Annotated in this window: 56 protein-coding genes and 1 pseudogene (1 of these 57 running past the window's edge); 27 read left to right on the plus strand and 30 right to left on the minus strand. The window is 71.1% G+C overall.

What is annotated here, in order from left to right:
- Positions 1-259: 259 nt before the first annotated feature.
- Positions 260-994, plus strand: coding sequence for a sigma-70 family RNA polymerase sigma factor (locus ABTY56_RS28375; RefSeq protein WP_350632040.1), 735 nt, complete (start codon positions 260-262; stop codon positions 992-994).
- Positions 995-1,387: 393 nt separating this feature from the next.
- On the opposite strand, the gene ABTY56_RS28380 is transcribed toward ABTY56_RS28375, so the two are convergent.
- The 6 genes from ABTY56_RS28380 to ABTY56_RS28405 form a co-directional block, all read right to left on the minus strand.
- A complete protein-coding gene (locus ABTY56_RS28380; RefSeq protein ID WP_350632041.1) occupies positions 1,388-2,134 on the minus strand; it encodes a dienelactone hydrolase family protein in 747 nt (248 codons plus the stop codon).
- Positions 2,135-2,325: 191 nt separating this feature from the next.
- On the minus strand, positions 2,326-3,387 hold the full coding sequence (locus ABTY56_RS28385) for a GNAT family N-acetyltransferase (protein ID WP_350632042.1): 1,062 nt from the start codon (positions 3,385-3,387) through the stop codon (positions 2,326-2,328).
- An 88-nt stretch (positions 3,388-3,475) separates the two neighbouring features.
- Positions 3,476-4,174, minus strand: a complete 699-nt coding sequence (locus ABTY56_RS28390; protein WP_350632043.1) for a class II aldolase/adducin family protein — start codon at positions 4,172-4,174, stop codon at positions 3,476-3,478.
- A 12-nt stretch (positions 4,175-4,186) separates the two neighbouring features.
- Complete coding sequence (locus tag ABTY56_RS28395; protein WP_350632044.1) at positions 4,187-4,516, minus strand: ferredoxin family protein; 330 nt, start codon at positions 4,514-4,516, stop codon at positions 4,187-4,189.
- Positions 4,504-5,529, minus strand: coding sequence for an NAD(P)/FAD-dependent oxidoreductase (locus tag ABTY56_RS28400; RefSeq protein WP_350632045.1), 1,026 nt, complete (start codon positions 5,527-5,529; stop codon positions 4,504-4,506). Before ABTY56_RS28400 ends, ABTY56_RS28395 begins: the two co-directional genes overlap by 13 nt.
- A 26-nt stretch (positions 5,530-5,555) precedes the next feature.
- The gene (locus ABTY56_RS28405; RefSeq protein ID WP_350632046.1) at positions 5,556-6,518 is read right to left on the minus strand and encodes a TAXI family TRAP transporter solute-binding subunit; all 963 of its coding nucleotides are present in this window, start codon (positions 6,516-6,518) and stop codon (positions 5,556-5,558) included.
- A gap of 166 nt (positions 6,519-6,684) precedes the next feature.
- Between ABTY56_RS28405 and ABTY56_RS28410 the strand changes: the two genes are divergently transcribed.
- The gene (locus ABTY56_RS28410; RefSeq protein WP_350632047.1) at positions 6,685-7,485 is read left to right on the plus strand and encodes an IclR family transcriptional regulator; all 801 of its coding nucleotides are present in this window, start codon (positions 6,685-6,687) and stop codon (positions 7,483-7,485) included.
- Between the two features lie 79 nt (positions 7,486-7,564).
- Here ABTY56_RS28410 and ABTY56_RS28415 read toward each other — a convergent pair whose 3' ends face one another.
- Entirely contained in the window at positions 7,565-8,803 is a 1,239-nt protein-coding gene (locus tag ABTY56_RS28415; protein WP_350632048.1) for an NAD(P)/FAD-dependent oxidoreductase, read from the minus strand.
- Between the two features lie 248 nt (positions 8,804-9,051).
- Between ABTY56_RS28415 and ABTY56_RS28420 the strand changes: the two are divergent.
- Positions 9,052-9,192: pseudogene (locus ABTY56_RS28420) on the plus strand (transcriptional regulator); the annotation flags it as partial.
- Positions 9,193-9,237: 45 nt separating this feature from the next.
- Positions 9,238-9,582 carry a DUF3703 domain-containing protein gene (locus ABTY56_RS28425; RefSeq protein WP_350632049.1) on the plus strand — a complete coding sequence of 115 codons (345 nt, stop codon included), beginning with the start codon at positions 9,238-9,240 and terminating at the stop codon, positions 9,580-9,582.
- A gap of 108 nt (positions 9,583-9,690) precedes the next feature.
- Here the strand turns inward: ABTY56_RS28425 and ABTY56_RS28430 are convergent, their stop codons facing one another.
- The 6 genes from ABTY56_RS28430 to ABTY56_RS28455 are packed head-to-tail and all read right to left on the minus strand — an operon-like array spanning position 9,691 to position 14,513.
- Positions 9,691-10,479: an SDR family oxidoreductase gene (locus ABTY56_RS28430; protein WP_350632050.1), complete on the minus strand. Its 789-nt coding sequence runs from the start codon at positions 10,477-10,479 to the stop codon at positions 9,691-9,693.
- A complete protein-coding gene (locus ABTY56_RS28435) occupies positions 10,466-10,849 on the minus strand; it encodes a bifunctional 3-phenylpropionate/cinnamic acid dioxygenase ferredoxin subunit (RefSeq protein ID WP_350632051.1) in 384 nt (127 codons plus the stop codon). The genes ABTY56_RS28430 and ABTY56_RS28435 overlap by 14 nt, the downstream gene beginning before the upstream one ends.
- Complete coding sequence (locus ABTY56_RS28440; protein WP_350632052.1) at positions 10,846-11,388, minus strand: aromatic-ring-hydroxylating dioxygenase subunit beta; 543 nt, start codon at positions 11,386-11,388, stop codon at positions 10,846-10,848. The genes ABTY56_RS28435 and ABTY56_RS28440 overlap by 4 nt, the downstream gene beginning before the upstream one ends.
- Positions 11,385-12,713 (minus strand): aromatic ring-hydroxylating dioxygenase subunit alpha, encoded by a 1,329-nt coding sequence (locus tag ABTY56_RS28445; protein WP_350632053.1) that lies wholly within the window; start codon positions 12,711-12,713, stop codon positions 11,385-11,387. Before ABTY56_RS28445 ends, ABTY56_RS28440 begins: the two co-directional genes overlap by 4 nt.
- 17 nt (positions 12,714-12,730) lie before the next feature.
- The gene (locus ABTY56_RS28450) at positions 12,731-13,639 is read right to left on the minus strand and encodes a VOC family protein (RefSeq protein WP_350632054.1); all 909 of its coding nucleotides are present in this window, start codon (positions 13,637-13,639) and stop codon (positions 12,731-12,733) included.
- 28 nt (positions 13,640-13,667) lie between these two features.
- Positions 13,668-14,513 carry an alpha/beta fold hydrolase gene (locus ABTY56_RS28455; protein ID WP_350632055.1) on the minus strand — a complete coding sequence of 282 codons (846 nt, stop codon included), beginning with the start codon at positions 14,511-14,513 and terminating at the stop codon, positions 13,668-13,670.
- A 406-nt stretch (positions 14,514-14,919) separates the two neighbouring features.
- Here ABTY56_RS28455 and ABTY56_RS28460 point away from each other — a divergent pair, with 406 nt between their 5' ends.
- Complete coding sequence (locus tag ABTY56_RS28460; protein ID WP_350632056.1) at positions 14,920-16,365, plus strand: MFS transporter; 1,446 nt, start codon at positions 14,920-14,922, stop codon at positions 16,363-16,365.
- Here the strand turns inward: ABTY56_RS28460 and ABTY56_RS28465 are convergent.
- The 4 genes from ABTY56_RS28465 to ABTY56_RS28480 form a co-directional block, all read right to left on the minus strand.
- On the minus strand, positions 16,348-16,965 hold the full coding sequence (locus ABTY56_RS28465; RefSeq protein WP_350632057.1) for a TetR/AcrR family transcriptional regulator: 618 nt from the start codon (positions 16,963-16,965) through the stop codon (positions 16,348-16,350). The genes ABTY56_RS28460 and ABTY56_RS28465 overlap by 18 nt on opposite strands.
- A 10-nt stretch (positions 16,966-16,975) precedes the next feature.
- Positions 16,976-17,788 (minus strand): IclR family transcriptional regulator, encoded by an 813-nt coding sequence (locus tag ABTY56_RS28470; protein ID WP_350632058.1) that lies wholly within the window; start codon positions 17,786-17,788, stop codon positions 16,976-16,978.
- A 145-nt stretch (positions 17,789-17,933) separates the two neighbouring features.
- Complete coding sequence (locus ABTY56_RS28475) at positions 17,934-18,551, minus strand: LysE family translocator (RefSeq protein WP_350632059.1); 618 nt, start codon at positions 18,549-18,551, stop codon at positions 17,934-17,936.
- An 80-nt stretch (positions 18,552-18,631) separates the two neighbouring features.
- Complete coding sequence (locus ABTY56_RS28480) at positions 18,632-19,417, minus strand: AraC family transcriptional regulator (RefSeq protein ID WP_350632060.1); 786 nt, start codon at positions 19,415-19,417, stop codon at positions 18,632-18,634.
- A gap of 257 nt (positions 19,418-19,674) precedes the next feature.
- Here ABTY56_RS28480 and ABTY56_RS28485 point away from each other — a divergent pair, with 257 nt between their 5' ends.
- From ABTY56_RS28485 to ABTY56_RS28500, 4 genes are all read left to right on the plus strand, one after another.
- A complete protein-coding gene (locus ABTY56_RS28485; protein ID WP_350632061.1) occupies positions 19,675-20,430 on the plus strand; it encodes a hypothetical protein in 756 nt (251 codons plus the stop codon).
- Positions 20,427-20,966, plus strand: a complete 540-nt coding sequence (locus ABTY56_RS28490) for a cupin domain-containing protein (protein WP_350632062.1) — start codon at positions 20,427-20,429, stop codon at positions 20,964-20,966. The genes ABTY56_RS28485 and ABTY56_RS28490 overlap by 4 nt, the downstream gene beginning before the upstream one ends.
- Before the next feature lie 442 nt (positions 20,967-21,408).
- Entirely contained in the window at positions 21,409-22,380 is a 972-nt protein-coding gene (gene speB, locus ABTY56_RS28495) for an agmatinase (RefSeq protein ID WP_350632063.1), read from the plus strand.
- A 291-nt stretch (positions 22,381-22,671) separates the two neighbouring features.
- Positions 22,672-24,138: an APC family permease gene (locus ABTY56_RS28500; protein WP_350632064.1), complete on the plus strand. Its 1,467-nt coding sequence runs from the start codon at positions 22,672-22,674 to the stop codon at positions 24,136-24,138.
- Positions 24,139-24,250: 112 nt separating this feature from the next.
- Here ABTY56_RS28500 and ABTY56_RS28505 read toward each other — a convergent pair whose 3' ends face one another.
- Entirely contained in the window at positions 24,251-25,189 is a 939-nt protein-coding gene (locus ABTY56_RS28505) for a LysR family transcriptional regulator (RefSeq protein WP_350632065.1), read from the minus strand.
- Between the two features lie 323 nt (positions 25,190-25,512).
- Between ABTY56_RS28505 and ABTY56_RS28510 the strand changes: the two genes are divergently transcribed.
- Positions 25,513-26,121 carry a GNAT family N-acetyltransferase gene (locus tag ABTY56_RS28510; protein ID WP_350632066.1) on the plus strand — a complete coding sequence of 203 codons (609 nt, stop codon included), beginning with the start codon at positions 25,513-25,515 and terminating at the stop codon, positions 26,119-26,121.
- 821 nt (positions 26,122-26,942) lie between these two features.
- Here the strand turns inward: ABTY56_RS28510 and ABTY56_RS28515 are convergent.
- A complete protein-coding gene (locus ABTY56_RS28515; protein WP_350632067.1) occupies positions 26,943-27,752 on the minus strand; it encodes an exodeoxyribonuclease III in 810 nt (269 codons plus the stop codon).
- A 347-nt stretch (positions 27,753-28,099) separates the two neighbouring features.
- On the opposite strand from ABTY56_RS28515, the gene ABTY56_RS28520 reads away from it, so the two are divergent.
- Positions 28,100-28,882: a GntR family transcriptional regulator gene (locus ABTY56_RS28520; RefSeq protein WP_350632068.1), complete on the plus strand. Its 783-nt coding sequence runs from the start codon at positions 28,100-28,102 to the stop codon at positions 28,880-28,882.
- Positions 28,883-29,058: 176 nt separating this feature from the next.
- Here the strand turns inward: ABTY56_RS28520 and ABTY56_RS28525 are convergent, their stop codons facing one another.
- The 3 genes from ABTY56_RS28525 to ABTY56_RS28535 form a co-directional block, all read right to left on the minus strand.
- Positions 29,059-30,222, minus strand: coding sequence for an ROK family protein (locus ABTY56_RS28525; protein WP_350632069.1), 1,164 nt, complete (start codon positions 30,220-30,222; stop codon positions 29,059-29,061).
- A 244-nt stretch (positions 30,223-30,466) separates the two neighbouring features.
- On the minus strand, positions 30,467-30,886 hold the full coding sequence (locus tag ABTY56_RS28530; protein WP_350632070.1) for a hypothetical protein: 420 nt from the start codon (positions 30,884-30,886) through the stop codon (positions 30,467-30,469).
- A gap of 106 nt (positions 30,887-30,992) precedes the next feature.
- Positions 30,993-32,549: an acyl-CoA synthetase family protein gene (locus ABTY56_RS28535; RefSeq protein ID WP_350632071.1), complete on the minus strand. Its 1,557-nt coding sequence runs from the start codon at positions 32,547-32,549 to the stop codon at positions 30,993-30,995.
- A 335-nt stretch (positions 32,550-32,884) separates the two neighbouring features.
- Between ABTY56_RS28535 and paaK the strand changes: the two genes are divergently transcribed.
- The 7 genes from paaK to ABTY56_RS28570 all read left to right on the plus strand — a co-directional run bounded on the left by paaK (position 32,885) and on the right by ABTY56_RS28570 (position 39,814).
- Positions 32,885-34,219, plus strand: a complete 1,335-nt coding sequence (paaK, locus tag ABTY56_RS28540) for a phenylacetate--CoA ligase PaaK (RefSeq protein WP_350632072.1) — start codon at positions 32,885-32,887, stop codon at positions 34,217-34,219.
- A 371-nt stretch (positions 34,220-34,590) separates the two neighbouring features.
- On the plus strand, positions 34,591-35,715 hold the full coding sequence (locus ABTY56_RS28545) for a substrate-binding domain-containing protein (protein ID WP_350632073.1): 1,125 nt from the start codon (positions 34,591-34,593) through the stop codon (positions 35,713-35,715).
- Between the two features lie 112 nt (positions 35,716-35,827).
- The gene (locus ABTY56_RS28550; RefSeq protein WP_502893203.1) at positions 35,828-36,607 is read left to right on the plus strand and encodes an ATP-binding cassette domain-containing protein; all 780 of its coding nucleotides are present in this window, start codon (positions 35,828-35,830) and stop codon (positions 36,605-36,607) included.
- 71 nt (positions 36,608-36,678) lie between these two features.
- Entirely contained in the window at positions 36,679-37,947 is a 1,269-nt protein-coding gene (locus ABTY56_RS28555; protein ID WP_350632110.1) for a sugar ABC transporter permease, read from the plus strand.
- Between the two features lie 94 nt (positions 37,948-38,041).
- Positions 38,042-38,713, plus strand: a complete 672-nt coding sequence (locus ABTY56_RS28560) for a class I SAM-dependent methyltransferase (protein WP_350632075.1) — start codon at positions 38,042-38,044, stop codon at positions 38,711-38,713.
- A 170-nt stretch (positions 38,714-38,883) separates the two neighbouring features.
- Positions 38,884-39,168 carry a hypothetical protein gene (locus ABTY56_RS28565; RefSeq protein WP_350632076.1) on the plus strand — a complete coding sequence of 95 codons (285 nt, stop codon included), beginning with the start codon at positions 38,884-38,886 and terminating at the stop codon, positions 39,166-39,168.
- A gap of 208 nt (positions 39,169-39,376) precedes the next feature.
- The gene (locus ABTY56_RS28570) at positions 39,377-39,814 is read left to right on the plus strand and encodes a GNAT family N-acetyltransferase (protein WP_350632077.1); all 438 of its coding nucleotides are present in this window, start codon (positions 39,377-39,379) and stop codon (positions 39,812-39,814) included.
- Between the two features lie 69 nt (positions 39,815-39,883).
- Here ABTY56_RS28570 and ABTY56_RS28575 read toward each other — a convergent pair whose 3' ends face one another.
- A complete protein-coding gene (locus tag ABTY56_RS28575; protein WP_502893204.1) occupies positions 39,884-41,347 on the minus strand; it encodes an aminopeptidase P family protein in 1,464 nt (487 codons plus the stop codon).
- Positions 41,348-41,432: 85 nt separating this feature from the next.
- Between ABTY56_RS28575 and ABTY56_RS28580 the strand changes: the two genes are divergently transcribed.
- From ABTY56_RS28580 to ABTY56_RS28600, 5 genes are all read left to right on the plus strand, one after another.
- Complete coding sequence (locus tag ABTY56_RS28580; protein WP_350632079.1) at positions 41,433-42,209, plus strand: helix-turn-helix domain-containing protein; 777 nt, start codon at positions 41,433-41,435, stop codon at positions 42,207-42,209.
- Between the two features lie 270 nt (positions 42,210-42,479).
- Positions 42,480-43,481 carry an ArsR/SmtB family transcription factor gene (locus ABTY56_RS28585; protein ID WP_350632080.1) on the plus strand — a complete coding sequence of 334 codons (1,002 nt, stop codon included), beginning with the start codon at positions 42,480-42,482 and terminating at the stop codon, positions 43,479-43,481.
- 437 nt (positions 43,482-43,918) lie between these two features.
- A complete protein-coding gene (locus ABTY56_RS28590) occupies positions 43,919-44,317 on the plus strand; it encodes a hypothetical protein (protein ID WP_350632082.1) in 399 nt (132 codons plus the stop codon).
- Positions 44,318-44,433: 116 nt separating this feature from the next.
- Positions 44,434-44,832, plus strand: a complete 399-nt coding sequence (locus ABTY56_RS28595; RefSeq protein WP_350632084.1) for a hypothetical protein — start codon at positions 44,434-44,436, stop codon at positions 44,830-44,832.
- 337 nt (positions 44,833-45,169) lie between these two features.
- The gene (locus ABTY56_RS28600) at positions 45,170-45,727 is read left to right on the plus strand and encodes a PH domain-containing protein (protein ID WP_350632085.1); all 558 of its coding nucleotides are present in this window, start codon (positions 45,170-45,172) and stop codon (positions 45,725-45,727) included.
- Positions 45,728-46,141: 414 nt separating this feature from the next.
- On the opposite strand, the gene ABTY56_RS28605 is transcribed toward ABTY56_RS28600, so the two are convergent.
- From ABTY56_RS28605 to ABTY56_RS28615, 3 genes are read right to left on the minus strand one after another with little or no spacing between them, the layout of a single operon-like run.
- Complete coding sequence (locus ABTY56_RS28605) at positions 46,142-49,054, minus strand: AfsR/SARP family transcriptional regulator (protein WP_350632086.1); 2,913 nt, start codon at positions 49,052-49,054, stop codon at positions 46,142-46,144.
- A gap of 31 nt (positions 49,055-49,085) precedes the next feature.
- Positions 49,086-49,298 (minus strand): DUF397 domain-containing protein, encoded by a 213-nt coding sequence (locus tag ABTY56_RS28610; protein WP_350632088.1) that lies wholly within the window; start codon positions 49,296-49,298, stop codon positions 49,086-49,088.
- Between the two features lie 38 nt (positions 49,299-49,336).
- Positions 49,337-50,377, minus strand: coding sequence for a Scr1 family TA system antitoxin-like transcriptional regulator (locus ABTY56_RS28615; protein ID WP_350632112.1), 1,041 nt, complete (start codon positions 50,375-50,377; stop codon positions 49,337-49,339).
- A gap of 254 nt (positions 50,378-50,631) precedes the next feature.
- Here ABTY56_RS28615 and ABTY56_RS28620 point away from each other — a divergent pair, with 254 nt between their 5' ends.
- From ABTY56_RS28620 to ABTY56_RS28635, 4 genes are all read left to right on the plus strand, one after another.
- Positions 50,632-50,811 carry a hypothetical protein gene (locus ABTY56_RS28620; protein ID WP_350632089.1) on the plus strand — a complete coding sequence of 60 codons (180 nt, stop codon included), beginning with the start codon at positions 50,632-50,634 and terminating at the stop codon, positions 50,809-50,811.
- An 8-nt stretch (positions 50,812-50,819) separates the two neighbouring features.
- Positions 50,820-51,047, plus strand: a complete 228-nt coding sequence (locus ABTY56_RS28625; protein ID WP_350632090.1) for a hypothetical protein — start codon at positions 50,820-50,822, stop codon at positions 51,045-51,047.
- A 224-nt stretch (positions 51,048-51,271) separates the two neighbouring features.
- The gene (locus ABTY56_RS28630; RefSeq protein ID WP_350632092.1) at positions 51,272-51,736 is read left to right on the plus strand and encodes a DUF3592 domain-containing protein; all 465 of its coding nucleotides are present in this window, start codon (positions 51,272-51,274) and stop codon (positions 51,734-51,736) included.
- Positions 51,737-51,815: 79 nt separating this feature from the next.
- Positions 51,816-52,520 carry a DUF6193 family natural product biosynthesis protein gene (locus ABTY56_RS28635; protein ID WP_350632093.1) on the plus strand — a complete coding sequence of 235 codons (705 nt, stop codon included), beginning with the start codon at positions 51,816-51,818 and terminating at the stop codon, positions 52,518-52,520.
- Positions 52,521-52,609: 89 nt separating this feature from the next.
- Here the strand turns inward: ABTY56_RS28635 and ABTY56_RS28640 are convergent, their stop codons facing one another.
- The 4 genes from ABTY56_RS28640 to bioB all read right to left on the minus strand — a co-directional run.
- The gene (locus tag ABTY56_RS28640; protein WP_350632094.1) at positions 52,610-53,056 is read right to left on the minus strand and encodes a hypothetical protein; all 447 of its coding nucleotides are present in this window, start codon (positions 53,054-53,056) and stop codon (positions 52,610-52,612) included.
- 78 nt (positions 53,057-53,134) lie between these two features.
- Entirely contained in the window at positions 53,135-53,890 is a 756-nt protein-coding gene (bioD, locus tag ABTY56_RS28645) for a dethiobiotin synthase (RefSeq protein WP_350632096.1), read from the minus strand.
- Positions 53,887-55,191 carry an adenosylmethionine--8-amino-7-oxononanoate transaminase gene (locus ABTY56_RS28650; RefSeq protein ID WP_350632097.1) on the minus strand — a complete coding sequence of 435 codons (1,305 nt, stop codon included), beginning with the start codon at positions 55,189-55,191 and terminating at the stop codon, positions 53,887-53,889. Before ABTY56_RS28650 ends, bioD begins: the two co-directional genes overlap by 4 nt.
- Positions 55,192-55,208: 17 nt before the next feature.
- Positions 55,209-55,601: the final stretch of a biotin synthase BioB gene (bioB, locus tag ABTY56_RS28655; RefSeq protein WP_350632098.1), read on the minus strand. It continues 840 nt past the right edge of the window; only the last 393 of its 1,233 coding nucleotides appear in the window; its start codon lies off the right edge, out of view; it ends in the stop codon at positions 55,209-55,211.

Genomic DNA, 55,601 nt, shown 5'->3' on the forward strand with positions numbered 1-55,601 from the left:
GCCGGAACTGCGCGGCGCGGCCTGAGCCCGCCGGGACGGTGCTGCGGATTTGCCGCATTTTCGGGCCAGCATCGGGCCAACATCTGATCAGAGCGGGGCGGCCCGATATCCCTGTGCGCAAGCGTGACAGTAATTCGCGCGGCGCGGGTGCGCTGGGACGGGGGATGCGCTACAACTATGTTAAATGCCGCGCGATGCCACGCTCCGAGCGCCGTGCGGTGCCGATGAATGCCGAAACGCCCCGATCGCGAAGAGCCCGATGCGCAACGATACCGAAGCGACCCTGGATCGTCCCGCGATGACTGACGGCCGTCCCAAGCTTTCCGATACGATCCGCAGCCATCTCGGCGATCACCTGCGCAGCGTCTACGATACGCTCGGCGCGGGCGAGGACACCCCGTCCCGCTTCGCGGAACTGATCGCCAAGCTCGAAGGCGCGCTGAAGGCGCAGGGCGAGCGGATCGATCCGGAATTCCGCAACGGACTCCTGGCCGCGGTGCCGTCCCTGCGCGCCTTCGCGCTGTCGCTGACCTCGAACCCGGCCCGCTCCGACGACCTCGTGCAGGACACTCTGCTCAAGGGCTGGCAGCACCGCGCCCGCTTCCAGCCGGGCACCAACCTCAACGCGTGGCTCTTCACGATCCTGCGCAACATCTTCTACTCGGATCACCGCAAGCGCGTGCGTGAGGTCGAGGATCAGGACGGCTCCTACGCCGCCCGCCTCGCCACCGCCCCGCATCAGGGCGACCGGCTCGATGTCGAGGATCTGCAATCGGCGCTCGCCAAGCTGCCGCCGGATCAGCGCGAAGCGCTCGTTCTGGTCGGCGCCGAAGGTGTCTCCTACGAGGAGGCGGCAACGATCATGGGCTGCAAGGTCGGCACGGTGAAGAGCCGCGTCAGCCGCGCCCGCGGGCGTCTGGCGGAGCTTCTCGGCTACGACGAGGAAGATCTCGGCTCCGACCGCTTCATCCAGTCGGCGATGCCGGACGCCTGAGGCGCGCCGGCGAAGCGGATTCAAGGGACTCCAGACTCCGAAGGCGGGGCGAGCGCCCCGCCCGCCGCCGACTTCGAAGAGCGGTCCGTGAGACGGCAGCGAGGAAGCCGTCAACCGCACGATCCCATACGGCGTCCGTTTGATGGTCTTGGGCTGTAGCCTGAGACGTCATCGCGAGCGAAAGCGAAGCGATCCAGGGACGCGACGTCTCCGGATCGTTCGGAGCGCTGGATGGCTCCGCCTCGCCGTGACGATCCGAGGCGATCGGGTGCCGGTACCGGACCCCGCGCGGCCGCCCCGCCTCGCCCTCGGGTGATCCGCCGCGTACCGAAAACAGTCGTGGGCGCCGGCCAACAGGCCGGCGCCCACGCGTCGTTGCGGTGTGACGGGCACTCAGGAGGTCGGGGGCACGTGCTTGTCGAGGAATGCGCAGGTGCGCTGCCACGCGGTCCGCGCGCTGTCCTCGACGTACATGTGCGGGCGGGCGTCGCAGGCGAAGGCGTGCCCGGCGCCCTCGTACACGTAGCTCTCGAAGTCGACGCCGGCGTCGCGCAGTGCCGCGTCGACGGCCGAGACGTGACCGGCGGGGATGGTGGGGTCCTCGGCTCCCACGTGCAGCAGCACGGGAGCGTCCACGTCTCCGGCACGGTCGACGACGGCGTGCGGCCCGGCGGCGATGCCGGGACCGTAGAAGACGACGGTGGCGCCGAGCCCCCGGACCGCCGTGGCCGCGGTGAAGGCGGCGCGGCCGCCGAAGCAGAATCCGTTGAGCACGGTTCGCGAGGTCGAGATGCCTTCCTGGGCGACGAGGTGGGCGAGGACGGCTTCGGCGTCCTCGATGACGGCCGCCGGTCCGATGGCGGCGATGAGCGGCATGGCGTCGGCGTGCTGCTCGTAGGGGAGGGTGCCGACACCGTTGCGGTGGAACAGGTCGGGGGCGAGCGCGAGGAAGCCCCAGGCCGCGTAGCGTCGGGCGATGTCCTGGATGTGGTCGTTGACGCCGAACGCCTCCTGGAGGACGATCACCGCCCGGTCGGCGGGCTGGTGGGGGCGCGCCGCGTACACGCGCATCGGGCCGTCGGCGGTGGCCACGGTGAACCAGTCGTCCGTCACGGCATCGGAGGTGTGCTGGTCGCTCATCATGTGAGCTCCTTCGGTGATGGGGGAGTGAGTGGGCTTGAGAGGGGACGGATTCGTCACGGGTGTGGTCCCGGACGACGACCCGCCCCCGGTTGCCCGGAGGCGGGTCGTCGTCCGACCGCCCTGCTTCGATGCGGTCAGGTGGTGCCGTCGCGTACGGCGCCGGCCGGCTCCTGCGAGGAGCTTCGAGGTCAGAAGCGCTTGACGAGGCTGACCGAGCGGTCGACGACGGTGAATCCCAGGCTCTGGTACAGGCCGAGGGCGCCGGTGGGGCTCTCGGCGTCGACGTCCAGCACGGCGCGCTCCAGGCCGTCGGCGCGCAGCGTCCGCATAACGCGGGCCAGCATGGTGCGGGCCAGGCCCTGCCCCCGTGCCTCCCGCCTCACTCCGACGGACGAGATGCACCCGAACGGGGCCCCGCGCAGCGGCCATTCCTCCGGCGTGACGTCCACGAGGACGAAGCCGACGACGCGCTCGCCCTCGGAGGCGTCGGGGACGACGGCGAGCACGGAGAGGTCCGGACGGGACGCCTTCAGCCGGTCACCGGCGGCCCATTCGGCGGCGGTCATCGGCTGAGTGCCCCAGTGGTCGCGGAAGGCCTCGTTCCATGCGGATCTGGCCCGCTCCGCCCAGCCCTCGTCGTAGGGCACGAACCGCATCCCCGGAGGAGACGGCGGTTCGGCGAACGGTGCCGCGAGGTCGCGTTCCAGCTCCAGCCACCACCGGGCGCGCTCGTAGCCGTGCGCCTCCAGGAGCCGGATCGTTCGGGTGGCACTCTCGTCCACGCCCACGGCCAGCCACCCGGGCAGGGTGGCGTCGCAGGAGGCGAGATGCTGGAGGCCGCGGGCCTCCTGCCAGGCGAGCAGCGCCGCGCCGATGCCCTCGCCGCGGCGGTCCGGGGCCACCGTTCCGTCGAGTTCCACCCAGAAGATCGTCTCCGGGGCCGACGGGGCCACGGCCGAGCCGTAGGCGACGGCTCTTCCGTCGGCGTCGACCGCGATCACCGCGTCTTGCTCGGGCACGAAGGTCTCGTCAGCGAACTCCTCCTCCAACTCGTCCCTCATCACCAGCGAGTGCGGGTGGTCGACCGTGCCGGCGGCGTGTTCCAGGTCGAGGATCAGGTCGATGTCGGCGGCGGTGACCGGCCGCCAGACGAGGTCTTCACCAGCAGTGGGCAAGTCGATGGTCGAAGGGGCGGTCACCCGGTCGGACAGTGCGCGCGAGTCCAGGTCGTGATGCGGTGTCCCGCTCACAGGGGTCCTACCTTTCAAGGAGGTTGCTCTGGTCATTTCTAGGATTGGAGAACCGGGGGCTCCGGCAAGGCGGTGAAGCCGGGTGGCCTCAGGGCTGGGAGCCCCTCGCGGAAAGCCGCTGGAGGTACTGCCAGCCCGCCTCGCGCTGGGTGGAGTTCCATACCTGACGGTTCTTGAAATCGGTTTCGACGGGGTCCGACCAGATCCTCGGGCCTCCCGCCGCCATGGCCATGAGCTGCGTGCGGCAGGCGCGCTCCAGCAGGACCGCGTACATCACGGCGGTGGCCGCGTCGGGCCCGACCGTGACGGCACCGTGGTTCGGCATCAGGCAGGCGTGCGCATCACCGAGGGTCTGGGCCAGGGCGACGCCGAGTTGGGCCGTCGCGATGAGCGCGCCCGTATGCGTGAACCGCGGCAACCGCGGCTCGCAGAAGGGGACCGCGTCGTGGGAGATGGGCCGCAGCTCGGTGTCCAGGGAGGCGAAGGCGGCGAGCGCCGGGGCGTGGGTGTGCACGACGCAGCCGACGTCGGGGCGGTGTTCCATGATCTCGGTGTGGATGTGGAACTCGATGTGGCGCTGGCCCCGGCCGTGGTGCACCTCCCCGTCCCTGTCCACGAGGAGTACGCGCTCGGCGTCCACTTCCTCGAATCCCCAGCCGGCGGCCTTCATCCAGACGCCGCGACCGTCGTGGTCGCGCACGGCGGCGTGTCCCCACACCATGTCGGTCAGACCTGCGGAGGCCAGCGCGCGGCTGGCGCGAACGGTGTCTTCTATCTCTTCCTTCATCACGGTTTCCGGTCAGCCCTGGTTCCAGTTCGTCACCAGCGGGGTGTCCACGCCGGTCGGTCCGGTCCCGGATGCGCCGCCGGGACTGTCGAGCGGCGCGCTGCGACCGGGCAGGGGCAGCGCGAAGAAGGCCCTGTTGTCCTCGGCCCAGGCCGGGTCCGTGTCGGCCGGCGCCGTGATGGCGGAGACCGGGCATTCGGTCAGGCAGGCGCCGCACTCGATGCACTCCGCGGGCTGGATGTAGCGCTTGGTGAGACCCTCGTAGATGCAGTCCACCGGGCACACGTCGACGCACGAGCCGTCGAGTTCACTGATGCACCTCTCGTTGATCACATACGCCATGTCGTCGCCTCTTCTTGCGGATGCGGTGGGATGGGTCGGAACGCCCGGTCCGAGGAGTGACCGGGAAAGACGTCCAGCCCCGGGCGCAGTCGGACGGCGAGGTTGTTGACCGCAGTGGCGGCCTCGCCGAACCCGACGGCCATGAGCCGGACCTTGCCGGGATAGGTGGTGATGTCACCGGCCGCGTAGACGCGGTCGACGCCGGTGGACATGTCGGTGCCGACCTCGATCTGCTGGCCGCTCAGGCGCAGCCCCCAGTCCTTGAGGGCGCCCAGCGAGGCGATGTGCCCCAGGGCCGGGATCAATACGTCGATGTCGAGACGCACCGAGGCCTGGGTGCCGCAGTCGCGCACGGTCACCGCCTCCACCCGGCCGGCGCCGTGGACCTCCGCGATCTCGCTGTTGGTCAGGATCCGAACGGTGGAGTCCATGAGCCGGTTCACCGAGTGCTCGTGGGCGCTGAACCGCTTCCTCCGGTGCACGAGGGTGATCTGACGGGCATACGGGGCGAGCGTGTTGGCCCAGTCGACGGCGCTGTCGCCTCCGCCGACAATCACCACGTCCCGGCCCGAGTACTCCTCGGGCGCGGCCACCACGTGGTGCACCCCACTTCCGTCGTACTTCTCGAGCGCCGGCAGCGGGCGCGGGGTGAAGCGGCCGATCCCGGCGGTGACGAGAACCGCGCCGGCCCGGATGCGGTGGCCGCTGCTCGTGGACACCGTGACCGAATCGGGTCCGCGATCCAAGGAGCCCGCGCCTTCGTTGAGCCGGATGACGGGTTCGGCGAGCCGGGCCTGTTGGACCAGTCGCTCGACGAGGCCCTGCCCGGTGACCGCGGGGAACCCGGCGATGTCGAAGATCTCCTTGGCCGGATAGAGGGCGGCGACCTGCCCGCCGAGGTGCGGCAGGCTGTCGAGCAGGGTGACTCCCAGGCCGCGCATGCCCGCGTAGAAGCAGGCGAAGAGACCGGCGGGGCCGGCGCCGATGATCAGCAACTCGGTCTGTGAGGTCATCGGTTCCGAAGCTGGAACGGACATGGTCAGCCCCACATCAACGGTTCGTCCAGGACGTTCGCGGAGGCCAGCTCGGCGTAGGCCCGGGCGGCTCCGGGGTGCAGCGGCAGCGGCGTACGCGCCATGTCGGCGGGAACGATCGGATACGTGACCGGCGTACGGTCCACCGGAAGGTGCGCGTACTGCGCTTCCAGGGCCCGACGGGTCTGCACCATGCACCACACGGCGAGGTGGGCCACGTCCTCGGGCAGGCCGTCGCGGCACAGCACCACGAAGTCGGAGAACTCGAGCGTGCGCAGGTCCTCCTGGAGCCCGGGCAGGTACCCGGCCTCCACGACTGCGTCGGACCAGCCCTCCGCGGCGAAGGCCCGTAGGACTTCGTCGCCCCACGGCAGGTACCTGACCGGGCGGGCCCGGTCTATGCGCTGCCACGGCGGAGTCATCAACGCCTCGTGAACCAGCACGTTCGCCTCGCCCGAGGCGAAGCGGCTGATGGCCGGGAAGGGGCGCTCGCTGTAGGCGAAGGTGAGCCCGTCCGGGTCCACACCCGCCAGGTGCAGCGCCTTGTGCGCCGCGAACCCGACGAGGTTGACGCCGTCGTCGGGCGAGGTCGCGACCACCAGCCGGTCGGCGATTGCGGCCAGTTCGGAGACGCTGTTCACCGGAAGGGCAGCGTCCACGGCCACGACGAGACGGTCACGCTGGCCGATCACCCCCAACGCGGACAGGCCGTCGAGCTCGCCCGCCCGGTGGAGCATCCGCACGGCGGCGGCCGGGGTGACGACGGTGATGTCGCACTCGCCGGCGCGCAGCGCCTCGATCTGGTCCCGGCCGCCGGTGCCCGACCAGATGGCGAACCGGGAACCGAGGGGCGCCCGGTCGCCCATCTCCTGGGCGATCCAGCCACAGATGCGGTGCATGTTGGCCTGCCCCCAGTCACCGCGGAACTGCAGGGTGACGGGGCGCTCCAGGCGCGGCGCCTCAGTCATTGATTTCCTCCGGCGACAGGCCGGAGGCCCGGTGAAGGCTCCCGCAGAGAGACATACCATTTCCTCTCATCCGTAATGGTGTCACTATGCGGAACAGTAGACCGCATGCTGCGACTAGATCAAGGCGTCGAACGGGGGGTGGAAATCGCTGCGCTACTGTGCTCTCGTGGATGCGAAGAGAGGCGAAAGCGCCGAGGAAGCAGGCCCTGCCGACCGCCCCAGCGGGCTGATCGGAGCGGTCGACAACGTGCTGCGCCTGCTGCGCCTGTTCGAGGACCACGAGATGATCCGGGTCAATCAGGTCGCCCGCGACATGAACCTGTCCCGCTCCACCGTCCACCGCATGCTGGCGACACTGAGCCACCACCAGTTCGTCGAACAGGACGAGTTCTCCCGTGCCTACAAGCCGGGCCCCGCGCTCGTCGACATCGGCCTGGCCGTGCTCGACAACATCGACATCAGGGGCCTGGCCCACAGCGCCCTCGTGGAACTGCGCGACAGGACCAACGAGACCGCTCATCTGGCACTCCTGCGCGGCACCAATGTGGTCTACGTCGACAGCGTCGAGAGCAGGCAGGTCCTGCGCACCGGCGGCCGGATCGGATGGACGCTGCCCGCGCACGGGACGGCGGCCGGCAAGGCTCTGCTCGCCGAACTGCCCGACGCCCAACTCGCCGCTCTGTACCCCTCGGGCGAACTCGAGGCCGTCACCCCCCGCACCCTCACCACTCTCGACGAGCTGCGGCGGCAGCTGGCCGAGGTGCGGCGCGTCGGCTACGCGCTCAACGACGCGGAGAGCGAGGAAGGCGTCAGTGCGGTCGCGGCAGTGGTACGCGACAAGCGGGGTCGCCCGCGCGCTGTGCTCGCCACGACGGCGCCACTGTCGCGCGCTGGCGCGACCTGGGCCGCCGAGACCGGCGGCGTGACTGCGGCCGTCGCGAGCGAACTGGGCTCCCGGCTGGGCTAGGTGATCGATGCGAAGGGTCGGCGGCTAAAGGCGTTCCGCGAGCGGATCGTCGCGAGGGTGAGCGCTTCGGCTCCGGGCCTCAGCGCGTCGCGGGCACCCGGGCCAGCGCGCGCAGGTCGGTGGCGGGGGAGGCCAAGGCCTCGCCGGTGACGGGATTCCCGCGCTCGATCAGGGTGCGTGCCGCTCGCAGCTCCCTGGGGCGGCCCATCCCGGCGGCGGCGACCAGGACGCCGCCGCGGGTCCAGAATCCGAGGAATCCGTCGTCCGTCTCCCCGTGGCGGAGGACGAACTCGTCCTCCGCCACGGGCCGTCCGTACATCTGGACGGTCCGGCCGAACTGCTCGGAATAGAAGTACGGCAGCGAGGTGTGCGACTCCTGCACGCCCGCCATGACGGCCCCGGCCACCGCGCCCTGCTTCTGGGCGTTGTCCCAGTGCTCGATGCGGCCACGACCGGACAGGTACGGGTTCGGTTGGTTCGTGACGTCACCGGCGGCGAGTATCCAGGGAACACTCGTGCGGCAGTGCTGGTCGACGACGATGCCCCGGTCGCAATGCACTCCGGCGCGTTCCGCGAGGGTGGTGTCGGGCCTCACCCCGATGCCGACCACGACGGTCGTGGCCGGCAGCACCTCCCCGGTGGACAGTTGGACCCCGGTGACGGTGTCCGTACCGGTGAAGGCGACCACGGACATCCCGGTGCGCAGCGTGACACCCGCTCGTTCGTGCAGGTCGGTCACCCGGGATGCCAGCGTCGGGCCCAGCGGGCCTTCCAGCGGCTGTGCGTTCATCTCGACGACGGTGACGTCCAGTCCGGCCTCTCGGGCGACCGCCGCCACCTCCAGCCCGATGAAGCCACCGCCCACGACGACCAGCGGCCCGCCCCCGCTCAGCCGCGCCGCCAGGATCCGGGCATCCCGCACGTCGCGCAGGGTGACGACGCCGGAGAGTCCGGAGCCGGGCACCGGCAGGGTGAGGGGGACGACTCCCGTGGCCAGCAGCACACGGTCGGCGTGCAGCACCTGGCCGTTGTCGAGCGTCACGGTGCGGTGCTGCGGCTCAAGGGCCTGGACGCGCGTGCCCAGGCGCAGGCCGATGCCGTGCTCGTCGTACGCCTCCCGAGGGGCGATGGGACGCAGGAATCCCGTTTCTCCACCAGTGATGCTCTTGGACAACGGAGGCCGCTCGTAGGGGAGTTCACCGCCCGATTCCACGACCGTCACCCGCCCGGCGAATCCGTGCTGCCGCATCGCGAGAGCAGCCGCGATGCCGGCCGCGCTCCCCCCGACGATGACATGGTGGTGCTTGGTGCCGTCCATTTGCGCCTCCGCTATCCCGTGCCCCACTGGGCAGACGGTGGCAAGGCTAGGAGCACGTTCCCGGCCGGGCGGAGAAGCGTTCCGGTGGGTGGGACGCCGTCATCAGGCCCGGGCGCCGAGGGTTGCCAACGAACGGATCCCGCGCCTACGGCCGACGATTCAGGCTGTGCCGAGTTCAGGATTCTGTGTATCGTCGACGATGTTGATCGCCGCCGCCGAGGCTGATTGCTCGCACGCTTCGGCTCGCTCTCGCGGACGGGATCGGAATCTCCCGGAGCAGGCTGTAGAACCACACCGCCTGCCTGCGCGACTGCGGCCTGGTCATCGTTCCCGACGGCCGCCGTGTCCGCTACGAGTTCACCTGTTCCCGGTCGGGTCACGTACTGGACGGCTGGCCGCACCGACCGCACATCACCGTTGCACTGGAGACCTCGATGTCCCGCACCATGCCTGCCGGCGTCCGTACCGCTTACGCCGCGGAGATGACGGCCGCCCGAACCGCTCCCGACCCCGCCGACCGGTGGCGCCACCTGGAACGGGCCCACATCTTGTCCCAGCCCTGGCCCTGGCCGCACACCCGCAACCACGTCGCCATGTTCGGCCTCGCGTTGCGACTGTGCGACCGGCGCGAAGCCCTCGGCCAAGTCCTCCGGATCATCGTCGCCGCCCCCGGATCGGCCCTCGGCCGCTACCCCGAAGGCAACACCGGCCGGGCGAACGTCCCCCTCACCCGCCCGATGCCGTTGCCCGACGATCTCGCCGCCGTTCTGGCCGGCTGACTTCAGGCCGACGGCCGACGGCGGGTCTCGCCGGGGCGGTGTGCCACCGTTGCGGCGAGGCACCGTCGGACTCCGTCTGGGAGGAGTCCGACGGTGCCTCGCCGTCTTTCAGATCCGGGGCGGGATGCTGACACTACTGACGTCGATCACCGTTCCCGTGGTGATCGAGGAGTCCTTCGACGCGAGCAGCACGTACGGTCCGACCACGTCCTCGGGCCGGACCACGACCCCGAGCGCCGTGCCCTTGCTGACGATCTGTTCGAGCGGCAGGACACGATCGAGGTGGGAATCCGCCAGCCCCATCGCTTGCGGCCCGCTGATACCGGTCTCCAGGACGCCCGGCGCCACCCCGTTCACCCGGATGTCGGGTGCCAGTTCATAGGCGAACTGGCGGAGCAGGCCGAGCGCCGCGTGCTTGGCCGCCGTGTAGATCGGTCCTCCTCCGGGGCCGGGGAAGAGCGCGGCGCTGGAGAGGGTGAGGATCAGGCTCCCTCGCGACTTGCGCAAGCACGGTGCGGCGGCCTTGGCCCCCAGCAGGTACCCCTTGACGTTGATCGCGAACAGTTCGTCGAAGCCGCCGGACAGCTCCTCCACGGGGGTGTCGGTCAGTGAGCGTGCGAAGTCCCACAAGCCGGCGTTGGCGACGAAGGTGTCCAGGCTGCCGAACTCCCGCTCGGCGAGGGAACACGCGTGAGCGTTGTCCTCGTACGAGGTGACATCGCCCCGGATGGTACGGACGGCGTCGCCCAGGTCGGCGTTCAGGTCGTCGAGTCGGTCCGCGGACCGGTCGAGTACGACCACTTGCGCCCCTTCGGCGACGAAACGCTCCACTATCGTCCGGCCGAGGCCGGAGGCGCCTCCGGTGACGACGGCCGACGTCTCGTCAAGCCATCCCATCGCGACCCCCGGTCGTGGTCGGAAACGCCGGGTCCGGGTGCCGCTGTTCGAGGCGTACGTACAGGTCGTCACCGTCCACGCGCACCTCGTGGGTCCGCAGCGGCCGGTAGGCGGGTGTGGAGAGCGCCGCGCCGGTGCGCAGGCAGAACTTCGCGAGGTGCAGAGGGCATTCGACGGAGCAGTCCTCCACCCAGCCCTCGGCCAGCGAGAAGTCCTCGTGGGTACAGGTGTCGTCGACGCAGAAGAACTCACCGTTCGTCCGGAACACCGACACGGGGGGAGCGGTGTCCAGTCGCATTGCCTGCTCGTCGGCCAGCTCGTCGACCCGGCAGGCGCGGATCCACGGCGATGCGGTGTTGTGTTCGTTCACAGGAAGATGCTTATGCTCGGTGCCAGCAGTGTGGTGGTGTCCAGCACGATCTTGCGGCGGGCCACCTGGAATCCCGGTTCCCGCGGGATCCGGCGCAGCAGATCGGTCCGCTCGCCGAAGAAGGTGTCGTGGTGGCGTTCCGCCCTGCTGCGCAGGACATGGAAGTTGGCCCGCACCTCGAAGGTGCCGTCGGCCAGTTCCACGGGACGGATGTTGGTGATCAGCCGGCGGGTCCTGGACGGCGGCTCCTCCGACCACGACTGGCCCGACGAGAGTCGGCGTACCCGCCCCCTCAGGAACGTCTTGTCGTCGTCGAAGAAGGCGGCGCCCTCCGGGCCCGCGACTTCGAGGCTCCGTTCGCGGACGGTCCGGGTCACCCGGGTCGGCAGCCAGTAGTGCACGTCGTCACTGAACAACTCCAGCCAGTCCTGGAACCGCTGGTCGTCGAGGAGTTCGGCCTCCCGGTACAGGAACTGCTCGATCTGGTGCTGGACCGTCGGGTCGACGGGCCTGCGGGTGTCGGGCGTGGCGGTGGTCATGCCGTGTGCACCTCCTGCTGCTGCCGGTTCCGGTCGAGTTCGGCGATCTGCTGCCAGGACAGGCCGGACATGAGGTCGGCCCAGCGCTGGTACATGCCGCGGGCAGCCATCTCGGTGTACATGTCGTCGGTGACACGGCCGGGCATGCCGTCCGTGCCCTGTTTCTCGTGGCCCAGGCCCATCTGGGCGTTGAAGAGCGACTTGCGGGCCATGTGCCCACGCAGGACCTGCTGGATCTCCGTCCAGTTCTCCCCGTCGTCGGTCTCGAAGACGCCAGCGGGGCTGAAGGACCGGATGGTGCTGGTCCGGATCTCGTTGCGGACCTCCTCCGGCGCGCCCTGGGGCACGAAGGTCCAGGCCCAGACCTCGATCTGCCCCGGGCCGCGCGGATGCCAGACCCGCATGGTGTTGTTGATGTCGAGCCACGAGAAGTTGGGGAAGACGGTGTTGTGACCGTTCGCGGCGAGGGCACGCTGTTCGCCGCCGCGCCGGTAGATCTCCTCACGGTGGGCGTCGAGCCAGGCGTCGAACTCGGGCCCCGACTGGGAGGGGAGGATGTCGGGTCGCAGGGCGAACCCCGCGCCGTGCCCGTTGCCGGAGAACTGGCGGCCCGGCACGGTCAGGTTCAGCTCGTGCAGTTCGGCGAGTATCTGCGGGTCCTCGACGAGGGCCACCAGGGCGGAGGTGTGGGAGGACGGCACGTGGTACATGTCGCTGGCGAACTGTTCGGCAGCGAACTTCCAGTTGCAGTCGATCACCCACTTGGTGGCGCCGGGTACCAGGCTGATGCCCTCGTCGTACCGGTCGGCCATGGCGTCGAGTTTCCACACCATGTCGCCCAGGTACTCCTCGAAGGAGGGCGCGTCCTCGTCCCAGGTGCCGAAGTAGAAGCCCTTGTGGTTGTGCACCCGCGGAACCCTCCGCGGACCCCAATTCGACTTGTCGATCTCGTTGTGGTAAGCGCGCTCCTGCATCGGTACGTTCACGAGCTCACCGGCCAGGTTGTACGCCCAGCCGTGGTAGGTGCAGGTGAACGCCCTGGCCACGCCTTCGTCGCTGCGACAGATCCGCATTCCGCGGTGGCGGCACTGGTTGAGGAACGCCTTGACCGATCCGTCGCGCTGGCGAACCACCAGCACCGGGTCCTCGGCCATGTACGCCTGGACGAAACTGCCGGGCTTGGGCAGCTGGCTGTCGTGTGCCAGGAAGAGCCAGCTTCGGGCGAAGACCTGCTCCAGTTCGGCCTGGTAGATCTCGGGGTCGGTGTAGATGCTGGGGTGGATCAGCCCGTTCTCGGGCTGGACCAGCTCGCTGACATCGAGCATGACGGTGCCTTTCGCGGCTATCGGCCGGTCGGGGGAGTGGGCGGGGCGGTGAAGCGGTGGCCCCAGTTGCTGGTCGTCTCGTAGTGCGTCACGGTCCAGTCCCGGTCGTCGATGACGCGGCCGTTCCAGCCGTACTCGATGTCGAACCCGGACGGCGTGCGCACGTAGAAGGACGTCACTCGGTCGTTGGAGTGCTCTCCGAGGGAGATCGGCACGGGGGCGCCCGCCTGGTTGACGGTGTCCATTGCCCGGCCCACCGCGTCCAGGGTCGTGACCTCCAGCATCAGATGGCCGACGCCGGAGGCCGGCGCGCCCTCCAGCGCGGCGAACGCGACCGAGTGGTGGCGGGGATTGCAGTGCAGGAAATGCGCGGACTGCGGGCCGAAGGAGATCGTGTCGGAGAGCAGGAATCCGAGGTTGTCCGTGTAGAAGGCCGCGGCCTTCTCCGTGTCGGCGGCCAGCAGGAAGACGTGCCCGATCCCGACTTCGCCGTGCTCGGTCTCTCCGGCGACGAAGGTGACACCGCGGGGGGAGGAGAAACCGGTCCGGTCGACGGTCGCTCCCCAGTACGCCTCGACCCGGTTGCCGCCGCCGTCGCGGAAGCTGATCAACTGGCGGACACGGCGGCGCTCGGCCAACGCCGCGTCCTCGCGCACCTCGATGCCGCGCGAGCGCAGCGTTCCCGCCAACTGCTCCAGGCCCTCGCGCGACCTGACCTCCAGGCCGAGCGCGACGAGGGACGCCGGGCCTGCGGGAGCACCGGCCTCCACCGCCAACCGCCAGGACCGGCTGTCGTTCTTGAAGAAGAGGGTGTCCGGGTCCGGCGAGTGGCCGAGCTGGAGCCCCAGCACCTCCGTGCCGAACTGCTTCCACTCCTCCAGGGGGCCTCGCACGACCACGTAGCCCAGGGCGCTCACGATGCTCATTGTTCTCCTTCGGTATGGATCGGCCGGGCTACAGCTGCCCGGCGAGGAACGACCGGGCGACGGTGTTGAAGTGGGTGGCCTGCTCGATCTGTGCCCAGTGCCCGCAGTGCGGGATCAGGTGCAGACGGGCGTTGGGGATGCGGCGCGCGAACCACTCGCTTCCCTCCGGCGGCACGATCACGTCCTCCCGCCCGTGCACCAGCAGCACGTCGTTGGGAATGCGGTTCAGGGCGATCTCGGGGAGGCCGGGGCCCATGCCGGGCGCCATCGTGAACGTCTGCCGGTGGGAACGCTCCACCTCCGGGCGCACCGCCACCGCCAGTCGCTCCTCGGCGATGGTTCCGAGCCGGTCGCCGAACAGGGCGGGGTCGTGGAGCATGAAGGAGATCAGCTCGGCCATGGCCCGGGGGGTCGGGTCGTCGTAGAAGTTGATCAGCCGCATCATCGCCGGGGTCGGCCCGGCCATGTTCCCGGCGCCTGCGGCTCCCATCAGGACCGCCTTGCCGAAGCGCTCCGGAGCACGGGCCAGCAGGTGCAGCGCCAGTGCGCCGCCCATCGAGTTGCCGACCAGATGGACCCGGTCGAGGTCGAGTTCGTCGAGCAGCCCCAGCACGGCATCTACGTTCTGCCGGATGCGGGCGCCGGGCGGGGTGTCCGGGTGGCTGGAGTCGCCCCAGCCGACCTGGTCGATGACCAGGCAGTCGTAGGAAGAGGCGAACGCCGGGATGGTGCCGCTGAAGTTGGACATACCGGTGGCGCCGGGGCCCGAGCCGTGCAGGAAGAGAACGGCATCCGTGTTGCCCTCCCCGGCTCGGTTCAGCCGAATGCTGTGCTGCCCTGTTTTCACATCGGATGTGACGATCGAGTTGCCCATGAGTCTTGCTCCACTGATTGAGTCACCTTGGCACCCGCGGAGTGGCCCGTGGCCACCAGTCGCCCGCGCCCGCGTCCGGGGCCGGAGCCGGAGCCGGAGGCCTCCGCCACGACGGCGGGCCCAGCGGGGGAGGGCGGGTGCGGAAGGTGGGTTACCGCCGGCCCGTGCGGTGGAGGCGACCGCGATGTGAGGACACGGGGGTCACCGCGGTCGCCTCCACTGAGGATGAGTCTCGGCCCGCGGGGCCTCGTGCGGGGAGGACCGTTCCGGTGGTCGGAACGCCACCGCGTCCGCATCACCGGACGCGGAAGCCGGTGCCCTCCGGGCCGGATCCGGTGACCGAGGGTGTCCCGGCCACCGGGACAGTGGTCCCTCGTTGCGACGGTCCGGTGGCTACGGTGCCGCCATGCCGAGCCCCATGGACCAACCCCCCTCCCGTTACGGGCGTTTGCTGTTCGCCCTGTGCTTCTCCGGCGTCGTCGCGGGAGCGATGCCGGCAGTCGTCGTGCCGGTCCTGCCCAACATCGCGCAACAGCTGGACGTTTCCGTCGGCACGGTCAACTGGTCGGTCACGGTAGGCCTGTTGGTGTCGGCCGTCACCGTCCCGGTCTTCGGCCGGATCGCCGACCTGCGCGGTGGCCGTAGTGTGCTGGTGTGGTGTCTGTCGGCGCTCACCGCCGGCGCGGTGCTGTCCGCCCTCGCCCCGTCCGTCTGGCTGCTGCTGCTCGGCCGTACGCTCCAGGGCACGACGGGAGCCGTGTTCCCCCTGGCCATCACGGTGCTGTACCGCGAAGTGCCCGGAGAGCACCGCACCTCCGCCATGGCACTGATGTCCGGAACGCTCGCCGTGGGCGGCGGGCTCGGCCCGGTGATCGCCGGCGTGCTGAACCGGGTCGACCCCGACTACCGGGTGCTGTTCTGGCTCTGCGCCGGGCTCGGAACGATCTCGCTGCTCCTGGTGCTCCTGTTCGTGCCCCGCCGGGGGACGGCCGTCGACACCGGACGAGTGGACGTCACGGGAGCCACCCTGCTGGGCACCGGCCTGGTGCTGGTGATGCTGCCGCTGTCGCAGGGGGCCGACTGGGGCTGGACTTCGACGCCGGTCGTCGCGATGGCCGTCGGCGCGGTGGCGGCGCTCTGGTTCTTCCTGCGGGCGGAGAGCCGCCGGCACGACCCCCTGCTGGACCTGGAGCTGCTGCGCCGCCGACCGATCATGATCGCGAATCTGGTGTCCGCGCTGGTCGGCGCCGTCATGTACCTCTCCGCGCTGCTCCTGGGCCACCTCGCGCGCAGCACACCAGAGTCCTCGGGCTACGGCTTCGGCGCTTCGGCGCTGACCGCCGCCGCGGTCTACTTGCTGCCGCCCGCCGTCGCGGCCGTGTTCGCCGCGCCGGTCGGCGGTCGGCTGATCGTCCGCCACGGCAGTCGCCGCACCCTCGTCCTGTCCGGCCTCGCCGGCATCGTGGGCTTCGCCGTCCTGGCCCTGGCCCACGATCGGACCTGGCAGGTGGTGGCCTCCGGTTTCACCATCGGGGTGATGGTGAGCCTGGGGTACGCCGCGCTTCCGGCGCTGCTGGCCCAGTTCGTACCCCCGTCCCAGGTCGGTATGGCGAACAGCGCGAACGCGCTGACCCGTTGGGTGGGTGGCGCGGCGGGAAGCAGCCTCGTCACGGCGGTGCTGGCCGCCTTCACCCCGGAGGGAGGTGGTGCGCCGCGGGAGAACGCCCTCGTGGTGCTCGCGGCAACCGGAGCGGCCATGGCCGCGGCCGTCGTCCTCCTGGCGGGGTTCGGACTGTTCGTACCCCGTGCCGCCGGTGCTCCGGGGCGTCGGCGCTCAGGGGGCCGTCACTGACCGGCCGGTGACGCTCTCCTTGATGGCCGTCAGGACGAACTGGCGCAGGCGACGCATCCCGGTGGCGACGCCGGAGGTCCCGCTTTCGGTGAAGGCCACCAGTCCGGCGGTGAACGACACGGTGAGTTCCGCCAGCTCCTTCGCGAGTTCCGTCGCGTCCGGTGCTCCGCAGTCCCGGGCGACCGGTTCGATGGCGGCGGTCAGCTCGTCCCGTACGCGACGGCGCGCCTCGCGGACCAGGGGTGCGATCTTTCCGTCCTTGTCCTCCTGCAACTGCAGCAGGAACATCAGCCGCATGAAGGGCGCCTGGTCGCCCATGACCTCTGCGGCCCGGTCGTAGTAGGCACCGAGGCGGTCGAGCGGGTCGGCGTCGCGCAGTTCCTCCACCACGGGAAGGCCGTCGAAGAACCGGGTGGAGGCACGGTCGACGACCGCCGCCAGGAGGCCGAACTTGTTGGTGAAGTGGTGATAGATCGAACCGACCGGCAGCCCGGACGCCTGGCAGACCTGGACGATGGTGACATCCGCATAGCCTCGCGAGCTGAACAGGCTCTCGGCGGCGTCCAGCATCTGGTCCCGGTTCGACCTGGTCGTATCCATGGTGTTCACCCTATCCACCTGCCGCGAGGGGCTGGAGGCCCGAGACGGACACCAGCGAACGGGAGATCGCCCCGGCAGCCTGGCGAAGCGCGTTGATCAGAACGTGGCCGCTGCCGGCCGAGGCCGCGAATCCGACCGAGACGGCGGCGACGGCACGGTGCTGGGCCAGCACCGGCACCGCCACGCAGGCCAGTCCCTCGACGGCCTCCTCCCGGTCGACCGCGAATCCGTCGGTCCTGATAACGGCCAGTTGCCCGCGGACGTCCTCCGCCGACTTCAGGGAGTGGGCCGTCCTGCGGTGCAACGGCCCGCCGAGGGCATCGGCCACCCCCCGCTCCTCCGAGAACGCCAGCATGGCCTTGCCGATGGCGGTGCAGTGGGCGGGCAGCCTGCCACCCACCACGGCGGGGGACGGATCGCCTTTCCGGCTGCGGAGTTTCTCCAGGTAGACGGCCTCCCCGCCCCGCAGGATCGCCAGGTGCAGGGTCTGTCCGGTGACGCGGTGCAACTCTTCCAGATGCACCATCGCGGCGTCCCGGAGAGCCACCTCCGGGGGCAGGGCACCCAGGGTGAACATGCGCAGTCCTACGCGGTAGCCGCCGTCGTGCTGTTCGACCGCCCCCACCTCCATCAGCATGGCCAGCACCCGGTGCGTGGTGGACTTCGGCAGCTCGCTGCGGCGCATGATCTGCGCCAGGGTCAGCACCCGTCGGCTGTGGCTGAACGATCCCAGGACCCGAAAGGCCTTCCACAGGACCGACGGAGCCAGTGAGCTCCCCGGGGCGTCGAAGGGTGTCAGGTCCGGCAACGGTTGATCGGTCATTTCTGTGATCACCTCAACACGCTTAGAATGATTACTCTAGAATCATTATTCTAAGACGCTACTGGCGCACGTCGAACCGGTCAACAAGGGGCGCGTTCGGTCGTCCGGTCGAGATCCGGATGTCACCGGGAGCGACACGCGCCGGTCAGCGGATCGGCTCGGTGACGAGAGTGAGGATCATCCCGAGGCCGAGGACGGCGAGGAAGCCTCCGGCGGCCTTCGTCAGCCACGGGAGGACGCGGGAGAGCTTGGCGAGTGCGTGCCTGGAGCCCAGTGCGACGGCGACGAGAAGGTCCCAGGCGAGCACGATCGTGACCATCCACGCCCCGTAGAGCATCAGCGACACCGGGCCGGCGTCGCTGAGAGCTGCGGCGAGGCTGACGTAGAACAGGACGTTCTTCGGATTGAGCAAGCCCGAGGCGAGTCCGAGGCCCAGGCTCTTCGCCCAGCCGATGCGTCCGGCTCGCGGTTGGTCCGTGAGCTCGACGCTGACCTCGGCCCGGAAGAACGCGATCCCGATCCAGACGAGGAACGCGCCGCCGGCCGCCTGGATGACGCGCAGGACCGCAGGTGTCGAGATCAGCGACAGCCCCGAGAATGCCGCAGCGATGAGGATGCCGTTCGCGCAGGCGATCCCGACGCATATGCCGCCGGCGTTGCGCCGACCGCTGGCCGTCGCGGTGCGGGCGATGAGGAAGAAGTCCACCCCGGGGATCAACAGGGCGAGGAAGTGCGCGACGGCGACGGCGAGGAACTGCTCCATCGTTGCTCCAGGGGCGTTGACGACGATCTACTTCGCCAACTCTGGAGCGGCAGCCCGGTGGGGTCTTGAACGAAGTTGCGTCAGCGGCGGTACGCGCCGGGAGTGGCGGCGACGTGGGCCCGGAACACCCGGTGGAAGTGACTCTGGTCGGAGAAGCCGAGCGCGTGCGCGGTGTCGGCGAGCGATCGCCCGTCGCGGAGCATCGCCCGTGCGGCGATGACGCGGTCGTTCTGCCGCCATGCCAGCGGCGGCAGCCCGGTGGCCTGCTTCATGGCCCGGATGAGCTGGTACTTGTCCATCCCGACGACCTCGGCCAGCTCATCGAGTGCCGGGGTCGGCTCGTCCTGGTGCAGCCGGTCGATCACCGTGCCCAGGCGGGTCAGGAGGGCCGCGTCGGTGGTGGGAAGGATCCGGCGGTGCGGTTCGAGCCCCGCGCAGTCCTGAAGGGCTCGACGGAACTCGGCTTCGATACGTTCGGCATCGGCCTCGAGGAAGAGCAGATCGTTGACGGCGCTGAACCGGTCGTGCAGGCCCGGGTGGCGGTAGACGTTGATCCCGGCCGGCGCGCTCCCCGACTCGTCGGACAGGAGCGTCGTGATCCAGTCCTGATCGGCCTGGATCATCTGGTACGTCCAGCGGCCGTGCTGCGGATTGCAGGCGTGGACGTGCCCGGCCGGGATGAGGATCACGTCGCCCGCCACGAGCGGGAGGGCCTCGCCCGCCGCTCCGGAGAACACGGTCGTGCCGGAGTCGATCAGTCCGATCGAGAAGCGGTCGTGGGAGTGCGGCCGGTAGCAGGTGACCTCCTGGCAGGAGCGCCGTGATTCCAGGTGCGGCAGGAGCGCGCTGTGCCAGAACTCGGGCATCGGCCGCCACCCACCTCGTGTCAAGGGACAGGGATCACCCCGGCTGGTCCGCCGCCGGCGCTGAAATGTCCGAATTGACGCTATCGGTGCCGGTCGAAGCCTGTCAAAGCCCCTCGGGTGCGCCAGGGCGTGCGAATCCGAGAGCGCGGATCCAACCGCCTCCCCGTGTCTGCGCCGCTTGCCACCCGACGATGATAAGTGTCACTATGGCGACCACTGTTCCGCATGATGCAACATCCCTCGCAGAAGGAGAAGTTGTGAGCAAGCTGAGCTCATCGGTCATCGAGTCGGAGAAACTGAAGGAGACGCGGCGGATCCCCTCGCCCGACCCCGACCGCGAACCTCTCAAAGCCAATGTCTACGAGCAGATGGCGAAGGCCGCCGCCCAGCTCACCCCGCTGTTCCCGTACGACGAGGCGGGTGCCATCGTGCCGTGCGGCAGCGTGATCATGGGCGGTCCCGACAAGGCGTACGGGCACTTCTTCCACTGGAACGCGGTCAACGAGGTCATCGTCAACTACGGCTCCAACGAGTCGATGCTCGCCTCCGGCCAGATCATGGCGGCCCAGAACCTGCACGGGGTGAACTCCTTCCTGCGCAACGAGAAGAACCCCGAGGCCTTCGCCGTCATCGTGGTCACCCAGCACCAGTCCGACGAAGGCGACCAGGGCGAGGCGATGATCGCCCGCTGCACGAACTGCAAGGCGGAGCTCCTCCGACACGACTACGACTCGACGCCCTTCCCGCTGCCCGGCTACGACGCCGAGCGTCACGGCCAACCGGGTGTCCCGGTGCGCCAGTTCGCCACTGCGCTCGGCTCCGCCGAATTCAGTGTCCTGCGCAACACCGACGAGGGCCGCACGTGTGACGCCTGTGGTCACGTCAACGACCTGTTCCCCAGCGAACTCTGGGGCTGGCGCAGGGAGGTCGCCCAGACCCGCGCCGTGAACTCGTCCCACCAGGCACTGCGTGAGGCCGCACCCACCCCGACCGAGCAGGAGAAGCAGTCGTGAACCGTCGCCGCACGCTCAACGCCTTCGACGCCGCCGTCGAGATCGGCAACTACGAGGACATCGCCGTCCTGCCCGCCGACACCGACCCCCAGATCTACCTGTCGCGCAACTGGCTGCCGCAGCCCTTCCACCTCGTCTGCGAGAAGGACACCGTGCTCAGCCAGCTGTCCGGAGCGGCGCAGGTGCACCTGCGCGACAGCTCGGTGAACCGGTTCCGCATGGACCTGGGCGACCACGTCTACGTGCCTGCCGGGACCCCGCACCGGATCGTGCCCCTCCAGGAAGGCGTCACGATCCGGTACCTGCCGCTCAAGGCCGGCCTGCAGGGCGCCGTCTGGTTCTGCGCAGGGTGCGAGAGGGAACTGCACCGCTTCGAGTGGGAGCACGACAACGACACACCGGCCGCCCTCATGTACGCGGAGGCCTGTGCCCGATTCACCGCCGACCTTCGCGCGCGTACCTGCGCCGGCTGTTCGGCGGTCCACCCCGAGATCGACCTGGCGGACTTCGCCTGGCCGGTCTCCGTTCCGGCCTGACCCGTACTCGCCTTCTCGGCTGGCGCTGAGAAGGCGAGGGGCCAGGTCCGGCGCAGCGAGCGCACCGCACACCAGGGCCGGCCGAGGACGATCCCCCGATCCACCGGGGGCGTCCTCGGCCGGCCCTTCCTGTCGACTGGGAGAGGTCCGGGCGCATCCACATCGCCGACCAGGTACGGGAGAGGGCCACGGTTCACCGTTAGAGCAGCTGATGCTCAGCATCAGAAGCAATATCTTTTCTGCGGATCGCTGATGAGCCACCCTGTCCAGACAGCTGCAACCCGCTCTTGCCGCTGGGCCTGCTCGGCGGACATCCGCAATCCGCGGTGAACTGCCGGGAGAGCCGTCTGTCGAGCCGCACCGCACGTCCTCACGTGGCTGCGGCTTCGGCCAGAGAAAATCCCTGCCGGCTTCCACGCCGCCACGAACGGAGCACCACCCGATGGGCAACCCCACACCAGTCGGACAGCGCGACGACTCCCAGATGCCTCGTTACGGGGGGCTCACGACCTATGCGCTCCTGCCTCGCATCGAGGAAGTGCCCCATGCTGATGTAGCCGTCCTCGGAGTCCCCTTCGACAGCGGAACCAGCTTCCGACCGGGGGCCCGATTCGGGCCCGCGCACATTCGCGAGAACTCGCGGCAGTTGCACCCCTACCACCAGTTCCTGGACGTGTATCCGTTCAACTGCCAACAGGTGGCCGACGCAGGCGACGTCGCGGCCGGCCCGTTCGACATCCAGCGTGCCGTCGCGGTGATCGAAGCGGCTGCGCGGCGTCTGGTGGAAGGGGGAACGCGCATCGTGGCCCTCGGTGGTGACCACACCGTCGCGCTGCCCCTGATGCGGGCCGCGGCCGCTGCCCACGGCCCCCTCGCAGTCCTCCACTTCGACGCGCACCTGGACACGTGGGACATGTGCCACGGCGCGAGCGTGTGGCACGGCTCGCCCTTCAGGCGCGCTTCCGAGGAAGGCATCCTCGACCTGAACCACTGTCAGCACGTGGGAACGCGCGGCGGCGTCTACGATCCCAGCGAACTGGTCGACGACCGGAAGGCCGGGTTCGAGCGGATCGACAGCCAGGAGTTCCAGGACCGCCCGATCGACGACATCGTCGCGCAGATCCGCCGACGGCTGGGAGCGAGGCCCGTCTACGTCTCCGTGGACATCGACGTCCTGGATCCCGCCCATGCCCCCGCCACCGGGACCCCGGAAGTCGGTGGACTGACGACCCGTGAACTCTTCGGCACCCTCCGCGGCCTGTCGGGGCTGAACATCGTCGGATGCGACATCGTGGAGGTCGCCCCCGCCTACGACCATGCCGACGTCACCGGGCTCGCCGCGGCACACACGGCCTGGGAACTGATCTCGCTCATCGCACTCGGCGAGAACCGGGCTTCGGCGAAGGGCGCCTGAACGAAGGCGCTCCACGTGTGAATCCACCCGCGGCCGATCAGCCTCACGGCCTCAGTCGTACCCCCCACCTGCGTCGATTCCGACCTGGAGGCACCGCAGGAGCCTTCAACACTGCCCGGATGAATCCCCAGCGGTCGGCGCAGGTGGCGCGGATGGTCTCGCCGACGGGGACCTCGGCCCGCCGAGCTGATGGCGCATCACCGGCGATCCCGCAGCACACCACAGGAAGTCGGCCTTCCTCCGCACGCCCGTGCCGAAAAGTCAGCCCCGCCCCACGAAAGGCACGACCTCATGCCAGACGAAACAAGACCCCGTCAACAGCTGCTGCGCCGCAAGCCGGTCTCGGCCTTCCTGACCGACTCCGACCAGGCGGGCGGGCATCCGGCCGGCGGACTGCACCGGACCGTCGGAACCTTCCACCTCACGATGATCGGCGTCGGGGCCACCATCGGTACGGGGATCTTCTTCGCGCTCAGCACGGCCGTTCCCGAGGCCGGGCCCGCGGTGATCCTCTCCTTCGTGATCGGCGCGGTCACCGCCGCACTGACCGCCTTCTGCTACGCCGAGCTCACCTCGGCGGTGCCGGTCTCCGGCTCCTCCTACTCCTACGCCTACGCGACGCTCGGCGAACTCGCCGCCTGGGTGGTCGGCTCCTGCCTGGTCCTGGAGTACGCCGTCTCCGGTGCGGCGGTGGCCGTGAGCTGGGGACAGTACCTCAACGACCTCACCCAGCGCCTCTCCGGCTTCACCATGCCCGCCGCGATCGCCGCGCCGCCCGGGCACGGCGGCTACGTCAACCTGCCCGGGGTCGCCCTGGTCGTCCTGTGCTGTCTGCTGCTGATCCGGGGAGCAAAGGAGTCGGCACTGGCCAACACCATCATGGCGTTCATCAAGCTGGGCGTACTCACCCTCTTCATCGCCATCGGCGTCACCGGCTTCCACTCGGCCAACCTGCACCCCTTCGCGCCGCTCGGCTTCGCCGGCATCAGCGCCGCCTCCTCCTCGGTCTTCTTCTCCTTCATCGGCCTCGACGCCGTCTCCACCGCCGGCGAGGAGGTCAAGAACCCGCAGAAAGCGCTGCCCCGCGCGATCATCGGCGCGCTCCTGGTGGTCACCGCCTTCTACTGCCTCGTCGCCCTGGTCAGCGTCGGCGCGCAGAAGTGGACCCTCTTCGACGGCCAGGACGCGGGCCTCTCCGCGATCCTCCAGCGCGTCACGGGCCAGACCTGGCCCGGCGCGATCCTGTCGGCAGGCGCGGTCGTCTCCATCGTCAGCATCACGCTGATCGTCATCTACGGCCAGACCCGCATCCTCTACTCCATGAGCCGTGACGGCATGCTCCCGCCGCTCTTCCGCAAGGTGAACCCGCGCAGCGGCACCCCTGTCGGCAACACCCTCATCGTCGGCGCGTTCATTGCCGCGCTCGCCGCATTCGTCCCGCTGGACTGGCTGGCCAACCTCACCTCCATGGGCACACTGGTCGCCTTCTCCGTCGTCTCGGTCGGCGTCATCGTCCTGCGCGTGCGCGAGCCCCGGCTGAAGCGCCTCTTCAAGGTCCCCGGATACCCGGTCGTGCCGGCCCTGTCGGTGCTCTTCTGCGGCTACCTGATCTCGAACCTCCCGGCCGACACCTTTATTCTCTTCGCCGGCTGGCTGGTCCTCGCACTCGCCGTCTACTTCGGCTACAGCCGCAAGCACTCGCGGCTGGCCGCGACCGAAGCCGTGGCGGCACCGCTGGAGCCTGCCGCGGCCGGCTGATGCTCCCGACGTCCGGCAACGCTGTGCTGAGCGAGGCGTCCCCGAGCGGACGAGCGCCAGTGGGCGGCTCGGCTGGACTCGGGTGACGCCGGACGCGCGGAACGATCAGGGTTCAGCTCCGTCCGCCGCCGGATCGATCACCGGACCGGTTACTGTCGTTGAAGCCGCGTTGGACGAGCAGAGCGGTCAGGGCTTCGACCGCCGGTGACGAGTCTGCGTCGCGCGTCGTCACGTGGATGTCGTGGGTGAGACCGGCTGGTTGGGAGACCTCAAGGTAGGACACGCCACTGCGCGGAACCGCGGCAAGAGCGGGAACGAGAGCGACGCCGAAGTCGGCAGCCACCAGCAGCAGCAGGATGTCGTACTGGTCCGTGCGGAAGGCGATGTCCGGCTCGAAGCCCTCCGCGCGACAGAGGAGTTCCGTCGCCGCCTGGAAGCCGGAGCTGGGCAATGCGGACAGCCAGGTCGCCTCCGCGTAGTCCTGGAGCCTCGCGCTGGTCTGTCCCGCCCGCTGGAGGTGGGGCGGCACAGCCAGCAAGAGTCGGTCGCGGTGGAGGAGTACCTGCCGCAGGCCGCGAAGATCCGGCTTCGGCAGGCGCCCGTACTCGTGGGTGACCGCGAGGTCCAAGTCGCCGTTCACCACCGCCGGCATCGACAACTCCGGCTCCGCCTCCGTGAACGTCATCCGCACGTCCTTGTAGCGCTGCCGGAAGGCCATCAGGGCAGGCACAACGAGGCCGGTCGCCACACTGTTGAACGCCGCGACACGGATCCTCCCCCCGCGCAGTCCGGACACCGCGTGCACCGCGGCCTCGGCGGCATCGAGCTCGGCGAACACACGATGAGCATGTTCGACCAGGACCCGGCCCGCTTCGGTCAGGCGAACGCTACGGGTGGAGCGTTCCAGCAGGGCGATCCCCAGCTCCTGTTCCAGGGCGGAGAGCTGTTGCGAAGCCGCCGAAGGCGTACAGCCTGCCAGCTGAGCGGCTCCCGCAATGGTCCCTGTGCGGACGAGGTCCCGAAGCAGGCTAAGCCTACGAGTGTTGAGCATGAGAGAAACTTACGCTGACGTGACCCCGCGCCCGGACCCCTGTTGCCGGCACTGGGCTCGGGCATCTGTGACCAGCGCTCCGGCCAGAGACGCCCCCCGTTTCCAGACCGCGGCACCGGAGCGGTCCGAGGCGTGGCCACGCCGCTCGCCGGAGGACCTCGCCAGGCCCGAGGACCGGCCTCCGCCCGCCGACTGCGACCCGATCGAGGGCTCGGGCCAAGGCGTGAACCCTGGCCCCACTCACCTGAATCCGGGTTTCCGGCACGTTCTCCCAAGGTCAAAACGCGTTGTCGAGAGGCTGGTCCGGTGACAGGATCGGTGCAGTGAACGACGAACAGTCTCAGAACACCCCCGCAGTGCGCCCCATCACGGATGCCGATGTCCCCACAGCGGTCGAGACCCTCGGCCGCGCTTTCGCCGACTATCCCTTCACCCGGCATGTGATCGCTGCCGACGATCACGAAGCGCGGATCAGGCGCTTCCAGGAAATCTGCCTCACCCGTATCGGCATGGTCTACGGCCGCGTGTGGGTCGCTGAGGGCGGCGTGGCCGTGGCCGTCTGGTCCGTTCCGGATCAGGACCCCTCGCCTGCCTTCGCCGAGATCGGCCCGATGATCGGCGACCTCACCGGCGACCGACAGGCCGCCTACGAATCCGCTGAGCAGGCCGTGGGACCATACCGGCCGCAGGAGCCGGCATGGTTCCTCAACACCGTCGGGGTCGCGCCCGAGTTCCAAGGGCGCGGCCTTGGCAGCGCCGTGCTGCTCCCCGGCATCGAAGAGGCCGAACGCTGCGGCTACCCCGCGTTCCTGGAAACCTCCAGCGAGGCCAACGTGCGGTTCTACGAGCGGCTCGGCTTCCAGGTCTTGGCTGATGTCCAGCTCCCCGATAGCGGCCCCCGGACGTGGTGCATGCGCAGGGACCCGCGCTGAGAGCCTGAAACTGTTGTCTGCGGTGAAGGTCTGTCCACGCGCTTTCACGGCCGGTTCGAGCGGCCGGCGTTCGCCGGGTGCTCACCGTCGCTACGGCCCCGCAGGTGGAGACCTCCTGCCGTTCGACCGGCACCCAGAACCGCACCCTCACATCATCACCAGTAACCAGGGCAGAGGGCCCAGGCAGAAGGGTCGGGTCACCCGGGGGAATCTCACCCCCGGGCTCCCACCGGGCACCCTCGTCAGCAACAGGCAAGCTGCCGACGACCAGTACCGCCGCTACATCGAACTGATCAACCAGGAACGCCGCAGCAGGCAGTGATACCCGTCTGAGGTCAGGCGCTGGCTGGGTGCAATGTGGGGCAAGTCAGCCGCGCGGGCCGGGGGAACTGCCAACCCGTTACTGTCCGAGGGCGACGCAGGCACGTCGTACGGAGGCGGCGGCCCTTGGTGCCGCGGGCGATACCGGCACTACCCCTCCACCGCGCAGCCGGTCCCTGGTGGCAGCTCCGACAGACCAGTGGGAACCCTTCGCCCGTGCATCCAGATCGACTTCCCGGCCCGGGACTCGTGAAGGAAGCGACAGAACGGCAGCACGTCCCGCGCATAGGCCTCTTTACCATTCGTCGCCCGCGCCACCGCCAGACGGCCTTGGTTTTTACAAACCGAGGCGTTTCTAGGACGTCATCTGACCTGTAATCGGGAAAGTTGGATCGCCGTGCGGCCATGATGCAGGGCCAGCGTGAGCCGAGGACGTTGCTCCAGGCAGGCAGCATGATGAGCGTGGAGTCATGTCCAGTTTTTCCGAACCATTCGAAGTGCTAGAGGAGTTGGTCAAGGTCGAAGACGGCGGTCACTGGCGCGTGGTCGCTCCAGCGCTCGGCATGGGAGGCCGGTCGCTCGACGTATGCTTCGATGGCGGTGGCCGCAAGTTTCTGACTGGCTGTCAGAAGGTCGATCCTCCAGCCGGAGTCGTTGTCGAAGGCGCGGCCGCGGTAGGACCACCAGGTGTAGGGGCCGGTGCGGTCGGGGTGGAGGGCGCGGACGACGTCGACGTAGCCGGCTTCGTCGTAGACGCGGGAGAGCCAGGCGCGTTCCTCGGGGAGGAAGCCGGCGGACTTCTGGTTGGCCTTCCAGTTCTTGAGGTCCTCGGGGCGGTGCGCGATGTTCCAGTCGCCGCAGACGACGACCTCGCGGCCGTCGGCGGCGGCGCGGGTGCGGAGGGCGGTGAGGTGGACGAGGAATTCCGCCATGAAGCGTTCCTTCTCGTCCTGGCGCTCGGTGCCGACTTCGCCGGACGGGAGGTAGAGGCTGGCGACGGTCAGGCCGGGGAGGTCGATTTCGAGGTATCTGCCCGAATTGTCGAATTCCGCCGACCCGAATCCGATCGCGGTGCGCTGCGGCTCCTTCCGGGAGAGGACGGCGACGCCGGAGCGGCCCTTGGCGGCGGAGGGGGCCCAGACGGCGTGCCAGCCGTCGAGGTCGCGCAGCTCCACGGGCAGCTGCTCGGGTTCGGAGCGCACCTCCTGCAGGCAGATGACGTCCGCCTCGGTGCCGGCCAGCCATTCGACGAAGCCCTTCTTGGCCGCCGCCCGGATTCCGTTCACATTCACACTCGTCACCACGATCACCCGGGCAGCCTACCGACTGGGCGTACTCGACCCGAATCGTGACGCGCGGTGGCCGTGGTGGCCGTGGTGGTCGCGGTGTGCCGTGTTCGACGGCGCCGGGCGGGTGCCAGCAGTGGCTGACAACGAGCTGTCGTGAACGCGGCATGAATATGTGCGACAGTCGCATCAAGCCGCGCCATTGGTCTTGACCATCTCCGGAACGAGCACCTAGGGTCGCTTACTGCAAGGACCTTTAATAAAGAAGGACGGATAAAGGCTCGCTCTCCCACCTGCCGCAACAGCGGGCAGCGGCCCCGGATCCGCCCTTCTTGTCGCAGGGCGGACAGAACAAACAGGTGGAGGACGCGGTGGGGACGACAGGACAGCTTTCGGCGGTACCGGAGCCGAAGTACTGGCACCTGCGCACGGTGCTGCTGCGGGCCATCGACTCGGAGTTCTCCACCGGGCAGGTCCTGCCCAACGAGCGCGAGCTGTCCGCCCGGTTCGGCGTGGCGCGGGCCACGCTGCGCCAGGCGCTCGACCAGCTGGAGCTGGAGGGCCGTCTGGTCCGCCGCAGGGGCATCGGCACCCTGATCGCCGCCCCTCGGGTCGGCGTCCCGGTCAGCCGGCAGGACGAGGGCTGGCCCGGCGCCGCCCGCAGCCACTCCTGGCGGACGATCGACTGCACCACCGCCCCCGCCACCCCGCAGCTGGCCAAGAGCCTCGGCATCGCCGAGGGCGCCACCGTGCACACCGTCCGCCGGGTCCGCATGGTGGAGGGCCGCGCGATGGCCACCGAGTCGCTGCACGTCCCGGCCGCGGCCCTGCCGCACCTGCCCGGCTTCCGCGCCGAGAGCGACCGCGCCCGCTCGGTGCTGCGCCAGCTGGAGCGCCTGGAGGTCGACGGTGAGTCGCGCTCGGTCGAGCTCGGCGTCGCCGAGGCCGGGGAGGCCGCGCTGCTGGAGCGTCCGCCCGGGACCCCGGTCCTGGTCATGACCACCCAGTACGGCTCGGCCGGCCGCCTCGTGGCCGTGGCCGTCGCCACCTACCGGGCGGACACCTGCAAGCTGACCTTCGGCGAGGCCGGACTGGTCGAGGTCACCCCGGTCTCCCCGGCCGCCGCGACCACCGAGGTCCGTAGCGCTTCCTGAGGCAGCGCCTTCTGACGTACCGCCTCCGGGAGCACGACTGCGTGCGGTACCACCCCTGAACCACCTGCCGGAAACCCTCAGGTCGAGGCCCGGACGCCGATCGGCGTCCGGGCCTTTGCCGTCGGGGACCCTCCGGGGACCGTCCGGGGAGCCGAGCGGCACGTCCCCGGTGGACCTCAGGCCCGGGGCGGGTCCACGGCGAAGAGCTGCTCCTCGACGTGGTCGAGGGCGACGCGCAGGGCGCCCATCGCCACGACCTCCGAGCCGAGGGCGGCCAGGGCGACCTCGGGGGCGCGCAGCGTGAACTGGGCGAGGCGCTCGCGCAGGGGGTCCAGGACGCCGTCGAGGCCGGCCGCCCAGCCGCCGATGACCACCAGCTGCGGGTCGATGGCCAGGACCAGCGCGGCGACGCCCTGGACGAGGCGGGTGAGGAAGCGGTCCATGGCGACCTTCGCGACCTCGTCGCCCTCCCGGGCCAGCCGCAGGACGCGGGCGACGGCCGCCTCGTCCAGCGGGTTGAGCGGCTTGCCGGTGGTGGACAGCAGGCGCTCGGGGGTGACCTCCTGGCCGAGCAGGTGCAGGGCACCGATCTCGCCGGCCGCGCCGCCGAAGCCGCGGTGCAGCCTGCCGTTGATGAGGGAGCCGGCGCCCGGGCTCAGGCCGGCCATGACGAACACGACGTCGTCGGCGCCGAGCGCCGCGCCCTGCCAGTGCTCGGCGATGGCGGCGAGGTTGGCGTCGTTCTCGATCAGGACCGGGCAGCGGAAGGAGCGCCGCAGTCGGGCGCCGAGGTCGAGGCCGGTCCAGCCGGGCATGGCGGTGCCGAGCCGGACGGTGCCCTCGCGGTCCACGATGCCGGGGGTGCCGATGCCGACGGCCCAGAGGTTGTCGCGGGAGATGCCGGCCTTGCGCAGCACCTCGGCGACGGCGGTGCGGACGGCGGTGAGCCGCTCCTCGGCCTCCAGGGTTTCGTCGACCGGCTTGAAGTGACTGCCCACCACCTCGCCGGTGAGGTCGGCCAGGATGACCCGGACGTCGTGCACGCCGATCTCGATGCCGAGGATGTGCCCGGCCTCGGCGCGGAAGCGGAACCAGCGGGCCGGGCGGCCGCGGCGGCCGGTGCCCGGCTGGCCGTCCTCCCTCGGCTGCTCGACCTCGGCGACCAGTCCGGTCTCGACCAGGCCCTCGATCACGCCCTCGACGGTCGGCCGGGACAGCCCGGTCTCGCCGACGAGCTGAGTGAGGGTCACGGAGTGGCCGTTCCGCAGCGCCCGGAGCGTGACCGCCGCGTTGATCCGCCGCAGCAGCGAGGAGTCTCCTCCGGTGAGCCGATCCGCCAATGCGATGCCCTTCGCCGTTCGCGCGACTGCCCTGGCGCGCGGTGTCGAGTGCGCGGTACCCACCGAATGGCCCGCGGGGGAGCGCCCCCGGAACGCGACACGGCGGCAGGGGGCCGCCTGCGCGAGGGCCGGAGGACAAGCGGAGCCTACCGGGGGACCGGCCCGGGCGGCGAGAATCTTCGCAGCTCACCCAGGCTTCGGTATCGAAATGGTACGGATCGGGTGGCGGTGCGCGGCCCTGGCTTCACCGCCCTGCCACGGACGGCCCGCACCCGCCCCGCCGGGACCGCACCGACCAGCGGGAACGCGTCGGGAGCAGTGCGCCGAGGCGGCCCCGGGAGCCGACCGCGACCGACAGGACGCCGAGGACGCCGAGGACGCCGAGGACGGAACGGAGCGAGCCGGCCGAACGGACCGAGCCCGCCGAACGGACCGAGTCGGCCGCGCCGATGGAACCGGCCGCGCGGATCGAGCCGATGGATCCGATGGATCCGATCGACCCGATGGAGCCGATCGAACCGATGGATCCAATCGACCCGATGGAGCCGATCGAACCGATGGAGCCGATCGAACCGATCGAACCGATGGAGCCGATGGAGCCGAGCGATCCAACGGACCCGAGGGAGCCGCGGGCGGGCCGGGTCGGGCGAGCGGAAGCCGTCATGGTCCTTGACTGTAGCCGCGACACGGCGTGCGCGCCCCGCCTGCGCCCACTCCGGCCTGCCCTGGCGCCGTCAGCGCCGTCAGCGCGGTCAGTGCCGTCCGTACCGTCAGTCCACCCGGGCCACGAACAGCCGCTGCCCCAGCAGGCCCAGCGGGTGCCCGTCCTCCGGCAGCGCGCGGACGGTCGGGCAGCCGGCCGCCGTGAGGGCCGTCTGCCAGTGCTCTGCCGGGTGGGCGGCGGCGGCCCGCGGGTCGCCGGTGATCAGCAGGTCGAGGTGTTCGGCGGTGGGGGCGAGCAGCAGGAGCCGGCCGCCGGGGGCGAGCAGCCGGACCAGTGCGGGGACTTCGTCCTCCGGTGGCCGGGTCGCGCCGGCGACGACGACGTCGTAGCCGCCGCCGTCGGGGGTGAGGTGGTGTTCGGCGTCGGGCCGGGGCCGGGCGGTGAGGGCGCGGGCGACGACCGTCTCGGCGCCGTCGAGGTCGAGGGCGAGTTCGAGGACGCGCAGTGGCGCCGGGCCGGTGTGGGCTTCGGCGGTGCTGCGGACCAGGGTGCCGAGGGCGGTGCCGAGGTAGCCGCGGGCGGCGGCCCGGCGGACCGGGGCGGCGGCCGGGCGGGGTGGCTCCTCGCCGCTGATCAGCCGGGGCAGCCGCAGTGCGCCGCGCCGTACCCGGTCCAGGGCGGCGGCGGGGCCGAGGCCGTCGGCCCAGGTCTCGACGGCCGGTTGCCAGGACTCCCGGACCTCGGCGGTGCCGAGTTCGGGCCCGCCGCGGTAGACCGCGCCCTGGGCGCCGCCATCGTGACGGCTGATCAGGCCGTGCCGGGCGAGCGCGTCGAGCCAGCAGGAGACCCGGGGGCGCTGGGCAGGGGTGACCATGGCGGTGGCCAGCAGTTCGGCCTCGGGGTGGGCGCGTTCGGGGTCGGTGAGGACGCCGGCCTGCTGGAGGGTGAGCAGTAGGGAGTGGAGTACGGCCCGGTCGAGGTGGGCGCCGAACTCGTGGACCTGTTCGGCGGTGATGCCGATGCTGTGCTTCCAGGCGGCGGCGGTGGCCGCGTCGGCGGCGGCGCGCAGTCGGCGGTCGGCGGCTTCGGCGTTGCTGTCGGGGGCGCGGACGTGGGCGAGGACGGCGCCGAGTGCGTCGACGGCGGCGTACACGTCCTCCTGGCGGGGTTCGGGGCCGACGTGCAGGACGAGCCGCAGTGTGTCGAGGTCCAGGTCGTGGGTGGCGGGGCCGGGCAGTCGGCTGAGGCGCCAGAGCAGGGCGGAGGGCAGGCTGAGGTGGGTGGTGTGGTTGGCGGCGACGGCGGCGAGTTGTTCCTCGGGCGACTGCTCGGGGTCGGCGCAGTGGACGGTGCCGCCGGCGAGCAGGGTGGCGAGGGCGAGGTCGACGGCGAGGTCGGTGACGGGGTGCAGCAGGGTGTGCCGGATCGGGGGCCGGCCGAGGACGCCGGCCCAGTAGTGCAGCCGCTGCTCGGCGGTGCGGGCGGCGGAGGGGGCGAGTGCGGCGTGCTCGGCGACGCGCTGGGCGAGGGCCCGTGGCAGGCCGCCCGGCGGGGAGACGCCGAGCAGCAGGCCGATGCCGCTGATCGCGCGCCCGTCGGCGACGACGGCGGGCCGGTCGCCGAGTTCGCGCAGCGCGCTGACCAGGGCAGGAGTCGTGGGCACGGTGATCACTTCCGGGGTGCGGGGGAGAAACCGCACTACTGAACCATGCGGCCGGGCCGGGGGAGGGCGCCCATGGGTCAAACTTCTGTAATGATTTTCATATCGGCTAGCCAAGCGGGTGGGGCGAAGTCGGCGCGAAGGTGTCGGAACTTCGCATTCCGGAAGTGCCGCGTGATCCCTTGACAGTCGGTTCGGGTACTGGATTACTGGCCCTGACTGTGACGCCTGACCGAACGACCGGTAGGAATCCCCGGATCGGGCCACCCCGGACCGCTCGGCGACCCCGGATCGGCAGGGCGACGGCTCCGGGGCCGCCGACCAGCGAAGGAGTGACGATGACCGGCACCGCACCCGTCCCGCGCCGACACCTCGGGGAGCCGATCCCGCCCGGGCTCCTGGACGCCGGCGAGCGGATGGGCCCGGACGAGCTGCGCGCCTACCAGCTCACCCGGCTGCGGGCCACTCTGCGGCACGCGTACGACAATGTCGAGCTCTACCGCCGCAAGTTCGACGCAGCCGGCGTGCACCCCGAGGACTGCCGCACCCTGGCGGACCTCGCCCGCTTCCCCTGCACCACCAAGGCCGACCTGCGCGAGGGCTACCCGTTCGGCATGTTCGCCGTCCCGATGGAGCAGGTCCGCCGGATCCACGCCTCCAGCGGCACCACCGGCCGGCCGACCGTGGTCGGCTACACCGAGAACGACCTCTCCATGTGGGCCGACGTGGTCGCCCGCTCGATCCGCGCGGCCGGCGGCAGGCCCGGTCACAAGGTGCACATCGCCTACGGCTACGGTCTGTTCACCGGCGGCCTCGGCGCCCACTACGGCGCCGAGCGGGCCGGCTGCACCGTGATCCCGGCCTCCGGCGGCATGACGGCCCGGCAGGTGCAGCTGATCCAGGACTTCGAGCCCGAGATCATCATGGTGACCCCGTCCTACCTGCTCACCATTCTCGACGAGTTCGAGAAGCAGGGCATCGACCCGCGCGGCACCTCGCTCAAGGTGGGCATCTTCGGCGCCGAGCCCTGGACGGAGGAGATGCGGCGCGAGATCGAGGAGCGGCTCGACCTGCACGCCGTCGACATCTACGGCCTGTCCGAGGTGGTCGGCCCGGGCGTCGCGCAGGAGTGCGTGGAGACCAAGGACGGACTGCACATCTGGGAGGACCACTTCTACCCGGAGGTCGTCGACCCGTTCACCGACGAGGTGCTGCCCGAGGGCGAGGTCGGCGAGCTGGTCTTCACCTCGCTCACCAAGGAGGCGCTGCCCGTCATCCGCTACCGCACCCGCGACCTCAGCCGCCTGCTGCCCGGCACCGCGCGTCCGGCCTTCCGGCGGATGGAGAAGGTCACCGGTCGCAGCGACGACATGATCATCCTGCGCGGGGTGAACCTCTTCCCGACCCAGATCGAGGAGATCCTGCTGCGCACCCCGGCCGTCGCGCCGCACTTCCAGCTGCGGCTCACCCGGGAGGGGCGGCTGGACCGGATGGCCGTCCGGGTCGAGGCGCGGCCCGACGCGCCCGCCGAGCAGCGGGACGCGGCGCGGGAGGCGATCGCCCGTGCGGTGAAGGACGGGATCGGCGTGACGGTCGCGGTCGAGGTGGTCGAGCCGTACACCCTGGAGCGCTCGGTCGGGAAGATCAAGCGGGTGGTGGACGAGCGGGGCTGACCCGCCGAGAGGCCGCGAGACCCGCCGAGAGGTCGCGATATCCGTCGTGAGGTCGCGAGACCCGCCGGGAGTTCGCGGGACCCGTCGGGAGGTCGCGATATCCGTCGAGAGTTCGCGGGACCCGTCGGGAGTTCGCGATATCCGTCGAGAGTTCGTGGGACCCGCCGGGAGACGGAGAGGTCGGAGGCGCACGGCTGTCCGGGGGGTGATGCCGTGCGCCTCCGACGTCTACAGAAATGTAGACGGCCGATCGGGCGCGAGTCCAGCCACCTCCCCCGCTACCCGTTCGGACCACCGGAATCGTGGGCCGGGCACATGCTTCCCAGACTCGGAGAGGAGAAGGGGGTGGACCCAACCGGAGAGGCATCTTCATGAGCATCGGGCTTCGCCGCGTCCTCGCGGTCACCGCCGTGGTTTCCCTCGGCCTCGGCATGGCGTCCTGTGGCAGCGCCAAGCAGTCGTCCGGAGGCGGCTCCTCGGGCACCGCGGCCGCCGCGAGCGGCAGCGCCTCCGTGGGGGCCGTCCGGATCGGCCTGCTGCTGCCGGAGACCAAGACCACCCGCTACGAGCAGTTCGACCGCCCGCTGATCGAGCAGAAGATCAAGGAGCTCGCGCCGGAGGCCCAGATCGACTACTACAACGCCAACCAGGACGCGACGGTCCAGCAGACCCAGGTGGACACCGCCCTCACCAAGGGCGACAAGGTGCTGATCCTGGACGCGGTGGACTCCAAGTCGATCCAGTCCTCCGTCCAGAAGGCCCACGACGCGGGCGTCAAGGTGCTCGCCTACGACCGCCTGGCCCAGGGCCCGGCCGACGCGTACGTCTCCTTCGACAACCACAAGGTCGGCCAGCTGCAGGGCCAGGCCCTGGTCGCGGCGGTGGGCGACAAGGCCAACGCCGGCCAGATCATCATGATCAACGGCTCGCCCACCGACCCCAACGCGGCCGACTTCAAGGCCGGCGCGCACAGCGCCATCGACGGCAAGCTGAAGATCGGCAAGGAGTACGACACCCCGCAGTGGGACCCGAACCTGGCCAACCAGGAGGCGGCGGCGGGCATCACCGCGATCGGCCCGAGCAACGTCGTCGGCATCTACTCCGCCAACGACGGCATGGCCGCCGGTATCGCCACCGCGCAGAAGGCGGCCGGCATCAACACCCCGCTCACCGGCCAGGACGCCCAGCTCGACGCCATCCAGCGGATCCTGATCGGCACCCAGACCATGACGGTCTACAAGCCGTTCAAGCCGGAGACCGACGCCGCGGCCGAGATGGCCGTCGCCATGGCCGCCGGCGGCACCCCCGGCCCCTCCCTCGCGCCCACGACGGCGACCAACGGCAGCAACAACAAGGTGCTGGCCAACCTGCTCACCCCGATCGTCGTCAACAAGGACAACGTCAAGACCACCGTGGTCCAGGACGGCCTCTACACCGTCGCCCAGATCTGCACGCCGGACTACGCCGCCGCCTGCCAGGCCGCCGGTCTCACGTAACCGACGTCGCCCTCCCGGCGGCGCTCGTCCGACGCCGCCCTCCCGACGTCCCCCCTCGAACCCGAACAGGCCCCGCCTCCACGACGGAGGCGGGGCAAGGGAGTTGGTCACTGTGGCAGGTGAGACCGTACTGGCCCTGCGTGGGGTCTCCAAACGGTTCGGCGCCGTCCAGGCGCTCACCGACATCGAACTGGAGGTGCGCGCCGGCGAGGTGGTGGCCCTGGTCGGCGACAACGGCGCCGGCAAGTCCACCCTGGTCAAGGCCATCGCCGGCGTGCACCAGCCCGACGAGGGCGTCATCGAGTGGCAGGGCAGGCCGGTGAGCATCCACCGGCCGCAGGACGCCCAGCAGTTGGGCATCGCGACGGTCTACCAGGACCTCGCGCTCTGCGACAACCTCGACGTGGTCGGGAACCTCTTCCTCGGCCGCGAGATCCGGCGCTTCACCATCCTCGACGAGGTCGCGATGGAGAAGCGCTCCCGGGCGCTGCTGGACACCCTCTCCATCCGCATCCCCAGCGTGCGGATCCCCGTCGCCTCGCTCTCCGGTGGTCAGCGCCAGGTCGTCGCGATCGCCCGCGCGCTGATCGGCTCGCCCAAGGTCGTGATGCTGGACGAACCCACCGCGGCCCTCGGCGTCGAGCAGACCGCCCAGGTGCTCGACCTGGTCGAGCGGCTGCGCGAGCAGGACCACGGCGTGATCCTGATCAGCCACAACATGGCGGACGTGATGGCCGTCGCGGACACCGTCGCGGTGTTGCGCCTCGGCCGCAACAACGGCGTCTTCGACAAGCGCTACACCAACCAGGAAGCGATCATCTCGGCCATCACCGGGGCCACGGACAACGCCGTGACCCGTCGGAAGGCCCGGGGCCAGGAGGGTTCCGAGTGAGCGAGAACATTCCCGGGGGCCCCCCGGGCGGCGAGCCCGAACACCACCGCGTCCCGCTGCCCGAGGACAGCATGCCCGTCGGCGGCGTCAACGCGCCCGAGCCGGTCGCCCCCGGGGCGACCCCCGCCGTCGACCCCCGGCTGATCGTGCGCCAGGAGGGCGTCAAGGGCTACCTCGGGGAGTTCCGCCGCCGCCTGAGCAGCGGTGAACTCGGCTCGCTGCCCGTCGTGCTGGCGCTGATCGTGATCTGGGCCGTGTTCGGCAGCCTGAACAGCAGTTTCCTGTCCGCCCAGAACCTCTCCAACCTGTCCCAGCAGATCGTCGGCACCGGCATGATCGCGATCGGTGTGGTCTTCGTGCTGCTGCTCGGCGAGATCGACCTCTCGGTCGGCTCGGTCAGCGGTCTGTGCGCCGCGATCTACGCCGTCCTGAACGTCACCCACGGCGTGAACGAGTGGGTGGCGCTGCTCTGCGCCCTCGTCGGGGGTGCCGTGGTCGGCTGCATCCAGGGCGTCTTCTTCGCCAAGGTCGGGGTCCCAGCCTTCGTCGTCACCCTCGCCGGTAACCTCGGCTGGAACGGCCTGATGCTGCAGATCCTCGGAGCCACCGGCACCGTCAACCTCTCCGGCAACGACATCGTCTCCAAGCTCTACAGCACCATCTACGGCCAGCAGATCGCCGCCTACGGCGCGGCGGCCGTCGGTGTCCTGCTGTTCCTGTTCGCCTCGCTGGTCGACACCCGCCGGCGGCAGGCCGCGGGCGTGCCGTCCCGCCCGACGACCGACATCGTGCTGCGGACCGTCCTGCTGGCGATCGTCGCCTTCCTCGCCGCCTACACGCTCAACCAGTACAAGGGTCTGCCGCTCGCGCTGCTGATCTTCCTGATCTTCATCGTGGTGCTGGACTTCGTGCTGCGCCGCACCTCGTACGGCCGCCAGGTGTTCGCGCTCGGCGGCAACATCGAGGGTGCCCGGCGCGCGGGCATCAACGTGGCCTGGATCCGGATCACGGTCTTCACCATCTGCTCCACGATGGCGGCGGTGGGCGGTCTGTTCCTGGCCGCGCAGATCCAGTCCGCCAGCCAGACCTCCGGCGGCGGCAACCTGCTGATGAACGCCATCGCGGCGGCCGTCATCGGCGGCACCAGCCTGTTCGGCGGGCGCGGCAAGACCTGGTCCGCACTGCTCGGTGCGCTGGTGATCGGCTCGATCCAGTCCGGGATGAACATCCAGGGCCTGAGCAACGCCATCCAGTTCATGATCACCGGTGCGGTGCTGCTCGCCGCCGTCGTGGTCGACTCGCTGGCCCGGCGCACCCAGAAGGCCGCCGGGCGGGCCTGAGCGCCCGCGCGCGGGCTCCGTGGCGGGCGTGGGTATCCGCGCGCGGGCTCCGTGGCGGGCGAGGGCATCCGCGTGCGGGCTCTATGCTGCGGGCATGCCGAATGAGCTGCGCATTCTTCAGCCGGCCGAGGACCTCGCCTTCATCCGGCGCGAGACCGAGCTGAAACCCGTCCCCTTCGTGCCCGAGGTCAGTCTGCACATGGCCGAGGACGCCATCGCCCTGTGGGAGACCACCGAGCGGGCGCGCGGGGAGGCCGGGCTGCCGCCGCCGTTCTGGGCCTTCGCCTGGGCCGGCGGCGTGGCCGTCAGCCGCTACGTGCTGGACCACCCCGAACTGGTGGCGGGCCGTACGGTGCTGGACGTCGCGGCCGGGTCCGGACTGGTCGGGGTGGCCGCAGCGCTGTGCGGCGCGACCTCCGTGCGCGCCGCCGAGATCGACGCCTACGCGGTGGCCGCGATCGGCCTGAACGCCGAGGCCAACGGGGTGCGGGTGGACGGCGCCCTGGTGGACCTGGTGGACGGGGACGGCGCCCCGGCCGAGGTGGTGCTCGCGGGCGACGTCTTCTACGAACGGGCCATGGCCGCCCGCTTCCTGCCCTTCCTGGAACGGGCCGCCGCGCGCGGCGCCACCGTCATCGTCGGCGACCCCGGCCGCGCCTACCTGCCGCGGGAACGGTTTACGGCGGTGGCGGCGTACCAGGTGCCGGTCGTCGCGGACCTGGAGGACACCGCGGTCAAGACCACCACGGTGTGGCGGCTCGGCTGACGTGCGCTCAACCCGCTCCGGAGCGATGGGGTTTCGGTGCGGGTGCGGTGCGGGTGTGGTGTCCGGGCGCCGCCGGTGCGATCGGTGACGCACGATCATGTCACGATGGTTACCGACTGGTAGTCCGATGATGTCCAGTCCGTGAAACCGCACCACCGTAAGGAGTCACGATGCGTCGACGCATCTCCGCCCTCGTCCTGACCGCAGCCCTGGCCGGCGGCGCCCTGGCGACGGTCGCCCAGGTCGCCACCGCGCAGCCCGCGGCCGCCGCCTCGATCACCGTTGACCTCAACAAGATGCGCCAGCAGGTCGCCGACCTGCGCCAGAAGGCCAACCGGCTGGACCACGAGGGCGAGCACGCCGCGGCCCGCAAGGCCCGCGCCCAGGCCGACGCGCTGCAGCGCCGGATCGACCAGATCGAGAAGTCCGAGGGCGGGACCACGCACCACTTCTGACGAACGCTGGTTCTGACGAAAGCTGCATACGGCGAAAGCCGCATACGGCGAAAGCTGCATCCGGCGAACGCCGCGCGATCGACGCCGCCCGCCCCGCCCGCCCGTCGGGCCGGGGCGGGCGGCGCCGTCGTTCCGTCGCCGGGGCGTCGGCCGTCCGGGGAGTGGAATTCCCGGTGGCGGGGCGGGATCGGCTGCTAGACAGGCCCGCATGACCGATCGGACAGCCCTGCGCCCCGCCAGCCCCGACGAGATCCCCGCCCTGCTCGCCCTCTGGGCCCGGGCGGCCAAGGGCACCAGCATCACGGACGACGCGGCGGGCGTGGCCGCGCTGCTCGCCCGCGACCCCGAGTGCCTGATCGTCGCCACCCCGGCCGACGACCCGACGACCCTCCTCGGCACCGTGATCGCCGGCTGGGACGGCTGGCGCTGCCACCTCTACCGCCTCGCCGTCGACCCCGAGCACCGCCGCAGGGGCATCGGCGCCGCCCTGCTCGCGGCCGCCGAGGAGCGCTTCGCCGCGCTCGGCGGCCGCCGCGCCGACGCCATGGTGCTGGACGACAACGCCCTCGGCCACCGCACCTGGCAGGCCGCCGGCTACCAGCCGGAGCCGCAGTGGAGCCGCTGGGTCAAGCCGCTGGCGGGCTGATCCCGCACGGCCGGGCCCGGGGTGGGCCCGGCCGTCCCGGGTGCCGCGCGCGTGCCGGCGGTCGCGCGGTCAGCCGCGCAGGGCCGCCAGCCAGGCCTCGACCTCGTCGGAGCGGCGGGGGAGGGCGGCGGAGAGGTTCTCGTTGCCGCCCTCCGTGACCAGGATGTCGTCCTCGATCCGCACACCGATGCCGCGGTACTCCTCGGGCACCGTCAGGTCGTTCTGCTGGAAGTAGATGCCCGGCTCGACGGTGAGCACCATGCCCGGCTTCAGCGGGCCGTCCACGTGGATCTCGGTGAGGGAGTGGGCGCAGTCGTGGACGTCGATGCCCAGCATGTGGCCGGTGCCGGCCAGCGTGAAGCGGCGGTGCAGGCCCAGCTCGTACACCTTGTCGGCGGTCAGGTCGCCGAACAGCCCCCAGGAGGTGAGGTGTTCGGCGAGCTCGCGCTGGGCGGCGCGGTGGAAGTCGCGGAAGTCCGCGCCCGGCTTGACGGCGGCGATGCCGGCCTCCTGGGCCGCGAACACGGCGTCGTAGACCTTGCGCTGCAGGTCGGTGAAGCGGCCACTGACCGGCAGGGTGCGGGTGATGTCGGCGGTGTAGAGGTGGTTGGTCTCCACGCCCGCGTCGAGCAGCAGGAGGTCGCCGGGCTTGGCGTGGCCGTCGTTGCGCACCCAGTGCATGGTGGTGGCGTGCGGCCCGGATGCGGCGATGGTGCCGTACCCGACGTCATTGCCCTCGACCCGGGCCCGGACGAAGAAGGTGCCCTCGATCAGCCGCTCCGCCGTCTCGGTGTCGGTGCCGAGCACGCGCACCACGTCCTCGAAACCGCGGGCGGTGGCCGCGCAGGCGAAGCGCAGCTCGGCGATCTCGAACTCGTCCTTCACCAGGCGCAGTCCGGACAGGAAGGCCTCGAACTCCTCGTCCCGCTCGGCGGCCGCCCGGCCGTCGAGCGCCGCCTCCACGCCCGCGTCGTGGCGGCGCAGCACCCGCACCGGGCCGGTGGCCGCGCGCAGGTCGGCGTGCACGGTGCGCACGTCCCGGCAGGGCAGGCCGAGCAGCCGCTCGCTCTCGGTCAGGCTGTTGCGGCGGCCGTCCCACAGCTCGCCGTGGGTGTCCAGCCAGAACTCGCCGTTGTCGGTCTCCGAGCGGTTGCGCAGGTAGAGGACGGCGGTGTGGCCGCTCGCGCCGGTCGGCTCCAGCACCAGCACGGCGTCCTGGGACTGGTCGCCGGTCAGGTAGGCGTAGTCGGAGGACGGGCGGAACGGGTAGTCGGTGTCGTTGGCCCGCACCTTGGGGTTGCCGGACGGGACCACCAGCAGCTCGCCGGGGAAGGCGGCGGACAGCTCGGCGCGGCGGCGGGCGGTGTGCGCGGCCTGCGGGACCGGCTCCAGCGCGGTGCGCTCGGTGTCGGCCCAGCCCTGCTTCATGTTCTCGGCGAGTTCGTCCGTGACGCCGCGGGTCAGGCCGTTCTTCCGGTACTTGATGGTGTCGGCGGGCTCGGTCACTACGGTCTCCTGATGAGGGTGGTGGATGCGACGTGCTTCGCTACGCTGCCCCGTCCGTCGGCATGCGTCCCGTACGGTATATCGAACAGTGCCGGGAGAGAAGAGGTCGAGCGTGAACGAGGCCGGGGAATCCGTCCGGGGCGGCCAGTCCGTCCACAGCGGGCAGTCCGTTCACGGCGGGCGGACCGGTCACGGCCAGGAGGCCGGGGCCGGGGAGTCCGTCCGGGGCGTCCTCGCCGCCAACCTGAAGCGGGTGCGGGCGCAGCACGGGCTGTCGCTGTCCGAGCTGTCCCGGCGGGCCGGGATCGGCAAGGCGACCCTCTCCCAGCTGGAGTCCGGCGCCGGCAACCCGACCCTGGAGACCGTGCTCGGGCTCTCCCGGGTGCTCGGCGTGCCGATCTCCGACCTAGTGGAGGCGCGGCCCGCCGACGAGGTGACGGTGGTGCGGGCGGCCGACGTCGAGGTGCTGAGCGGCCGGGGCGTCGACCTGCGCCCGCTGCGCCGGATCGAGTCCGGGGACGCGGTGTTCGAGATCTACGACCAGCAGGTGCGCACGGACGGCACCCAGATCTCCGGCGGCCACATCGGCACCGAGCACACCATCGTCCAGGCCGGGCGGCTGCGGGTGCGGGCGGGCCGCCGCGAGGTCGAGCTCGGCCCCGGCGACTACGTCGGCTTCGACGCCTCGCTGCCGCACTCGTACACCGCCGTGGGCGGCGAGCCGGTCCGCTCGGTGCTCCTGCTGCAGTACCGCGCGGAGCAGCGGCTGCACCTGGCGGATGCGGCGGAGCCGGTGGGTGGGTCGGTGGGCGGGTCGGTGGGTGAGCCGGTCCTGCCGGCCGCCGGGCGACCGGCACTGGGGCCCTCGCTGCGCCACGACGACCACTGACGGAGCCGGTTCGCCGAGCAGCTCCGATCGTTCGGTTTACCGAACTCACCGGAGCGGCGCCCGGGGGCCCGCTCTCCTCGGGCGGCGCCCCGGCCCCCACTCCCCTCGTGGTGGGGGCCGGAACGAGCCTGCGCCGCACCGACCGGGAGAGCATGCCAAGCGTGGCGGGGCCGTTGCCATGCATTAGCCTCTGGGCCTAATGGTCAAGATGGTCAAGCTGGTCAAGAAAGCGCCAGGTCACGGCGGTTGCGGGGAACCGGGGGGCGGTTCGTGATCACACTGAGGTTCGGGGTCGCGGACCTCGCGAAGACCCGGTTCGTCATCTCGCCGCTCGACCACCTGATGGCCGGCACGGCCCGGCTGGGCGTGCACCAGTGCGTCGGGCTGCGCAGCGAGCGCTGGTGGCGCGAGGTCCGCCGCCATGTGCCGCACCGGGCCGGACGCTTCCTCGACCTCGTCAACGCGAGCGCGATCGGCGTCCCCAGCTTCATGGCGGCGGACCTCGACGCCGTCCGGCGGCAACTGACCGACGAGCTCGACGCGATCCTCGCCGTCCCGCAGCAGACCGTCGACGAGGACCTCGCGATGTTCGGCAGCGAGACCGAACTCCCAGCCGTTCTGGCCCGGTTGCGCGACGACGGCACCCGGGGAATGCGCGAGGTCAGCGACGGCGCGTGGGCGCTGTTCCGCTCCTGCCTGGCCGCGGACTGGCCCGAGATCCGCCGCGCCCTGGAGGCCGACATCGCCGCCCGCGCCCGCACCGCCGCCCGCTCCGGCATCGGCGCGGTGCTCGGCTCGCTGCACCCGAACGCGGTCTGGCGGGACGAGGGCGTGCTGGAGTGCACCATCGCCGACCTGGAGGGCACCTTCGACCTGGACGGCCGGGGCCTGGAGCTGCGGCCCAACTACTTCCTCCAGCACGGCATCGGCCTGCTCGCCGGACAGGACCGCCAGAGCCTGCTGCTCCACCCGGTCGGCTCCCCGGCCGTCGAGTCCCCGTCCCGGCCGCCGGCCGCCGACGGCCTCGCCGCCGTCCTCGGGCCCGCCCGGGCCCGCGTGCTGCGCGCCATCGCCGGCAGCCCCTGCTCCACCACCGAACTCGCCCACCAGCTCGGCGTCACCCCGCCCTCCGCCTCCGCCCACGCCACCGCCCTGCGCGGAGCCGGCCTGATCGTCACCCGGCGCGAGGGCAAACAGGTCCGCCACACCCTCACCGAGGTCGGCCACGACCTCCTGCTCGACAACCCGGCACCCCCGGCGCCCGCCGCGTGAACCGCGCAGGTCGCGGCCGGGCAGGGCCGAGGGGCTGACGGCCCTGGGGGGTGTCCGGTCAACCGAAATGTCCGACTGTCCGCCCGGGTGCACGAACGATGTGGAAACGGGCCGTGAATGTTCCTCCACAGGGGTGCCGTTTCGGCCGACCCGTCGAGCCCCTGGTCGGAGAGTGCGCGGCGGTGGACGGTGGCCCGCGTTCGTGGAGCCGCCCGGCGGGTCCGGCGGCGCATCGGCCCTGCGTACGGGCCATGAGAGCCGTGGTTCGCCCCGTGGTTCCCCGGCCGTCGCGGACGGCCGGCCCGGCCGACGGAGACCCCGTCGGGGCCACGTGACCGGTACCGGTCGGCGCTCGGACACCCCTGCCGCCCGCCGCCGGGGCGGGCATCATGGGCCGCGACGGGACGTCGCGGAACGGGCGGAACAGGAGTCGACCGATGAGAAGGCCGATGGTGGAGTTCGGCTGCGCGAAGTGTTACGGCGGGGACGCGCAGGCGGTGTGGCGCGGGCAGCGGGAGGGCTTCGAGCACGAGACCGACGTGGTGGACGGCTCGCGCTTCGCCGTGGACGTCCGGCGCTGCCGGGGCTGCTCGCAGCAGTTCGTCTGGATCTTCACCGAGTCCGTCGACTGGATGGGTGGCGACGACTCCCGGCACGTGACGGTCATGCCGCTGACCGCCGCCGAGGCCACCGGCCTGGCCACGGGCACGCTGCGCCCCCTCGACCTGGGCGCGCTCGGCCGCGACCGCCGCCACCTGAACCACGACTGGCCCACCGGCGGGCCGGCCAGCCTCCACTGGAACTCCGGGCCGTTCCGGGTCGCGGGAGCCGGCTGAGGCCCGTCGAGGCCTGTCCAGGCCCGTCGAAGCTCGTGGATGCTCGTTGAAGCCAGGGCCCGGCCTGCGGCGATAATGATCTCTCTGAGGACGACCCACGGGGCCAGGGGGATGGAATGAGCGAAGCGACCACCGAGTTCGGCTGCGCGCAGTGCTACGCCGAGGACGCGCGGGAGGCGTGGGACCGTCAGGGCGACGGGTTCGAGCGCGAGGCGAGGGTGGTGAAGGACTCGCACTTCTCGGTCAGCGTCCGGCGCTGCCTCGCCTGCTCGCAGCGGTTCGTCTGGATCTTCACCGAGTTCGTCGACTGGCGCGGCGGCGACGACGCCCAGTACGACACGATCATGCCGCTCACCGACGCCGAGGCCGCCGACCTGGTCGCCGGCACGCTGCGCCCGCTCGACCTGGGCGCGCTCGGCCGCGACCGTCGCCACCTGAACCACGACTGGCCCAGCGGCGGGTCGGCCCGGCTGGGCTGGAAGTCGGGACCGTTCATGGTGAGCGAAGGCGGCTGAGGCACCGGCGACGATCCCGCTCCCTCGGGCCGGCAGCGCCGCCCTGGCGAGAAGCTCCCTGCGAGGTCGGTGCGGCGACTGAGGCCACGTGAGCGCTGACGACCTACGACCTCTTCGGTCTGGACGACCGCGACGGACACTTCCGGTGGTGCGCGGAACTGCCGCGCCGCGACGCGGTGTTCAGCGGTTGACACGGGCGTCCGCCACCACCTCTCCGCGCTGCACCAAGGCCTGAACCCGCACGGGAAGTCGGCCACGCCGACTTCCCGTGCGTGTGAGTCGTCGGCTGCTTGTCCGACGTGGCGTCGTTCTCCGGCGGCGGGTCTACACTCCCACGGTGGATGAGATCCGGCTCGGTCTCGGTCGGCGCGCCCTGCTGCGCAACAGGTGGACGATCGTCGGCCTGAGCGTGCTCTGGGGTGGGGTGGCCGCCGCGATCTGGTGGCTTCCGGGAACCGGGACCGGCGGCCGGCCCGATCCGGATCGCGGAGTGGCCGAGATCGTGATCGCGGCGCTGTGGTTGCTGCTGATGATGTCCATGGTCGATCAGGCCGTCGGCACCACGCGCCTGACCCCCGATCACGTACACCTGCGGGGCCTCCTGACGAGGCGGTCGGTCCCGTGGGCGGAGATCGCCCGCTTCGAGGAGCGCCGACGGTACACCCCGCGCGGCGGCTCGTACCGGGAGGTCCGCCTGCACCGGGTGAAGGGCCGCCCGCTCAAGCTGCCCGGCCTCCTCACCAGTGGCAGGCGCGACCGCGAGTTCATCCTGAACCTCGCCAGGCTGAACGGCTACGGGGCATCGGTCCAGGCCGCCGTGTGCGGCCCCCGGCCTCGGCGGAGGCCCGGATCGGGCCCGGGAGCGCTTCGATCAGGTCGGCGACACCGTCGGTGAGTTCATCCGCTCGTCGGATCTCCCCGAGGGCGCGCAGAGCGGCGGTCGTCGCCGCCATCGCCCCGTTCGTCCTCCGGTTCGTCATCCGGGGGCTCAGCCGAGGACGGTGACCAGTGCGCTGCCCTGGTGGGGCGAGCGGCGCGGGGGTGAGGCGTTGATCGGCTGTCTACCGGCCGCTGCGAGGGTGCGGACGCTTGGTCACACGCGAGTAAGGAGCGTCCTCAGTGGTTCGGAAGGTTGTTGTCCGCGCGGTGGTTGCCGGTGCGGCGGTGCTGGTGTCGGTGCTGGGCGCCGTCGTCGGGGGTACGGGAGATCCCGGACGGCACGGCTCGCCGCCGGGGGCCTGCGGCGGTTCGGCCGACGTGCGGTGCCTGGCGAGCAAGGTGGCGTGGAACGGGACCGGTCTCGTGATCGTCAATCCGCGCGGGGTGTGAGGGCCCGGTCGGCGGTGGCCAGCGCGGTCACCAGTGGCTTCGCGTCGGCGGACTCCGGAGCGCTCAGCCGGCTGAGCAGCAGGTGGGCCTCCGCCTCGTGATGCCGGGCGGCCGGGTGGTCGCCACGGGCGGTCAGGGCGTTGGCCAACACCAGGTGGGCGAGGGCGCGTTCGCGCTGTCGCCCACCTTCCGTCGCCAGGGCCAGGGCGCGCTCCGCCTCGACGACGGCCTCGTGGACCCGGCCGAGCAGGCGCAGGATGTCGGCCAGGCGGCTGCGCGCGGCCGACTCGCGGTCCAGGTCGCGGGCGGGGAGCGCGCGGTCGATGCACAGACGCATCTGCGCGGCGGCGTCGTCGAGCCGGCCCAGGACCTGGTGGGCGAGGCCGAGGACGTAGTGCACGTAAGCGGTCATCGCGGGGTCCGTTGCTCCGGTGACGGCGCTCGGTTCGGGGAGCAACAGACGGCAGGTCTCCGCCGCCGTGGCCGCCTGACCGCTGCGGATCCGGGACAGGGCCGCGTTCGCCGTACTCGCCACCTCGCCCGAACGGTGGCCCAACCGCCGGGCGAGCAGCGCCGCCTCGTCGAAGGCGGCGATCGCCTCCCCGTGCCGGCCCTCCGCCTGGGCGATCAGGCCCAGGTCGTTGAGGGCCTGCCGCAGGACGGCGCGGTCACCCGCCTCCTGGCAGGCCTCGGCGGCCCGGCGGGCCTCGGCGCCCGCTTCGTCCAGCCGGGCCCGGGCCAGCAGGATCGTGCCCAGGAGGAAACGGGAACGGCCCTCGGCCGCGCGGTCGCGGCCTTCGACGGCGGCGGCGACGAGGATGCGGGCCGCTTCCTCCGCCCGGCCGCCGAACGCGCCGAGGCCCAGCGGGCTGAGCGCGATCAGGAGGTCGATGGCGGAGCGCAGCCCGGCCGGTTCGTCCGTCGCGACGGCCGCCGCGAGTGCGACCGCGCCCGGTGTCTCGGCGCGCGCCCAGCGGCGGGCGTCGGCCAGGTCGGCGAAGGGCGGCCGGGCGGCCGACGGCGCGGTCGGCTCGCCGAAGACGTCGGCCACCGGGTCGCCGGGGACGGCGAGGGCGAAAGCCGTGCGGGCCCGCCCGAGGAGGAGAGTCAGCAGTCGGTGGTGAGCAGAGCTGCGTTCGGCTTCGTCGAGGCGCAGGGAGGTCCGGCGGGCGAAGGCGCGCACCAGATCGTGGAAGCGGTAGCGACCGGCGCCTAGCGACTCCAACAGGGCCTGGTCCACCAGGGATTCGGCCAGCCGCTCCGCCTCGTCCTCCGGCAGGTCGAGGACGGCGGCCGCCGACTCCAGGCCGATGTCCGGCTCCACCCAGGAGAGCATCCGGAACGTCGTCGCCAGGGGCGGGGGGAGCAGACGGTAACTGACGTCGAAGACCTGCTCGATGGCAAGGTCGCGGGTACGGAGTGCGGCGATGCCCTCGCGGTCGTCGGCCAGCCGGCGCAGGAGATCGGTGATCGGCTGGTCCGGGGCGGCGGCCAGTCTGGCGGCGGCGATCCGCACGGCGAGGGGAAGCCGGCCGCACGCCTCGACCAGCAGCTCGGCCGCGGCGCCCTGGACACACCGGCGGGCCGAGCCGATGACGGAGTCGAGCAGGCCGACCGCCTCCTGCGAACTGAACACGTCCAGCGGGAGGTTCAGGACCGACGGCACGCTGTAGAGCACCGTGCGGCTGGTGACGAGTACCGCGCAGTCGGGGGAACCGGGGAGGAGGGGCTGGATCTGGGCGTCATCGCGGGCGTTGTCGAGGAGGATGAGCAGCCGCTTGCCGGCGCTGGCCGTCCGGAACAGGGCGGACCTGCCCGCGAGGTCCTTGGGCACGACCGACGGCCGGACGCCCAGGGTGGTCAGGAAGTCGGCCAGGATGTCGGACGCGCTGGCCGGCACCAGGTCGGCGCCTCGCAGGTCCGCGTAGAGGCGGCCGTCGGGGAAGTCGGGGCGGAGGCCGTGGGCGGCGCGGACAGCGAGGGCCGTCTTTCCGACGCCCGCCATGCCGGTGACGGTCACCAGGCGCAGGCCGGGGCCCGGGTGGTCGGTCAGGGCACGGTGGATGTCGGTGACGTGGTGCTGCCGACCGGTGAAGTGCGGGAGGGCTGGGGGGAGCTGGTCGGGGGCGGTCAGTTCGTCGCGCAGGGCGGCGAGTTCGGGGCCCGGTTCGATTCCCAGATGCTCGACGAGTCGGGAATGGAGGGAGTCGTAGACGGCGCGGGCCGCCGGGGTACGGCCCTGGCGGTGCAACGCGCGGATGAGGAGGCCCTGCAGCCGCTCACGGAACGGGTGGTCGGCGGCCAGCGCCTCCAACTCCGGGAGGAAATCAGAGAACTCGGAGGGGTCGGCGGCGAGGGTGACGTCGAGCGCGAGGCGCTCCTCCAGGAGGGTGAGGCGGAACTCCGAGAGCCGTTCCCGCTCGCGATCGATGAGGCGGCCGGACAGGTCGGCGAGCGGTTCGCCCTGCCAGAGCGCGAGGGCTTCGGCGAGGTGGGCGCGGGCGCGTCGGGGTTGGTCGGCGGAGCACCTGGCAGCCAGCTCGTGGAGATGTTTGGCCCGCCACAGGTCGATGAGGTCCGCGTCGATCGCCAGCCGGTACCCGCGCGCCTGGGAGAGCAGGACGGTGGGGGTGTCGCGGGTAGGCTCCAGCAGTTTTCGCAGCTGGGAGACGTACGAGCGCAAGGCCACGACGGGGGAACCGGGCGGCTGGTCGCCCCATAGGTCGTCGATCAGCTCGTCGACGGTGACGACCGAGTCGGGCCGGAGCAGGAGGGCGGCCAGGACGGACCGCTGCCGAGGCGCGCCCAGTTCGAGGACAGTGCCGGCACGGTGCACCCGCAGCGGGCCGAGTAACGCGAAGCTGAGCGGATTCCGATCACCGGCTAACGGCAAGGTGCTCCCCCTGATGGGCAGATGAGGCGGATCAGACGGTGCCGAAGTCTCCGGCCTTGATGCCGACGATGAACGACTGCCAGGCGTCCGAGCCGAAGGCGAGCTGCGGGCCGTGGGGGTCCTTGCTGTCGCGGACGGGGAGGAGGCCGGGAAGGCCGGGCGCGACCTCGACGCAGTTGCCACCACCGCTGCTGTACGAGGACTTCAGCCAGGAGGTGGGCTGGACCGTCGTGATGGGGAACATGGCGTGGAACTCCTTGAGGCGCGTGCAGACGAGGTGGATCAGACGGTGCCGAAGTCTCCGGCCTTGACGCCGGAGATGAAGGACTGCCAGGCGTCCGAGCCGAAGGCGAGCTGCGGGCCGTGGGGGTCCTTGCTGTCGCGAACGGGGAGGACGCCCGGAAGGCCGGGCGCAACCTCGACGCACTGGCCACCACCGTTGCTGTACGAGGACTTCAGCCAGGAGGTGGGCTTGGCGGCTGCGATGGGGAACATGGCGTGGAACTCCTTGAGACGCGTGCGGATGAGGCTTAGCGAGTCCTCACATGACAGAGCTTGGGCCTGCAACCAATCGTATGTCCTTGCGAGAGAGCGAATCTGCTCTTCGTCGTCGCGCTCGACGTATCCTCGTTGGATGGTTTCGAGGTAGGCCATCCACTTGTCGTCCGGGCTGGTCAGCAGTGTGAACTGCATGGTCGTCGGGACGTGTTCGCCGAGGCTGAACGGCGCGATCTGCAGTGTGACGTGCGGAAGGTCGGCCACGCTCTCCAGCCGACGAAGCTGCTCGGCCATGACGAAAGGGCCGCCAACGGGCCGCAGGCAGCTCTCGTCCATGACGATGTGGATGGAGGGTGACGGTTCGCGGTACAGGATGGACTGCCTGGCCATGCGGACATTCAGGCGTTCGATGGCCCTGTCTTCGGGGATCTCGCCTCTTCGGGCCGCAGCGTTGATGAGTGCCGAGGCATAGCTCCGAGTTTGGAGCAGACCGGGAATGACGTTCAGTTCGTAGATCTTGAGAGCGGTCGCCTTCGTCTCGTGCTCGATGTAGGCGAAGAATCCGCCGATCAGAGTGCTGCTCTTCGTGCTCCAGTACAGGAGTTCAAGCGCTCCGCAGGTGTCGAGCACCTTGTCGGCTCGCCGGAGGAGGTTCAGCGGAGCGGGACGGGCACCGGTCTCGATCAGGGAGATCAGGGAGTCGCTGTAGTTGATGAGTTCTCCGAGTTCGACCTGGGTGAGCCCCCTCGCCTTGCGGAAGCGGCGCAGTTGGACGCCGATGACCTTGTTCGGGGAGGCGGTCGAATCAAGTTCCGGCTCGGGCATGGTGATCACTCGATTCCACAACATGCGCTGTCAAAGAAAAGCTCTTCCGATGCTAGCCACAACTGGCCACTCTAGGTGAGGAGTTAGCAACAGAGAGGAATTAGTCGGTGGATATGACGAACACTCAATCTGGCGAAAGCCTGGTCCTCCGACGGAACTTCCCGCCCTGCCTCTGTGTGCAGTGCGGCGATTCCGTCCCCGAGGCCCGCCTGAACGCCCACTCCGTAGCCCCGGCGGCGCCGCCCGTCCGACGGGTGGCACCGCCCCCCGTCCCCTACCGCCCCTCCTCCGTCGGCGAGCGGGTCTTCGACGTCCGCTCCGGCCGCTGGGCCGCCTTCATGGGCTGGCAGCACGGCCTCGCCTTCCTCCGCCCCCTCGGCGGCGGCATCGAGTGGGACACCGAAGCGCGTTGGATCACGAACACCGAACAGTGAGATGCCCCATGAGCAGCATGATCGACAAGATCACGGCCGAGGACCGTCGTATCGCGGCCGACATTCTCGACGACCTCCAGGCCGTCCTGAGCGCCGCCGCCGTCAAACTCCCCTCCCTCGGCATCGATTGGCGCTCGGCCAAGGCGACCGGGGTCATCCTGATCGACCTCGGGGCCGCCCGGCCGGACGTCATCGAGCGGCTGGTCGTCGTCCTCCGCAGAGGTATGCGGCCGTAGCCGCCGCCGGCGTCATCGCCGGCGGCTCCCTCGCGATCGCCGGGATCGCGGTCCTGCTGATCCCCGAGGGTGTCCCGGCCCCGGCGCGCGGCCTGGTGTTCGTCCTCGTCCTCCTCGCCGCCTCGACGGGCGGGTTCGCGTTCGCCGCCGGGTGGATGAGGACCAAACCCTAGACGAGGGCCCGAACGGGAGGTCTATGCTCTGGCCGAGCAACTGGGGGGATCATGGCGCGGAAAGCGTCCGGCATGCCGCTGTACAACAGAACGACGCTGGTCATCGGGCTCATCGTGTTCGGTGGCTTCATCCTGCTGAGCCTGGTGGCGATGGGCGCGCAGGCCCGCTACCACTTCCGCTACGCCGATGCCGAACGCGTCCAGGCCACGGTGGTGACGGCGGAGTACACCGGCCCGATGGGGCAGCGGCCGGGCAGGATCGTGCTGGCGCTGGCCGACGGCCGGGAGGTCACGCCCGACCACGACCTGGGTGGGGTGCCGGCCGGGCTTGCGCCGGGCGCGGTGCGGACCGTGCTCATCACCCCGGACCGGCCGTCCACGGTGGCGTTCCCGGTGCAGGTGGGGTGGGGGTCCGTGCTGGTCCCGTGGGTGCTGCCGCTGCCGGTCGGTGTGGTCGGTACGGCGGGAATGCTGCTCTACCGCGCCTTCTGGGGCCACGCGCCGGTCGCGAAGTAGGGGATCCGACGCGGCGGCCGGGGCCCTTCTCGGGTACCCGGCCGTGTGCCGGCGGGCGCGGCCGGGGCACACTGGGCTCATGAACTTCGGGGTGGGGATTGGCGAGCGTGGTCAGGACGAGACTGGGGCCCACCGGGCCGTACTGAGGCGCGCGGCCGAGGAGCAAGGGCTCGTCCTGCCCGAGACGGACAGCAAGTGGCGTCATCTCGTGGAGTACGTCGACGAGGAAGGCCTCCGACGCGTGGCGGTGGAGCCGCCCGACAGGCGGCGGCGGACCTACCGGGTGGACCTCAGCTCCCACGGCACCCGTCTGGCCTGGGGGCGGACCTCGGACCCGGCCAAGGTGGCGACGGCGACGGCGGCGTGGACGGGCGGCGCGGGACTCGAAGGGACCCGGGCGCGCGCCTCGTTCGTCCGGTTCAGTCCGTGGGCCCTCGTCCACGAGCGGGAGCCGCTCGGTGCGGTCGAGTTGGCCTGGTGCCTCAAGCTCGACCGCGTCCACATGCCGCCGTACAACCGGCACCCGCGTGTCCACGCGCTGCTGGCGGCGGCGTACGCCCAGCCGGTGCTCCGCCGGCTGAGGCCGGTCAACAGCCACTTCGACCTCTGGTTCTCCACCGGCGTCCAGCGGGACGGCGGCGTCGGGTTCGTCGTCCGCCCGTACGACGAGGGGCTGTACGGGGTGTGGCACCACAGCGAGTTGGTCGCGCGCACCGAGACGCCGGAGGAGGCCGTCGCCCTCGTGGTGGCCGCCCTCCCGGAGGAGCTCGGGCCGGCGAGCTGAGGCGACGCGGCGGGGTCCGTCTGTACGGCCGACTCCGGGAACGTGGGCTTCGGGCAGTGGCTCGAAGCCCACGTCGAACGAGCCGGTCCTCAGCTGTCGCTGAGGGCGTAGGTGCGGAAGGTGGCGAGCAGGGGCAGGACTTCGGTCTTGTTGGGGTCCTCGGTGACGGCCCTCATCGCGTCGATCACGGTGTGGGCGATGATCTTGGTGACGGAGAGGTCGTCCGGGGCGGCGAGGGTGCCCCAGGCCTTGAGCGACTGGGTGAGCAGCGCGCTCATCCGGGCGCCGATGTTGGAGCTGACCGCGTCCGAGATCTCCGCGAGTTCCTCGTCGCTCATGGTCGAGCGCAGGCCGAAGGCCAACGCCATGAGCGTGTCCATCGCGTGCTCGCCGTACGCGGCGACCAGCGCCGGCAGCGGCTGTTCACCGACGCTGCCCGCCGCCAGGGCGGACAGCGCCTCGTCGTCGTCCTTCCACGCCGCCTCCAGGGCGGCCAAGGCCCGCAGGGCCTCGTCTACGGTGAGCCCGTCTGTCATGGAAGGAACGGTATGCAGCCCGTAGCGCCCGTTCCCATGGTTCGGGCGCAGAGATCACACCTTCGAGCGAAGCCGGGCCTATTCGGCGCGATGGGCGTCCGCGAAGTGCTCCGCGTTCCACGTCCCGCCCAGCGGGGGGGCCAGGGAGGCGAGCGCGAGGTCGGCGAAGCCTCCGGCCGTGCCCGCGCGTTCGGGCAGGGCACCGACCAGCGGGGCGCCGGCCGAGCGGGGCAGGTCGGCGAGGTTGCAGCGTTCGGCGAGGCCGGGGTCGGTGGGCCAGGAGCCGACGAGCACGCCCGCGAGCGGGAGTTCGCGGGCTGCCAGGGCCTCCGCCGTGAGGGCGACGATGTTGAGCGTGCCGAGGCCGGCGGAGGCCACCAGCAGCACCTCGGCCGGCAGCCCGGCGTCGCGGACGGCCCGGGCCTGGTCGGCGAGGGTGCGGCCCCGGTCGTCGTAGCGGACGAGCAGGCCGCCCGCACCCTCGACCAGCACCAGGTCGTGCGTGGCGGCGAGGTCGGCGACCTCGGCCACCACCTCGGCGGGGGAGAGGTACGGCATCCCGGCCCGCCGCGCGGCGGTGTCGGGGGCGAGCGGCTCGGGGTAGCGGACGAGCTCACGGTACGTCAGTTCGCCTGCCAGGCGCCGGACTTCGTCCGCGTCGCCCGGCTCGTCCCCGGTCACGCCGGTCTGTCCGGGCTTGAGTACGGCGACCTTCAGCCCGGCCTGCAGCGCCGCCGAGGCGACGGCCGCGGTGGCGACGGTCTTGCCGACGTCCGTGTTGGTGCCGGTCACGAAGAGGACGCGGGCGCCCGTTTCCTGGTCGTGGGTGCTCATCCCGCCACCGCCGCGGCGGTCACGGCGGCAGCGATGCGTGCCACGTCCTCGTCCTCCGTCACATAGGGGGGCATCGTGTAGATCAGGTCCCGGAAGGGGCGCAGCCAGACGCCCTCCCGCGCGGCCGCCTCGGTGGCCGCCCCGACGTCGACCGGGTGGTCCAACTGCACCACGCCGATGGCCCCCTGGACCCGTACGTCGTGCACGCCGGGCACGTCCGCGGCCGCCGCGAGGCCGTCGCGCAGCCCGCCCTCGATGCGCTTGACCTCCAGTGCCCAGTCCTGTCCGAGCAGCAGGTCCAGTGAGGCGTTGGCGGCCGCGCAGGCCAGCGGGTTGCCCATGAAGGTCGGGCCGTGTGCGAGCACCGGCATCTCGCCGCGGCTGATCCCGTCCGCGATCTCGCCGGTGCACAGCGCGGCGGCGAGCGTCAGGTACCCGCCGGTGAGCGCCTTGCCGAGGCACATCACGTCCGGCGAGACGCCCGCGTGGTCGGCGGCGAACAGGGCGCCGCTGCGGCCGAATCCGGTGGCGATCTCGTCGAAGACGAGCAACACCCCGTACCGGTCGCAGAGTTCGCGCAGCATCCGCAGGTACGCGGGGGAGTGGAACTGCATGCCGCCCGCGCCCTGGACCACCGGCTCGACGATGACGGCGGCCAGCTCGTCGGCGTGACGCGCCATCAACTCCTCGAACTGCGCGGCGTATTCGGCGTCGAGCGGGGCGTCGAACCCGGCCGGCGGCTGCGGCGCGAAGAGCTGCCCGGGCAGCACCCCGCCCCACAGGTGGTGCATCCCGCCGTCCGGGTCGCAGACCGACATCGGGTGGAAGGTGTCGCCGTGGTAGCCGCCGCGCCAGGTGAGCAGCCGGCGCTTGCCCGGCCGTCCGACGGACTGCCAGTACTGCAGGCACATCTTCATCGCGACCTCGACCGAGACCGAGCCCGAGTCGGCGAGGAAGACGTGCTGCAGCGGCTCCGGCGTGATCTCGACCAGCCTGGCCGCCAGCCGGACGGCGGGCTCGTGGGTGAGCCCGCCGAACATCACATGGCTCATCCGCCCCAGCTGCTCGCGCACGGCCTCGTCCAGCGCCGGGTGCCGGTAGCCGTGGATCGCCGCCCACCAGGACGACATCCCGTCGACCAGCTCGCGTCGGCCGCCCGCGACGGGCTCGGCCAGGCGCAGCCGTACGCCCGACGCGGACTCGACCACGTACGGGGTGACGGTGCCGGGCATCGGCCCGTACGGGTGCCAGACGTGGGCGCGGTCGAGGGTGAGCAGCGTGTCCGCGGACAGCGGGGGCATGAGGGTTCTCCGAAGGGTCAGGCGTTGGGCGCGAGTTCGGTGCCGGCGCCGCGGCGGCGGACCTTGACGAGGTCGCTGCGGAGTTCGTCGTCCGAACCCTCGGCTGCCGGGGCGTCCGCGGCGTCCGCGGCGGCCTGCGCCGGGGCGTGGGAGTGCCCGCCGCACGGGCCGCAGCCGCCGCCGCTGCCGCAGGCCGAGGCCGCGGTGCCGCAGCCGCCGCCGGCCTGGGCGGCCTCGGCGATGTCGGCGCGGTGGCGCGGCAGGGTGGCCTCGCCGGCGCCCTCGACCTCGAAGCCGGCGTCCTTGATCATGTCGAGGTCGGTCTGGCCGGCCTGACCCTCGCTGGTCAGGTAGTCGCCGAGGAAGATGGAGTTGGCGATGTGCAGGCCGAGCGGCTGCATGGTGCGCAG

The sequence above is a fragment of the Kitasatospora sp. NPDC097691 genome (genome assembly GCF_040302665.1).
GTDB lineage: Bacteria > Actinomycetota > Actinomycetes > Streptomycetales > Streptomycetaceae > Kitasatospora.

Coding starts and splice junctions, on each gene's coding strand:
- ABTY56_RS28375 (WP_350632040.1), top strand. CDS start 260: ATGCGCAACGATACCGAAGCGACCCTGGATCGTCCCGCGATGACTGAC.
- ABTY56_RS28380 (WP_350632041.1), bottom strand. CDS start 2,134: ATGAGCGACCAGCACACCTCCGATGCCGTGACGGACGACTGGTTCACC.
- ABTY56_RS28390 (WP_350632043.1), bottom strand. CDS start 4,174: ATGAAGGAAGAGATAGAAGACACCGTTCGCGCCAGCCGCGCGCTGGCC.
- ABTY56_RS28395 (WP_350632044.1), bottom strand. CDS start 4,516: ATGGCGTATGTGATCAACGAGAGGTGCATCAGTGAACTCGACGGCTCG.
- ABTY56_RS28400 (WP_350632045.1), bottom strand. CDS start 5,529: ATGACCTCACAGACCGAGTTGCTGATCATCGGCGCCGGCCCCGCCGGT.
- ABTY56_RS28405 (WP_350632046.1), bottom strand. CDS start 6,518: ATGACTGAGGCGCCGCGCCTGGAGCGCCCCGTCACCCTGCAGTTCCGC.
- ABTY56_RS28415 (WP_350632048.1), bottom strand. CDS start 8,803: ATGGACGGCACCAAGCACCACCATGTCATCGTCGGGGGGAGCGCGGCC.
- ABTY56_RS28425 (WP_350632049.1), top strand. CDS start 9,238: ATGTCCCGCACCATGCCTGCCGGCGTCCGTACCGCTTACGCCGCGGAG.
- ABTY56_RS28430 (WP_350632050.1), bottom strand. CDS start 10,479: ATGGGATGGCTTGACGAGACGTCGGCCGTCGTCACCGGAGGCGCCTCC.
- ABTY56_RS28440 (WP_350632052.1), bottom strand. CDS start 11,388: ATGACCACCGCCACGCCCGACACCCGCAGGCCCGTCGACCCGACGGTC.
- ABTY56_RS28445 (WP_350632053.1), bottom strand. CDS start 12,713: ATGCTCGATGTCAGCGAGCTGGTCCAGCCCGAGAACGGGCTGATCCAC.
- ABTY56_RS28450 (WP_350632054.1), bottom strand. CDS start 13,639: ATGAGCATCGTGAGCGCCCTGGGCTACGTGGTCGTGCGAGGCCCCCTG.
- ABTY56_RS28455 (WP_350632055.1), bottom strand. CDS start 14,513: ATGGGCAACTCGATCGTCACATCCGATGTGAAAACAGGGCAGCACAGC.
- ABTY56_RS28460 (WP_350632056.1), top strand. CDS start 14,920: ATGCCGAGCCCCATGGACCAACCCCCCTCCCGTTACGGGCGTTTGCTG.
- ABTY56_RS28465 (WP_350632057.1), bottom strand. CDS start 16,965: ATGGATACGACCAGGTCGAACCGGGACCAGATGCTGGACGCCGCCGAG.
- ABTY56_RS28470 (WP_350632058.1), bottom strand. CDS start 17,788: ATGACCGATCAACCGTTGCCGGACCTGACACCCTTCGACGCCCCGGGG.
- ABTY56_RS28475 (WP_350632059.1), bottom strand. CDS start 18,551: ATGGAGCAGTTCCTCGCCGTCGCCGTCGCGCACTTCCTCGCCCTGTTG.
- ABTY56_RS28480 (WP_350632060.1), bottom strand. CDS start 19,417: ATGCCCGAGTTCTGGCACAGCGCGCTCCTGCCGCACCTGGAATCACGG.
- speB (WP_350632063.1), top strand. CDS start 21,409: ATGGGCAACCCCACACCAGTCGGACAGCGCGACGACTCCCAGATGCCT.
- ABTY56_RS28500 (WP_350632064.1), top strand. CDS start 22,672: ATGCCAGACGAAACAAGACCCCGTCAACAGCTGCTGCGCCGCAAGCCG.
- ABTY56_RS28505 (WP_350632065.1), bottom strand. CDS start 25,189: ATGCTCAACACTCGTAGGCTTAGCCTGCTTCGGGACCTCGTCCGCACA.
- ABTY56_RS28530 (WP_350632070.1), bottom strand. CDS start 30,886: ATGACGGCTTCCGCTCGCCCGACCCGGCCCGCCCGCGGCTCCCTCGGG.
- paaK (WP_350632072.1), top strand. CDS start 32,885: ATGACCGGCACCGCACCCGTCCCGCGCCGACACCTCGGGGAGCCGATC.
- ABTY56_RS28545 (WP_350632073.1), top strand. CDS start 34,591: ATGAGCATCGGGCTTCGCCGCGTCCTCGCGGTCACCGCCGTGGTTTCC.
- ABTY56_RS28555 (WP_350632110.1), top strand. CDS start 36,679: ATGCCCGTCGGCGGCGTCAACGCGCCCGAGCCGGTCGCCCCCGGGGCG.
- ABTY56_RS28560 (WP_350632075.1), top strand. CDS start 38,042: ATGCCGAATGAGCTGCGCATTCTTCAGCCGGCCGAGGACCTCGCCTTC.
- ABTY56_RS28565 (WP_350632076.1), top strand. CDS start 38,884: ATGCGTCGACGCATCTCCGCCCTCGTCCTGACCGCAGCCCTGGCCGGC.
- ABTY56_RS28570 (WP_350632077.1), top strand. CDS start 39,377: ATGACCGATCGGACAGCCCTGCGCCCCGCCAGCCCCGACGAGATCCCC.
- ABTY56_RS28590 (WP_350632082.1), top strand. CDS start 43,919: ATGAGAAGGCCGATGGTGGAGTTCGGCTGCGCGAAGTGTTACGGCGGG.
- ABTY56_RS28595 (WP_350632084.1), top strand. CDS start 44,434: ATGAGCGAAGCGACCACCGAGTTCGGCTGCGCGCAGTGCTACGCCGAG.
- ABTY56_RS28610 (WP_350632088.1), bottom strand. CDS start 49,298: ATGTTCCCCATCACGACGGTCCAGCCCACCTCCTGGCTGAAGTCCTCG.
- ABTY56_RS28615 (WP_350632112.1), bottom strand. CDS start 50,377: ATGCCCGAGCCGGAACTTGATTCGACCGCCTCCCCGAACAAGGTCATC.
- ABTY56_RS28625 (WP_350632090.1), top strand. CDS start 50,820: ATGAGCAGCATGATCGACAAGATCACGGCCGAGGACCGTCGTATCGCG.
- ABTY56_RS28630 (WP_350632092.1), top strand. CDS start 51,272: ATGGCGCGGAAAGCGTCCGGCATGCCGCTGTACAACAGAACGACGCTG.
- ABTY56_RS28635 (WP_350632093.1), top strand. CDS start 51,816: ATGAACTTCGGGGTGGGGATTGGCGAGCGTGGTCAGGACGAGACTGGG.
- ABTY56_RS28640 (WP_350632094.1), bottom strand. CDS start 53,056: ATGACAGACGGGCTCACCGTAGACGAGGCCCTGCGGGCCTTGGCCGCC.
- bioD (WP_350632096.1), bottom strand. CDS start 53,890: ATGAGCACCCACGACCAGGAAACGGGCGCCCGCGTCCTCTTCGTGACC.
- ABTY56_RS28650 (WP_350632097.1), bottom strand. CDS start 55,191: ATGCCCCCGCTGTCCGCGGACACGCTGCTCACCCTCGACCGCGCCCAC.